The sequence below is a fragment of the Pseudomonas sp. UYIF39 genome (genome assembly GCF_029963765.1).
Lineage (GTDB): Bacteria > Pseudomonadota > Gammaproteobacteria > Pseudomonadales > Pseudomonadaceae > Aquipseudomonas.
This window is the reverse complement of the sequence record NZ_JALBYU010000034.1, coordinates 1-51,776: the sequence shown is the minus strand read 5'-3', so window position 1 is coordinate 51,776 and position 51,776 is coordinate 1. Positions and strand designations below refer to the sequence as shown.

Genomic DNA, 51,776 nt, shown 5'->3' with positions numbered 1-51,776 from the left:
CGTGTCCGCAGGACCGCCCCCAGAGGGTCGCTGCGCGACCCAACGCAGCCTCGTGCCTCGGCAGCTGCTACAGGCGACCTGACCAACTTCAAGAGGGTGCATTCAATGTCCCAAGAATTCGATTACATCATCATCGGTGCCGGCTCGGCCGGTAACACCCTGGCGACCCGTCTGACTGAAGACGAAGGCGTCACCGTCCTGCTGCTTGAAGCAGGCGGCCCAGACTACCGTGCAGACTTCCGCACGCAAATGCCGGCCGCTTTGGCGTTCCCGCTGCAAGGTCGTCGCTACAACTGGGGCTACGAAACCGATCCAGAGCCACACATGGACGGTCGCCGGATGGAATGCGGTCGCGGCAAGGGCCTGGGTGGCTCTTCGCTGATCAACGGCATGTGCTACATCCGCGGCAACGCGATGGACTACGACAATTGGTCGAAACTGCCAGGTCTGGAAAACTGGACGTACCTCGACTGCCTGCCATATTTCCGCAAGGCTGAAACCCGTGACATCGGCGCGAACGACTACCACGGTGGCGACGGTCCGGTCAGCGTGACTACGCCAAAAGCCGGCAATAACCCGCTGTTCAACGCGATGGTTGAAGCCGGCGTGCAAGCCGGTTATCCGCGCACCGTAGACCTGAACGGTTACCAGCAGGAAGGTTTCGGTCCGATGGACCGTACCGTGACGCCGAACGGCCGTCGCGCCAGCACCGCTCGCGGTTACCTGGACATCGCCAAGAAGCGCTCGACCCTGACCATCGTCACCCACGCCCTGACCGACAAGATCCTGTTCGAAGGCAAGCGTGCGGTCGGCGTGCGTTACTTGATCGGCGCCGCTGAAGAGCGCGTTGAAGCCCGCGCCCGCAAAGAAGTGTTGCTGTGCTCCGGCGCCATCGCTTCGCCGCAGATTCTGCAGCGTTCCGGCGTCGGCCCGGCCGAGCTGCTGAAAAAACTCGACATCCCGGTGGTCCACGACCTGCCGGGCGTGGGTGAAAACCTGCAGGATCACCTCGAGTTGTACCTGCAATACGCGTGCACCCAACCGGTCTCGCTGTACCCGTCGCTGCTCTGGTACAACCAGCCGGCCATCGGTGCCGAGTGGCTGTTCAACGGCACCGGTATCGGCGCCAGCAACCAGTTCGAAGCCGGCGGTTTCATTCGTACCCGTCCGGAATTCGATTGGCCGAACATCCAGTACCACTTCCTGCCGGTCGCGATTAACTACAACGGCAGCAACGGTGTAAAAGAACACGGCTTCCAGGCGCACATGGGGTCCATGCGTTCGCCGAGCCGTGGTCGGATTCAGGCCAAGTCGAAAGACCCACGCGAGTACCCGAGCATCCTGTTCAACTACATGGCCACCGAACAGGACTGGCAGGAATTCCGCGACGGCATCCGCCTGACCCGTGAAATCATGCAGCAGCCTGCACTGGACGCTTTCCGTGGCCGCGAAATCAGCCCGGGCATCGACGTGCAAACCGATGAGCAGCTCGACAAGTTCATCCGTGAACACGCCGAAACCGCGTTCCACCCGTCCTGCTCGTGCAAGATGGGCACCGACGAAATGGCGGTGGTTGATGCCGAAGGTCGTGTGCATGGCATGCAGAGCCTGCGTGTGGTCGATGCCTCGATCATGCCGATCATCACCACCGGCAACCTGAACGCGCCGACGATCATGATCGCCGAGAAAATCGCCGACAAGATCCGTGGTCGCAAGCCGTTGCCGCGCAGCAAGGCTGCCTACTTCGTGGCCGGTGATGCACCGGTGCGTGGCAAGCCGTTGCGGGATGTGAGCCTGACTGCTCAGTAAAACCGCGTCACGGCCAATCGCGAGCAAGCTCGCTCCCACAGGTTTCCGGTTGGATCACAGATTTGTGATCAACCCCGGCCCCCTGTGGGAGCGAGCTTGCTTGCGATGGGGCCTTAACAAACACTACACCTCTCTCGGCATTCCTTTTCCTACACCGATCCAAGCTTGATCCTACCCCCCGCACCGGCCTAATCTAGCGCCACGCAAACGTTTCACCCCCTCGCAACACCGATGCACCGCCACTCCATACCAAGGAGGTTCCCGAATGTTCGATTTCCATCCCCAGCTCAAGCAGCGCTTCGCTGCCTTGCGCACGGGCGCTGAATTCTTTTCGCTGCGTTATGTGCGCGAGTCCGGCCAGTACCTGTCGGTGCGCAAGAATGTCGCCGAACCTCCCAGCCTGAGCCGTGACGAAGGCGCGATGCTGACCGTTCGGGTCAACGGCGTCGAAGCCTACGCCGCGACCAACGACCTGTCGCAATCCGGCCTGCAAGCCGCGCTGGAGCGAGCCGAGCAACAAGCCCGCCGACTCAAGCCCCACGCCCTGCTCGACCTGAGCGCGCAAGTGGTCTCCAGCGACCGCGCCGACTACTTTTCGCCGAACCTCGACCAGCCCTTCCCGTCCCTGAGCGATTGCTACCAACTGCTCGGTGCCGAATCCGCGTCCGTGCCCAAGGACGAGCGACTGGTGAACTGGCAGGTGAGCATCGGCATCACTAATGTCGAACAGATCTACCTCAACAGCGCCGGCGCCGAACTGCGCCAGGCCCAGCGATTCGTCTACCCGAGCCTGGAAGTCACCGCCTACGACGGCAACGACAGCCAGACCCGTACCCTGGGCCGCGAGAACTTCGGTCAACAGGGCGGTTTTGATGTGATCAGCCGCTGCGGCCTGGTCGGCGCCGGTCCGAAAATCGCCGATCAGGCGCTGCAATTGCTGCTGGCCCCCAACACCCCGCAAGGCCCGCGTGACCTGCTGTTGATGCCGGACCAGATGATGCTGCAGATCCACGAGTCCATCGGTCACCCGCTGGAACTGGACCGTATCCTCGGTGACGAGCGCAATTACGCCGGCACCAGTTTCGTCAAGGCCGAAGACTTTGGCAGCCTGCAGTACGGCTCCAAACTGCTCAACGTGACCTTCGACCCGGACATCTCCGAGCAGCTAGCCAGCTATGGCCATGACGACGACGGTACTGCCGCAAGCAAACAATTCCTGATTAAAGAAGGCTTGCTGCTGCGCCCATTGGGCGGTGCGCTGTCGCAATTCCGCGCGGGCATGGATGGCGTGGCCAACAGCCGCGCGTGCAGCTGGAACCGTCCGCCGATCGATCGCATGGCCAACCTGAACATCGAGGCCGGCGATCAACCGCTGGAGCAGATGATCGGCAACATCGAGCACGGCATCTTGATGAGCACCAACCGGTCCTGGTCCATCGACGATGCGCGCAACAAATTCCAGTTCGGTTGCGAATGGGCTCAGTTGATTGAAAACGGCGAACTCAAAGGCGTGGTCAAGAACCCGAACTACCGGGCGATTTCCGCGCAGTTCTGGAAAAGCCTCAGCGCCGTTGGCGATGCCAACTCCGTCAAGGTCCTGGGCACACCGAACTGCGGCAAGGGCGAACCGAATCAGGTGATCCGCGTCGGCCATGCGTCGCCGGCCTGTGTGTTCAGCAACGTTGATGTGTTTGGGGGGGATGCCTGATGAGTACTTCAAAAAGTCAGGCCGATGCGTTCAAGGCCTTGGTCAATTGGCTCCGCGATGCGATTCGTGAGCCGGAACAATTCACCCTCAGCTACGCCGCCGAATCCTCGGCCTTCGTGCGCTTCAACCACGCCAAGGTCCGTCAGGCAGGGCAGGTGCAACAGGCGAGCATCGGCTTCAAACTGATCAACGAGGGGCGCCACGCCGACCTGAACATCACGCTGTCGGGTGATGCCGCAGTCGATGTGCAGCGCCTGGCCGAAGGTCTGCAACAGCTGCGCGAAACATTGCCGTTGCTGCCGCAGGACCCCTACCTGCTACTCAACCACAACGGTTGGCAGAGCAAGAATGTGCAGGAGCATCCGCTGCCGGACACCGAGCAAGTAGTCGCTGAAATCACCCAGGCGGCCGAAGGGCTGGACCTGGTCGGTTTCTACGCCGCCGGCCCGATCAGTCGCGGTTTCGCCAGTTCTTCGGGCGCGTTTGGCTGGCATCAGGCCAACAGCTTCAACTTCGATTTCAGTCTGGTCCATGAAAACGGCCAGGCGGTAAAAGCCTGTTACGCCGGGCACGACTGGAACAGCGAAGGGTTTGCCAAGCGCTTTGCGCAGGCACGCGAGCAGTTAGCGTTTCTCGGCAGGCCGCAACACACCCTGGCGCCGGGTCAGTACCGCGCCTACCTGGCACCAGCCGCCCTGGGAGAAATCATGGACATGCTGGGCTGGGGCGGTTTCTCGGCGCAGTCGATTGCCAGCAAAAACAGCCCGCTGCAGAAACTTTACGCGGGCGACAGTGCGTTCAGCCCTTTGGTGTCGGTGGATGAAAAGGTCAGCGGTTCGTTGAGCCCGGCATTCTCCGGCGAAGGTTATCCGCGCAACGATCTGGGGTTGATCGTCAATGGCAAGGCCGGCGCGCAGATGGTCAGTTCACGCAGTGCAGCCGAGTACGGCCTGACCGCCAATGGCGCCAGCGGTGGTGAAATGCCAAGCGCAGTGAATATGGCGGCCGGTACGTTGCCTGATGCAGAGATTCTCAAGCAATTGGGCACGGGCTTGTACATCAGCAACTTGTGGTACCTGAACTACTCGGACCAACCGGCGGCACGCCTGACCGGCATGACGCGGTTTGCGACCTTCTGGGTCGAGAACGGCGAGATTCAGGCACCGGTGAGCACCATGCGGTTTGATGACAGTGCCTACAGTTTGCTTGGATCACAGCTGGAAGCATTGACCGAGGAGCGCGAGCTGATGTTGTCGGCCAGCACCTACAGTCAGCGGGCCACAGCGTCGGCGTTGTTGCCGGGGGCGCTGATCCGCAAACTCACGTTAACGCTGTAAACACCTTGTAGCAGCTGGCGAAGCCTGCGTTCGAGGACGAAGTCCTCGCCAGTTCAGCAAACGCGGTGTTACAGACAGAACGCGGTGGCCGGTTTGCGAGGACTTCGTCCTCGAACGCCGGCTTCGCCAGCTGCTATGGGTTTCATCGTTCTGCAGATCGTGTCATTTCACACTGACAAGAGGTCCCATGCCCAACCGCCCGCCTCTCGACGCTGTCACCGCCCGCTGGGTGCCGTGGGTCGTCGCCATCGCGTTCTTCATGCAATCCCTCGACGGGACCATCCTCAACACCGCCCTGCCCGCCATGGCCCGAGACCTGGCCGAAGACCCCTTGCGCATGCAGGGCGTGATCATCGCCTACATGCTCACTGTTGCGCTGCTGATCCCCGCCTCAGGCTGGATCGCCGACCGTTTCGGCACCAAAAAAATCTTCTTCGGCGCGATCCTGCTGTTCAGCCTCGGCTCGTTGCTCTGCGCACTGTCGAGCACCCTGAGCATGCTGATTGGCGCCCGAGTGATTCAAGGCCTGGGCGGCGCGCTGATGTTGCCGGTCGGGCGACTCGTGGTACTCAGGGCCTACCCGCGCTCGGAGCTGGTGCGGATCATGGGTTTCATCACCATTCCCGGATTACTCGGCCCGTTGCTCGGCCCGACCATGGGCGGCTGGATGGTGGAGTTCATGAGCTGGCACTGGATCTTCCTGATCAACCTGCCGGTGGGTGCTGTCGGTTGCTACGCGGTGTGGAAATTCATCCCCGACCTGCGCGGCACCGAACGCACTCGCTTCGACAGCCTGGGCTTTTTACTGTTCGGCGCGGCGATGGTGCTGATCACTATCGCCATGGAAGGTCTCGGCGAATTGCACCTACCGCACTTGCGCGTGATGTTGCTGCTGTTCGGCGGTATGGCGTGTCTGGCGGCGTACTGGTTGCGCGCCGGGCACATCGAAAATCCGCTGTTCGCACCGTCGTTGTTCAAGACCCGGACGTTTGCCGTGGGCATCCTCGGCAACCTGTTCGCCCGCCTGGGCAGCGGCGCCCTGCCGTTTCTCGTTCCATTGCTGCTGCAAGTGGCGCTGGGTTACTCGCCGTCCCAGGCCGGGATGAGCATGCTGCCGTTGGCGGCGGCAGCGATGGTCGCCAAGTCGGTGGCGCGACCGCTGATCGAACGTTTGGGCTATCGCATCGTGCTCACCGGCAACACGTTGGCGCTGGGGCTGATGCTGGCAAGCATGGGGCTGGTCAGCGAGCAAACGCCGTACTGGTTGCTGTTGGTGATGCTATCGATTCTGGGGGCGATCAACTCGCTGCAGTTCACCGCCATGAACACCGTAACCCTGATCGACCTCGACGACGCCAGCGCCAGCAGCGGCAACAGCCTACTGTCGGTGGTCGCGCAATTGTCCCTGAGCCTTGGCGTGGCCTGTGCCGGCGCCTTGCTCGGCGGGTTCACCGCAGAAGTCGGCAACGATGGCGTGGACACGGTTTTAGGCGCGTTCCAGCTGACCTTTGTGACGGTCGGGATCATGGCGATGCTGGCTGCAACCATCTTCTCCCAGCTTTCACCAAAGGATGGCCGACGGATGGTCAGTCGCGAGCACGATATAGAGCACTGACTTGTAGCAGCTGCTGAGGCACGAGGCTGCGTTGCGTGTCCGCAGGACCGCCCCCGGGGGCCGCTTCGCAGCCCAACGCAGCCTCGTGCTTCGGCAGCTGCTACGACTATTCGTCCAGAATTTGCAGGTGAAGAGAGCGAGACTGGTACACTGCGCGACATTTTGTTTTGCAGGCCAGTCCCGTGACCACCATCGCCACCGCTTTTAATACTTTGCCGCTGTCCGCCGCCATGCTGGCTAACCTCGACTCCCTCGGTTATGCCCAGATGACGCCGATCCAGGCGCAAAGCTTGCCGGTGATCCTCAAGGGGATGGACCTGATCGCCCAGGCCAAGACCGGCAGCGGCAAGACCGCCGCCTTCGGTATCGGCCTGCTGAACCCGATCAATCCGCGCTTCTTCGGTTGCCAGGCGCTGGTCATCTGCCCGACTCGCGAGCTGGCGGATCAGGTTGCCAAGGAACTCCGTCGTCTGGCCCGCGCCGAAGACAACATCAAGATCCTGACCCTGTGCGGCGGCGTGTCCTTCGGCCCACAGATCGGCTCTCTGGAGCACGGCGCGCACATCATCGTCGGCACCCCGGGCCGCCTTCAGCAGCATTTGCGCAAAGGTTCGCTGGTGCTCCATGGCCTGAACACGCTGATCCTCGACGAAGCCGACCGCATGCTCGACATGGGCTTCTACGATTCCATCGAAGAAATCATCGCCCAGTGCCCGGAGCGTCGCCAGACCCTGCTGTTCTCCGCCACGTACCCGACGGGCATCAAGCAGTTGGCCGCGAAGTTCATGCGCAACCCTCAGATCGTGAAGGCCGAGGCGTTCCACGACGACACGCAGATCGAGCAGCGTTTCTACGAAATTTCTCCGGAAGAGCGCATGGACGCCGTGGTCAAAGTCCTCGCGCATCATCGTCCGGCCTCCTGCGTCGCTTTCTGCTTCACCAAGCAGCAGGTTCAGGAAACCGTCGATCACCTGACCTCCAAAGGCATCTCCGCCGTCGGCCTGCACGGCGATCTGGAACAGCGTGACCGTGACCAGGTACTGGCCATGTTCGCCAACCGCAGCACCTCGGTGCTGGTCGCCACTGACGTCGCCGCTCGCGGTCTGGACATCGATGCGCTGGACATGGTGATCAACGTCGAACTGGCCCGGGATTCGGAAATCCACATCCACCGTGTTGGCCGTACCGGTCGTGCTGGTGAGAAAGGGATTGCGATCAGCCTGGTCGCACCGTCCGAAGCCCACCGCGCCCAAGCCATCGAGCAACTGCAGAACTCGCCGTTGAGCTGGGATCAGCTGGACAACCTCAAATCCCAGGGCGGCGCACCGCTGCTGCCGGTGATGAGCACGCTGGTCATCGGCGCAGGCCGTAAAGACAAGGTGCGTCCGGGCGACATTCTGGGCGCACTGACTGGCGATGCTGGCATTCCGGGCGCTCAGGTTGGCAAGATCGCGATTTTCGACTTCCAGGCCTATGTGGCTGTGGAGCGCGGGATCGCCAAGCAAGCCTTGCAGCGCCTGAATGACGGCAAGATCAAAGGCCGTTCGCTGCGCGTTCGTATCTTGTAAGAGATCTTCTGCCCAACGAAGATCCCCTGTGGGAGCGAGCTTGCTCCGGGCGGCGTTCCGACGATGAGGCCAGTACATTCAACATTGATGTTGTCTGACAGTCCGCCATCGCGAGCAAGCTCGCTCCCACATTGGTTTCCCGGTGAATTTAATATTTGTATGAGGACACCGTTTTGCGCTCTACCGAAGTCGTGATCATTGGCGCTGGCGCCGCAGGTTTGATGTGTGCGCTGACCGCCGCCGGGCGCGGGCGCAAGGTGATATTGCTCGACCATGCCAACAAGGCCGGCAAGAAAATCCTGATGTCTGGCGGTGGTCGCTGCAATTTCACCAACATGTACACCGAACCGAGCAATTTCCTCTCGCAGAACGAACACTTCTGCAAATCCGCCCTGGCACGCTACACCCAGTGGGATTTCATCGGGATGGTCGCCAAACACGGCGTGCCGTACCACGAGAAGAAACTCGGCCAGCTGTTCTGCGATAACAAATCCAGCGACATCCTCGACATGCTGCTCAACGAGTGCGATCAGGTCGGCGTCAGCCTGCACCTGGACACCTCGATCCAGCACATCGAGAAAATGGAGAGCGGCTACCTGCTGCAAACCACCCTCGACCAGATCACCTGCGAATCCTTGGTGATCGCCACGGGTGGTTTGTCGATCCCGACGCTGGGCGCCACTGGTTTCGGTTATCAGGTGGCCAAACAGTTCGGCCACGACTTGCTGCCGACCCGCGCCGGGCTGGTGCCGTTCACCATTACCGATCAGCTCAAGGAGCTTTGCACCGAACTGTCCGGTACGTCGGTGGATTGCCTGGTGAGCTGCAATGACCAGAGTTTCCGCGAGAACATCCTGTTCACCCACCGCGGTCTCAGCGGTCCGGCGATTTTGCAAATTTCATCGTTCTGGGAATCGGGCGACACGGTAGAGATCAACCTGATGCCGGACCATGACGTGCCGACCTGGCTGCAACAGCAGCAAGCCGAACGTCCGAACAGCGAGTTGAAAACCCTGCTGGGGGAAATCTTCACCAAGAAGATGGCCAACTTGCTGGCGGATAACTGGTTCGTCTCCAAACCGATGAAGCAGTACACCCACGCCGAAATTGCCGACCTCGCCGAAAAGCTGGCGAGCTGGAAAGTGGTTCCGGCCGGCACTGAAGGTTATCGCACCGCTGAAGTGACATTGGGCGGCGTCGATACCAACGAGGTGTCGTCCAAGACCATGGAATCGCTGAAAAGCCCCGGTCTGTATTTCATCGGCGAAGTGCTTGATGTCACCGGCCACCTGGGCGGCTTCAACTTCCAGTGGGCCTGGGCCTCCGGCTACGCTGCCGCGCAATACGTCTAATCCGCATCAATATGGAATGAGGCTTTTGTGGCGAGGGGATTTATCCCCGTCAGGCTGCGAAGCGGCCCCAAATCGGCAAACGCGTTACGTCAGACAGACCTCGCTCGCAGATTTACGACTGCTTCGCAGCCGAACGGGGATAAATCCCCTCGCCACAGGGTCAATGCAGATCTGACATCTCCACCAGGAAGGAACAGATTTTGCTGTCAGATGTGATCGGCGCCATTGCGTCGGCGTCATTACTGGCTCAATTTAGCGTCATTGCCTCGGAAGGCCCTCGCACTTCATGTCATCGACCCCGTTTAGTCAGTCTCTGCGTCGCCTCTGGGCGCTGGATAAATTCAGCTACAGCGTGCGGGTGTTCATCGCCCTGACCGGCAGCATGGCGCTGTGTTGGTACAAGGATGAAATGGGGCTGCTGATCCCGCTGTTCCTCGGGATCATCGCCAGCGCCCTGGCCGAGACCGACGACAGTTGGCAGGGCCGCCTCAATGCGCTGGCCGTGACGCTGGTGTGCTTCAGCGTCGCCGCTCTCTCCGTCGAACTGCTCTTCCCCTACCCGGTCGTTTTTGTCATCGCCCTGGCCCTGGCCAGTTTCGGCCTGACCATGCTCGGCGCCTTGGGTGAACGCTATGGCGCGATTGCGTCGGCGACGTTGATTCTGTCGGTCTACACCATGATCGGCGTGGACCAGCGCGGCGGTGCAGTCACCGATTTCTGGCACGAGCCGGTGCTGCTGGTGGCCGGTGCAGCGTGGTACGGTTTGCTCTCGGTGCTGTGGCAGGCGATGTTTTCCAATCAGCCAGTGCAGCAAAGCCTGGCGCGGTTGTTCCGTGAACTGGGTTTTTACCTGAAGCTGAAATCGTCGCTGTTCGAGCCAATCCGGCAGATGGACGTAGAAGCACGTCGACTGGAACTGGCGCAGCAAAACGGCCGTGTCGTGGCCGCACTGAACGCCGCCAAGGAAATCATCCTGCACCGGGTCGGCAACGGTCGACCGGGCTCGAAAGTCAGCCGTTACCTGAAGCTGTACTTCCTCGCTCAGGACATCCACGAGCGCGCCAGTTCCTCGCACTACCCTTACAACGCCCTGGCCGATGCCTTCTTTCACAGCGACGTGATGTTCCGCTGCCAGCGCCTGCTGCGCCAGCAAGGCAAGGCCTGTCGGGCGCTGGCCGAGTCGATCCAGATGCGCCAGCCGTTCATCTATGACGCCAGCTTCGCCGAAGCCCTGAGCGACCTGCACGCCTCTCTCGAACATTTGCGCGTTCAGAGCAACCCGGCCTGGCGCGGACTGTTGCGGTCATTGCGGGCACTGGCGGCCAACCTCGGCACGCTCGACCGTTTGCTGAGCGACGCCAGCAACCCCGATGCCCTGGCGGACGCCACCGACAGCAGCCTGCTCGACCGTTCGCCACGTAGCCTCAAGGATGTGTGGATTCGGTTACGCACACAGCTGACACCGACCTCGTTATTGTTCCGTCACGCACTGCGTTTGCCCTTGGCCTTGAGTATCGGCTACGGGATGGTGCATTTGATCCACCCGTCTCAGGGTTACTGGATCATCCTCACCACGCTGTTTGTCTGCCAACCGAACTACGGCGCCACCCGCCGCAAACTCGGCCAACGAATCATCGGCACCGCCATCGGCCTGACCGTAGCCTGGGCGCTGTTCGATCTGTTTCCCAATCCCTTGATCCAATCGTGCTTCGCGATCGCCGCTGGCGTGGTGTTCTTTATCAACCGCACCACCCGCTACACCTTGGCGACGGCCGCGATCACCTTGATGGTGCTCTTCTGCTTCAACCAGGTCGGGGATGGTTACGGGCTGTTCCTGCCGCGGTTGTTCGATACCTTGCTCGGCAGCCTGATCGCCGGGCTGGCGGTGTTCTTCTTCCTGCCGGACTGGCAGGGTCGACGCCTGAACAAAGTGCTGGCCAACACCCTCACGTGCAACAGCATTTACCTGCGCCAGATCATGCAGCAATACGCCGCCGGCAAAAGCGACGACCTGGCGTATCGCCTGGCCCGACGCAATGCGCACAACGCTGACGCGGCACTGTCGACGACACTCGCCAACATGCTGATGGAACCGGGGCACTTCCGTAAGGAGGCCGATGTCGGGTTCCGCTTCCTGGTGCTGTCGCACACCTTGCTCAGTTATTTGTCCGGGCTGGGCGCACACCGGGAAACCCAGTTACCGCCCGACGTGCGCGAGCATTTGATCGACGGTGCCGGCGTGAGACTGGCCGCCAGCATCGATGAAATTGCCCAAGGGTTGGCGAGCAAACTGCCGATTGCGATTCAGAGCGATGAGGAAGAGGGACTGGCCAATACGCTTGAACAGATGCCGGACGAACTCGATGAAGGCCAACGGCTGGTGCAGACACAGTTGGCGTTGATCTGCCGTCAGCTCGGGCCATTGCGGACGTTGGCAGCGCATCTCATCAAGGAAACGAGTGAGGATTGAAGCGGGCCCGGCACTTACATTCCGTGCCGTTCCATCAACCGCTGATAACTCCCATCCACTTTCATCGCCGCGATCTCGCGGTCGAAACCGGCGACGATCTGTTCATGCCTGGGGTTCTTCAGGCTGACCAGGATGTGCAGGCTGTTCTCGCTCAGTGGCTGGGGCAAAAACTCCACGGCATTGCGCACCTTGGTTGATTCCCGGGCCAGGTAGTAACGCGCGACGTATTCGTCTTCCAGCGTCAATTTGACCCGGTCGGCGGCGACCATGCGCACCGCCATGGCGAAGTTGTGCACCGGGACTTTCTGCAGCGACACGTCGTCATCAAACTCCGGTGAATAGGCGTAACCGCGCACCACCGCTATCGGATAGGTATGCAGTTGTTGCAGGTTGTTGTATTCGATCGGTGTGTCTTTGCGCTTGAGAAAGTGCACCCGGTTGAGCAGGTATTCGCCGGAAAACTGGCCAAGCTTCGTACGATCGTCGGTGTACCAGGCGTTGACCAACACGTCATATCGACCCTCGCCTACACCCTGCAAGGCCCGCGCCCAAGGAACTTGTTCAAAATCACTGGCGTAACCGGCTCGGGCCAGCGCCGTGCTGACGATGTCTGTGGCCAACCCACCGTTGACCAGTGTGACGTCGGTAAAGGGCGGCCAGGCATCGGCTACCAATCGCAGCTTTTCCGCTGCCGCACTTTGAGTCAGCAACAGCAATCCAATCAAAGCAAAGGCTCGATGCAATCGCGGCATGCTAGAAAGTCCTTAGCGGGCGGGACGCCCGACGTGTTTTCAGCCAAAACTCCAAGGCCCCCGTACCGCCAAACCCAGGTACTGACATTAGCTCATCGAAGCCACTGCACAGCGCTTCATCTCAGATTACACAATCAAGACAACGCCGCGCGAAATGAATGATGGCATTTTGGTCTTTGTCACAGATTTCTCTGCCATAAAGACATCTTTCGTCTAGGCGCTTAGTATCGGAGCGACGATGTTCAAGGAGTGTGAAAATGACAACCGATTGGGTCTGCAAGCACCACAGTGATCTGGGCAAGGAGCAGCTGTACGCCATTCTGCAGCTGCGTGCAGAGGTATTTGTCGTTGAGCAGAAATGCGTCTATCAGGACGTCGATGGCCAGGATCTGGAAGGTGACACCTGCCATTTGATGGCTTGGGACGGGGATCGGCTGGTGGCGTACCTGCGGTTGCTCGACCCGGAGTTACAGGGTGGCGACGTGGTCATCGGGCGAGTGATCATTGCCCCTCAAGCGCGCGGTACAGGGCTCGGGCATGAGTTGATGGCGCAGGCATTGAAACAGGCTGAAAAGCGCTGGCCTGAAGTACCGATCTATCTCTCGGCCCAAGCGCATTTACAGGGGTATTACGGGCGGTACGGGTTTGTGGTGGCGGGCGAGGAATTTCTCGAGGATGACATTCCGCATATCGGGATGCGCCGTTCCTGAGGGCCCCATCGCGGGCTTGCCCGCGAAGGCGTCGGCTCAGTCACCGCAGGAGCTAGGGATACTCCAGCACCGCTTTGATCTGCCGAAGATTGCGCTCGATCCACCCCCGATCTATCGCCCCCCACTCGCGAATCCGATAGCGGCCGGCATGATTGCGCGCACCGTCTTCCTGCTCGAACTCGCAAACAATGTCCAGATCCGCCAATGCCGCGATGGTGTCCTGAGCCGTGCGCCGGGGCATTCCGGTCACGTCGGTCAGCGCCGGGACGTTACTGGCCAACCCGCTATCAATCAGGTACGCCACGTACAACCGGCGGTAGAAGCTGCTCTTGGTCTTGCTTACATCCATCTAAACACTCCCGGTTGCGATATTTTGACCTCTATTGCATATCTCGCCACGTCAGGTACACCCGCACATCGAACTCCACCTGGTGATACCCCGGCAACATGTGTTCGCAAAGCTTGTAGAACGCCTTGTTGTGATCCGACTCTTTGAAGTGCGCCAGCTCATGCACCACGATCATTTTCAGAAACTCGGCAGGCGCTTCCTTGAATAATGAAGCAACACGAATTTCTTTCTTGGCCTTGAGCTTGCCGCCCTGCACCCGGGATATCGCGGTGTGCAATCCGAGGGCGCGGCGGGTCAGGTCCAGGCGGTTGTCGAACAACACCTTATCGATGGCCGGGGCGTTACGCAGGTATTCCTGCTTGAGGTCCAGCGTATAGGTGTACAACGCCTTGTCGCTCTGTACCCCGTGTTTTTCCGGGTAACGCTGGCTCAGGTAGTCGCCCAGTCGACCGTCGGCGATCAGCTGGCGAACCTGATCCTGCAGCGCGGCGGGATAGGCCTGGAGGTATTTCAACGCGGTCATTGGGGCGGCAACACAATTCACGAAAAGGTCGCCAGTGTAGCGAATTCAGCCGGTCAGCGTGTTCCAGTTGAACGGCTGCACAAAGTCGCCGACGTCCTCGGCCATCATCGGCCGTGCGACCAGAAACCCTTGCACGTACTCGCAACCATTGGCTTGCAGCCACTGATATTGCGCAACGGTTTCCACCCCCTCGGCAATCACCAGCATCCCGTACTCCTTGCACAGCTCGATCACATTGCGCACCAGCGCCGCATCGCGTGAGGACTCCAGAAGCCGGGCAATCAAATGCCGGTCGAACTTGAGCGTGTCCAATTCCAGATCGCGCAGATGAGACAGCGAACACGGCCCGGAACCAAAATCATCCAGGGCCACTCGCACACCCAGGTTACGCAGCAGGCGCAGCTGTTTGCGGGTTTCCTCGGGGTTTTGCATCAAGGCCTCTTCAGTGACCTCGACTTCCAGATGGCGCGCCTGCAAACCATGGCGCTCCAGTACCTGGCGCAACTCAGTGACCAGATTGGGCATGCCGAACTGCGTACTGCTCAAACTGACGCCCAGCACCAAATCGTCGGTAAACAAGGTTTCCCAGGCTTTTCGCTGGCTCGCCCCTTGTTGATAGATCCAGCTGCCCAGGCGACTGATCAACCGCGCCTCTTCCAGCAATGGCAAAAACAGCCCCGGCGGTACATCGCCGACGCTCGGGTGCTGCCAGCGGATCAGCGCTTCGAACCCGCGAATCTGCCCACTGTTAATGGCCAGCTGAGGTTGATACACCAAATTGAAATCACGGTTCTCGATCGCCGCGCGCACACTTTCTTCGAGCATCAGCCGCGAGCGTGCCCGGCCGTTCATTTCGTGATCGTAGAAACGATATTGCTGACGGCCGGCGCGCTTGGCTTCGTACATGGCGATGTCTGACGCACGTAACAAGCCGTCGAGATTGGAACCGCAATCCGGGTACGTCGCAATGCCGATGCTGGCGCCCAACGCGATATCCAGACCATCGATCTGCTGACAGATCGACACCCGCTCAATCAGCTTTTCGGCAATTTTTGCCGCTTGCTCGGGGAATTCCAGATCCAGCAACGCGGTGAACTCATCACCGCCCATGCGCGCCAGAATGTCGAAGGGCCGCAGACAGGCCTTCAACTGCTCGGACACCCACCGTAGCACCCGGTCGCCGGCATCGTGACCGAGGGAATCGTTGACCCGTTTGAAGCCGTCGAGGTCCAGATACAGCAGCACCCAGGCGCTGTCGGAGCGGTCGCCACGCAACAGCAGGTTTTCCGCCGTCTGGTAAAAACCGCGACGATTGAGCAGCCCAGTCAATGGGTCAGTGACGGCCTGGAACTCCAGTTGCTGATGCAGATGGCGCACCACCGACATGTCCAGCACTGTCACCACCATCGCATGTTGTTCGCTGGGCAACGGTGCGCAGGACAGCGCCACGGGCACCTGCTGGCCGGGCGCCGTACGCAGCAATGCATCGTGCAGGCGCAGGGTTTCGCCGCGTTTGTAACCGGCGAACAACTCGGAGTCGGACCAGATCGGGATGTGCGGTTTTTGCAGGAAATCCAAAAACTCTTTGCCTTGCAGGTCTTGCACCGTGGCATTGAGCAGCCGCGACATCGCCGGATTGGCAAAGCGGATCAGACCGTCCTCACCGACCACCAGGATGCCTTCGGCGGCATTGTCGAGCACCGAGGCATTAAACGCGCGTGCGACCTCCAGATCGTGGCTCAGGCGCTGCAACGCACGGCGATTGCGCTGATGCTCGAGCAGCGCCTGGACTTTGGGCTTGAGAATTTGTGGATCGAACGGTTTGAACAGGTAATCCACCGCGCCGCAGGCATAGCCCTTGATCACGGCGTCCTGGGACTGTTCGTTGGCGGTAAGAAAAATGATCGGCGTGAGGCAGGTTCGTTGGCTGCCGCGCATCAGGCGTGCCACTTCAAAACCGTCCATGCCCGGCATCTGCACATCCAGCAGCACCAGATCGACATCGTGTTCAAGTAACAGACTGAGTGCCTCGAAGCCCGAGGCGGCGGTCATGACCTGCCAGTCCTGGCGCTGCAACAACGCGCGCATGCTGATCAGGTTTTCAGGGTAATCATCGACGATTAAAAGAATTGAACTGCCTTCAGCTGGCGTGGGTTGCGCGCATTCCATGCTGCTTCTCTTATGCGGGACGTCAGGCCGGTTTCTCGTGAAAACCGGACAAATACTAAGCCTTCACTCTAGACCGGGTTCTGCAAAAGCAGAAGCTATCAGTACGCCATCATTTAACCAAAGCGTCCATTTGCCGACTAACGGTCAGCGCCACAGCCCCCTAGAACCGGGAAAGATGGCCTTTTAACAGGATTTTGACGTCACCCGTTTGTCATTTACGCATTAACAAATTGAACTTCTGCGATTATAAGGATTGCCCCCAAGGCGCGTGCCAGAGCTTCTGGAACGTGCGTGCAGTAAAAAAAACGTGGAAGCTTTTGTCTATGATCGATCTCGCAACCTGGAACCTCAGCGTTCCCGTCGGCAATCCGCCGTACACCGTTGAAACGTCAAAACTGGTGGATGGCTTCAAGGACCAATACTTCCACTCCGACACCGGCACCTTGTTTTTCTGGGCCCCGGTCACCGGTTCCAAAACTGAAAACGCAAAGTATCCCCGCACCGAACTTCGCGAAACCTACAGCAATGGCGCCCTGAAAAACTGGCTCTACGGGGACGCCGACAATACCCTGCGCGCCACCCTGGCGGTGAATCAGGTACCGAGTTCGGGGAAGATCGTTATTGGCCAGATCCACGCCTATGAAAGCCAGAAACCGATGGTGAAGCTCGAGTATCAGTACTCGACCAGCACACAGTCGGGCAACATCGTCGCCAAGGTTCGTATGCACCCTGATGACGATGCCGCACGGATAATCACCATTGCTACCGGGGTGAAACTGGATCGGGAGTTTTCCTACCTCATCCACCTCAGCCCTAAGGGGGCATTGGGCATTAGCGCTGCGGGCTACCAATGGGACACCGACATCAGCAAGACCTGGAGCGTCAAGCCGCTGTACTTCAAGGCCGGTGTTTATGTGCAGGACCACACCGGGTACACCAGCGAAGGCGGACAAGTGACGTTCAGCAAGCTGGATATTGATCACAACAAGTAGCGCTCTCACGCTGATCGTTCCCAAGAACAACTCGATCTCTGTAGCAGCTGCCGAGCCTGCGAGGCTGCGTCCGAGGACGAAGTCCTCGCAAGCCCGCTGAACCCGGTCTAACTGAATAAATGCGCTGTCTGATTTACGACTGCTTCGCAGCCGAACGCAGCCTCGCAAGCTCGACAGCTGCTACAAATCCCAGCGTCCGAAAACCTCGTAGGACCACTCCCACCGTGGCGAGGAAAAAGCGGGGGTTTCTCAGGATCTTTCCCCTTTTATCCATCACGCCAGTTAACGGCTGACTCAACTGACAGAAACACTGGAATATAGACTCCAATCAGAATAACTAACATTGTCCGCAGTCTCCCGAACTTGCACATTAATAGTCTGACCTCCGTACATTAGCAACGTTGACTCCTGCGTCATAAACGAATAATCGCCACCCGCCCCAACAACACCAGTCCCCAGCATAGCGCCTGTGCCCGCCTGATGCAGATAGATCCTATAGCCAGGAGTTCCTCGCCCACGAACCGTTATTGAGGCATTGCCGCCCCAGGCTGAATCAATATAGGCAGTCATAGTTATTACCCTCAGTAATGACCGTCGAGGCTTCGACGACTAGCCCTACTCTAAGTATGCAACTTGCCTCTTACTACCTGTCAGAAATACCTATACCGACCAACGGCACAGGTAGCTTTAAAGCCCATTACCCAGAAAAGAGCCCTCTCCCCCCTGACTACAGTTATAAAAAAACCGCCTTTCGGCGGTTTTCACAAACAGGTTCAACTCACAGGCTTAGTTAACCTTGGCGTTCAACTCACCTTTCAGGTAACGCTGGTACATCGCTTCCAACGAGATCGGTTTGATCTTCGAAGCATTGCCGGCAGTACCAAAAGCCTCATAACGTGCGATACACACATCACGCATCGCAGTCACGGTCGCGCCGAAGAACTTACGCGGATCAAACTCGCTAGGGTTGGTGGCCATCAGGCGACGCATCGCACCGGTGGACGCCAGACGCAGGTCGGTGTCGATGTTGACCTTACGCACGCCGTGCTTGATGCCTTCGACGATTTCTTCAACCGGTACGCCGTAGGTTTCTTTGATGTCGCCGCCGTACTGGTTGATGATCGCCAGCCAGTCTTGCGGAACCGAAGACGAGCCGTGCATCACCAGGTGGGTGTTCGGGATGCGCTTGTGGATTTCTTTGATGCGGTCGATGGCCAGCACGTCGCCGGTAGGCGGCTTGGTGAATTTGTACGCGCCGTGGCTGGTGCCGATGGCGATGGCCAAGGCGTCGACCTGAGTGCGTTTGACGAAGTCAGCGGCTTCTTCCGGGTCGGTCAGCATTTGGCTGTGATCCAGAACGCCTTCGGCGCCGATGCCGTCTTCTTCACCGGCCATGCCGGTTTCCAGCGAACCCAGGCAGCCCAGCTCGCCTTCTACCGATACGCCGCAGGCGTGAGCCAGGGCAACGGTTTGTTGGGTGACGCGGATGTTGTAGTCGTAGTCGGTCGGGGTCTTGCCGTCTTCGCCCAGGGAACCGTCCATCATCACCGAGCTGAAGCCCAGCTGGATGGAGCGCTGGCAGACGTCAGGGCTGGTGCCGTGGTCCTGGTGCATGCACACCGGGATGTGCGGGAATTCTTCGATTGCCGCCAGGATCAGGTGACGCAGGAACGGTGCGCCGGCGTATTTGCGAGCACCGGCCGAAGCCTGGACGATCACCGGGGAGTCAGTCTTGTCAGCGGCTTCCATGATGGCGCGCATCTGCTCAAGGTTGTTGACGTTGAAGGCTGGAACGCCGTAGCCGAACTCGGCTGCGTGGTCCAGCATCTGGCGCATGCTGATAAGTGCCATTGTGTGTGTATCTCCCGGTTGAGGGTCGTTAATCGTACCAGCCTGCCGTAGCGGCGGCGGCTATTCAAGTTATTGCAGATCGGGGGTTGGTCCGGCCTGCCAATTCGGTATTGCCTCAATCTTGCGGCGTTACTGCGCTTTACAACCGCGGCCGATCAAATCATTGGTGGCGACCCAGTACACCAGGCCTTCCTCACCTTTTATGTGAAACGCCAGCATGTCATTGCTGTACAGCACACCCGACGCGCCCGGTTCCTGTTTCAAGCGGTAGACCTGATCGGCACCGCCCAGGCGAACGTCGACTTCCTTGCGGCTGTCGTCGGTGTAGCGCCAGAGCACTTTGGCCTGACTGTCGCAGGTCCAGGTGGTCCAGCTGTCCGTCGATTCGGCAGGCTTGAACAGGTTCAAATTAGCGCAACCTGCCAGCAGAGCCAGCGCCGCAACGGCGATAAAACCTTTCATCCATGTTCCTCGACTGACGACGCACGCCGCCAGCCCTGAGTAAAGTGTCAGACCCGTCAAGGGCAGCCATGTTCCTTGGCCGGGGTCTGTGTCTCGTATTTGTCCAGGCCATCAGGCCCGGAACGCTTGTTGATCACCGGGTTGGTTTCCGCCTGCCAGTCGGCCTGGTAGCAGCCTTTGTCCTGCTCACGCGTCTCGGGTACCTTCGGGGCTTTCGGGTTACTCCCGCAAGCTGCCAGCGTACCCGCGATCATCAACAGCGCTAACGTTTTGACCATTTGAACACTCCTTTCCCTGGTCAAATGGGCGGCCTCAGGCCTTGGCCCGGCTTTCCAGGACTTCAACGGCCGGCAGCACTTTGCCTTCGACGAATTCGAGGAACGCGCCGCCACCGGTAGAAATGTAGGAGATCTGATCGGCAACGCCATATTTATCGATGGCGGCCAGGGTGTCGCCGCCGCCAGCGATGGAGAATGCCGAGCTTTCGGCGATGGCCTGGGCCAGGACTTTGGTGCCGTTACCAAACTGGTCGAATTCGAACACGCCCACCGGGCCGTTCCACAGAATGGTTTTGGACGACTTCAGCAGCTCGGCGAAATTCGCCGCAGTCTGTGGGCCGATGTCCAGAATCATGTCGTCTGCGGCCACATCAGCGATCAGCTTGACGGTCGCGGTCGCGGTTTCAGCGAATTCCTTGGCAACCACCACGTCGACCGGCAGCGGCACGCTGACCTTGGCGGCGATGGCGCGAGCGGTGTCCAAAAGATCCGGCTCGTACAGGGACTTGCCGACCGGGTGACCGGCAGCGGCCAGGAAGGTGTTGGCAATGCCGCCGCCGACGATCAACTGGTTGCAGATCTGGCTCAGGCTGTTCAGCACGTCGAGTTTGGTCGACACCTTGGAGCCGGCAACGATAGCTGCCATAGGCTGGGCCGGGGCGCCGAGGGCTTTGCCCAGTGCGTCCAGTTCGGCGGCCAGCAACGGGCCAGCGGCCGCGACTTTGGCGAACTTGGCCACGCCATGGGTCGAACCCTCGGCACGGTGAGCGGTGCCGAAGGCGTCCATCACGAACACGTCGCACAGGGCGGCGTATTGCTGGGCCAGTTCGTCAGCGTTCTTTTTCTCGCCTTTGTTGAAGCGCACGTTTTCGAACAGCACGATGTCGCCGGCCTTCACGTCAACGCCGTTCAGGTAATCGGCCACCAGCGGCACTTCACGGCCCAGAGCCTTGCTCAGGTAGTCAGCGACTGGCTTGAGGCTGTTCTCGGCCGAGAACTCGCCTTCGGTCGGACGGCCAAGGTGCGAGCAGACCATCACGGCCGCGCCTTTTTCCAGGGCCAGCTTGATGGTCGGCAGCGAGGCCAGGATTCGCGCATCGCTGGTGACAACACCGTCCTTGACTGGGACGTTGAGGTCTTCGCGGATCAGTACGCGCTTACCTTGCAGATCGAGGTCGGTCATCTTCAACACGGTCATGGGTCGCATTTCCTACTGTTTTGGAGAGCAGTGTTTTGGAGAGCCAGCTGATTGCAGATAGTGTTCCGCAACATCCAGCATTCGGTTGGCAAACCCCCATTCGTTGTCGAACCAGGCCAGGATGTTCACCAGCCGTGGGCCGGAAACTCGAGTCTGACTGGCATCGACGATGGCCGAATGTGGGTCATGGTTGAAATCACAACTGGCGTGAGGCAACTCGGTGTAGGCCAGAAGGCCCTTGAGCGGGCCGCTGGTGGCAGCCTCGCGCAGAATCCGGTTGACCTCGGTGGCATCGGTGTCGCTCACGGTCTGCATCGTAATGTCGAGGCAAGACACGTTAACCGTCGGCACCCGCACGGCTTTGGCCTGAATTCTCCCGGCAAGTTCCGGTAGCAGGCGTTCGATGCCGCGCGCCAGACCAGTGGACACCGGAATCACCGACTGAAACGCCGAGCGGGTGCGGCGCAAGTCTTCGTGATGATAGGCATCGATCACTGGCTGATCGTTCATCGCCGAGTGAATGGTGGTGATCGATACGTATTCCAGACCAATGGCCTGATCCAGCAGGCGCAATAGCGGCACGCCGCAGTTGGTAGTGCAGGACGCGTTGGACACCAGCAATTCATCACCGGTCAGGCAATCCTGGTTCACGCCGTAGACGATGGTGGCGTCGACATCAGCCTCGCTGGCCATCGGCTGGGAAAACAGCACCCGTGGCGCGCCGGCGTCGAGGAAACGCTGGCCGTCTTCACGAGTGTGGTAAGCGCCGGAGCACTCCAGCACCAGATCGACGCCCAGCGACGCCCAATCGATACCTTCGGGGGTGGCACTGCGCAGGACCTTCACGCAGTCGCCATTAATATGCAGACAATCGCCGTCGACCTTCACTTCCCCGGGAAAACGCCCGTGAGTGGAGTCGAAGCGTGTCAGGTATTCGATGCTGGCCATGTCAGCCAGATCGTTGATCGCCACAATTTCAAACCCGGCCTTTTCGCCTCGCTCAAACAACGCACGCAAGACGCAACGACCAATCCGGCCGTAGCCGTTGAGTGCAACTTTGTAAGGACGCGGTTGAGGCATGGGGTTCTCGATTACGGTGGTGAATCCGTTATTGCAGCGTTGCCTGACCGACCGCTATCGCGAGCAAGCTCGCTCCCACAGGGTCTGTGAAAAACCTTGTGGGAGCGAGCTTGCTCGCGATGGCGTCAGCCCGGACAACACAACTGTCGGACTTAGTCTTCCAGCAGCTCTTCAGCCTGACCCAGGATGTTTTCCAGGGTGAAGCCGAACTCTTCGAACAAGGCAGGCGCAGGCGCCGACTCGCCGTAGGTGGTCATGCCGATCACGCGGCCTTCCAGGCCCACGTACTTGTACCAATAGTCCGCGTGTGCAGCTTCGATGGCGATACGGGCGCTGACCTGCAACGGCAGAACCGCTTGCTTGTAGTCGGCGTCCTGAGCATCGAACACGCTGGTGCAAGGCATCGAAACAACACGCACTTTGCGACCCTGTTCGGTCAGCTTGTCGTAAGCCTGAACCGCCAGGCCGACTTCGGAACCGGTGGAGATCAGGATCAGCTCAGGCTCGCCGTCGCAATCCTTCAACACGTAACCGCCACGGGCGATGTCGGCGATCTGGAACGCATTGCGGGTTTGGTGCTGCAGGTTCTGACGCGAGAAAATCAGCGCCGAAGGGCCGTCCTTGCGTTCCAGAGCCAGTTTCCAGCACACCGCCGATTCCACGGCATCGGCTGGGCGCCAAGTGTCGAGGTTCGGCGTGCTGCGCAAGCTGGTCAGTTGCTCGATCGGCTGGTGAGTCGGACCATCTTCGCCCAAACCGATGGAGTCGTGGGTGTAGACGAACACCACGCGTCTCTTCATCAGCGAGGCCATGCGTACGGCATTGCGCGCGTATTCCATGAACATCAGGAAGGTCGCGCCGTAAGGCACCAGGCCGCCGTGCAGGGACACGCCGTTCATGATCGCGCTCATGCCGAACTCGCGAACGCCGTAATACATGTAGTTGCCGCTGGCGTCTTCAGCCGAAACACCTTTGCAACCTTTCCACAGGGTCAGGTTGGAACCGGCCAGGTCAGCGGAGCCGCCCAGCAGTTCAGGCAGCAGCGGGCCGTAGGCATTCAATGCGTTCTGGCTGGCTTTACGGCTGGCGATGGTTTCGCCTTTGGCAGCGACTTCAGCAATATAAGCAGAGGCTTTTTCAGCGAAGTCTTCCGGCAGGTCGCCGCTCAGACGACGAATCAGCTCGTTGGCCAACTCAGGGAAGGCAGCAGAATAGGCAGCGAAACGCTGATCCCATTCAGCTTCGGCCGCGCGACCGGTTTCCTTGGCGTCCCACTCGGCGTAGATGTCGGCCGGGATTTCGAAAGGACCGTAATTCCATTTCAGCGCAGCGCGGGTCAGAGCGATTTCCGCGTCACCCAGTGGGGCGCCGTGGCAGTCTTCTTTACCTTGCTTGTTCGGCGAACCGAAACCGATGGTGGTCTTGCAGCAGATCAGCGTCGGCAGCTCGCTTTTACGCGCGGTTTCGATCGCAATCTTGATTTCTTCAGGGTCGTGACCGTCAACGTTGCGGATGACCTGCCAGTTGTAGGCTTCGAAACGCTTCGGCGTGTCGTCGGTGAACCAGCCTTCGACTTCGCCGTCGATGGAGATGCCGTTGTCATCGTAGAAGGCGATCAGTTTACCCAGGCCCAAAGTACCGGCCAGGGAGCCGACTTCGTGGGAAATGCCTTCCATCATGCAGCCATCACCCAGGAACACGTAGGTGTGGTGGTCAACAATGTTGTGGCCAGGACGGTTGAACTGCGCCGCCAGGACTTTTTCTGCCAAGGCAAAACCAACGGCGTTGGCCAGGCCTTGGCCCAGTGGACCGGTGGTGGTTTCAACGCCTGGGGTGTAGCCGAATTCCGGGTGACCCGGGGTACGGCTGTGCAGCTGGCGGAAGTTCTTCAGGTCTTCGATCGACAGATCGTAGCCGGTCAGGTGCAGCAGCGAGTAGATCAACATCGAGCCGTGACCGTTGGACAGCACGAAGCGGTCACGGTCGGCGAACGATGGATTGCTCGGGTTGTGCTTCAGGTAGTCACGCCAAAGTACTTCGGCGATATCCGCCATACCCATAGGGGCACCGGGATGGCCGCTGTTGGCTTTTTGCACGGCATCCATGCTGAGGGCACGAATGGCGTTGGCACGCTCACGACGGCTGGGCATCGCTGTTCTCCTGGGGGCTGAATAAAACGAAACGGAAAAAAGGCGAGCATTTTCCCTCACCCACCCGCCTCGGGGCAATGACAGATAGTCATCTGAGGGCGTTTTTCCGGTGGATAAAGTCGCATTCGCCTGATGAAACCTTTCCGCTGACGATTTGTAGAGTGACCCTTTCCCCGAGAAGTGCCATCTATCGAGCAATATCAAAACTTTTTGATATTGCTCTTGCGGTGCTTTCTGACCGTCACTAGACTGCTGGCCTTATGAATTTACGTGTGCCTTCCATTCGACATGACGATTGCGATGAGCTGGCGGCCCTGTGCAAGGCCGGCGGCGATCCTCTGCGGCTGAATGTATTGCGCGCGCTGGCCAACGATTCGTTTGGCGTACTGGAGCTGGCGCAGATCTTTGGCATCGGCCAGTCCGGCATGAGTCATCACCTCAAGGTATTGGCCCAAGCCGATCTGGTGGCGACGCGCCGTGAAGGCAACGCGATTTTCTACCGTCGCGCCCTGCCCCACACCGACCTGCTGGGTGGCAAGCTGCATACCGCGCTACTGGAAGAAGCGGACAACCTGACCCTGCCTGCCGAGGTGCAGTCGCGGATCGGTCAGGTCCATGGACAACGAGCGGCGGCCAGCCAGGACTTTTTCTCACGGGTCGCGGAGAAGTTTCGCGCCCAGCAAGACTTGATCGCCGGTCTGCCGCAATACCGCGAAAGCGTGCTGGCACTGCTCGACAAGCTGAGTTTCAGCGAAGGCGCCACGGCCATCGAAGTCGGCCCCGGCGACGGCGCATTTCTGCCGGAACTGGCGCGCCGCTTCACCCAGGTCACGGCGCTGGACAACAGCCCGGCGATGCTCGAACTGGCGCGCCAGGTTTGCGAACGTGAATCGCTGGCTAACGTCAGCCTGCAATTGGCCGATGCATTGAACGGTGTCCGCCTCAAGGCTGACTGCGTTGTACTGAACATGGTGCTGCACCATTTCGCCGCACCGGCCGAAGCACTCAAGCACATGGCCGACTTGCTGCAACCGGGCGGTAGCCTGCTCGTGACAGAGTTATGTAGCCACAACCAGAGTTGGGCCAGGGAGGCCTGCGGTGATCTCTGGTTGGGGTTTGAACAGGACGATTTGGCCCGTTGGGCCACCGCTGCGGGACTCGTTCCCGGGGAAAGCCTCTATGTAGGCTTACGTAATGGTTTCCAGATCCAGGTCCGCCATTTTCAGCGACCGGCTGGCGACACTCACCATCGGTAAATTCAGGAAAACATCGAGATGAGCGAATACTCCCTCTTCACCTCCGAGTCCGTGTCCGAAGGGCATCCGGACAAAATCGCCGACCAGATTTCCGATGCGGTGCTGGACGCCATCATTGCTGAAGACAAGTTCGCCCGCGTAGCGGTCGAGACCCTGGTAAAAACCGGCGTTGCAATCATCGCAGGTGAAGTCACCACGTCGGCCTGGGTCGACCTGGAAGAGATCGTGCGTAACGTCATTCTGGACATCGGCTACAACAGCTCCGATGTCGGCTTCGACGGCGCCACTTGCGGCGTGATGAACATCATCGGCAAGCAGTCTCCTGACATCAACCAGGGTGTCGACCGTGCCAAGCCTGAAGATCAAGGCGCCGGCGACCAGGGCCTGATGTTCGGCTACGCCAGCAACGAAACCGACGTGCTGATGCCAGCACCGATCACCTTCTCGCACCAGCTGGTTCAGCGTCAGGCCGAAGCCCGTAAATCCGGCCTGCTGCCTTGGCTGCGCCCGGATGCCAAGTCGCAGGTAACTTGCCGTTACGAAGGCGGCAAGGTTGTCGGTATCGACGCCGTTGTACTGTCGACTCAGCACAACCCTGATGTGTCCTACAAAGACTTGCGCGAAGGCGTGATGGAGCTGATCGTCAAGCACGTACTGCCTGCCGAACTGCTGACCAAAGACACCCAGTTCCACATCAACCCGACTGGCCAGTTCATCATCGGTGGCCCGGTAGGCGACTGCGGCCTGACCGGTCGCAAGATCATCGTTGACAGCTACGGCGGCATGGCCCGTCACGGCGGTGGCGCGTTCTCCGGTAAAGATCCATCGAAGGTTGACCGTTCGGCCGCCTACGCGGGTCGTTACGTGGCTAAAAACATCGTGGCGGCCGGCCTGGCCGAGCGTTGCGAGATCCAGGTTTCCTACGCGATCGGTGTTGCTCAGCCGACGTCGATCTCGTTGAACACCTTCGGCACCGGCAAAATCAGCGACGACAAAATCGTCAAACTGGTTCGCGAAGTGTTCGACCTGCGTCCATACGCAATCACCACCATGCTCGACCTGCTGCACCCGATGTACCAGGAAACCGCTGCGTACGGCCACTTCGGTCGCACCCCGACTACCAAGACTGTGGGTGAAGACACTTTCACCACCTTCACCTGGGAAAAGACCGACCGCGCCGATTCCTTGCGCGCTGCTGCCGGCCTGTAAGACTTCCCCGGCGGTACCAAAAGCCCTGCACGGTTCGCCGTGCAGGGCTTTTTATTGGCTGCTTTCCAGAGGCGACACACGCTGAAAAACAGCTGGCCCTCTCATCCTGAAAATCCGTCCTAGCCTTCCAGCATTCCACTTGAGCAAGGACGCTCACGATGCCGCTCGACTTGCGCGTGTTTTTCAGTTTTCTACTGATGATTTTCTGCCTGACCACTCACGCTACCGAGTGCCCCAACTGGCCAACCTCACGCGCCCTGGACGAAATCACGTCACTGCAAAAACAGATCGACCTCTGGGACGACAGCTATCACCGGGGCGGCCGTTCATTGGTCGCCGATGAACTCTACGATCAGTCCCGTGCGCGACTGACCGAATGGCGCACTTGTTTCGACCTGGGCCAATCTGCGGAACCGCTACGTACTGCGGGCGGCACGATTCCTCATCCCATCGCCCACACGGGCCTGGAAAAACTCCACGACGGTCGCGCCGTCGAAGCCTGGCTAAAAGGACGGAGCGATGTCTGGATTCAGCCCAAGATCGACGGCGTGGCGGTGACGCTGATCTACCGCAAAGGCCTGCTGACTCAAGCTATCAGCCGCGGTGACGGAATAAATGGCCAGGACTGGACGGCTTCGGCATGCCAGATCGCCGCCATCCCCCAACAATTGTCAGAGCCGCTGGACCTGCTGCTGCAAGGTGAGCTCTATTGGCGCCTGACCGACCACGTACAGGCCCGTGCCGGCAGCCTAAACGCACGCGCCACAGTGGCCGGTTTGATGGCCCGCAAGAAGTTGAGCACTGAGCAAGCTGCCGGGATCGGTCTGTTTGTCTGGGACTGGCCCCAAGGCCCGGCCAGTTTGCCCGCCCGCATCGCAGTCCTGGATGAGTTGGGTTTCCCGAGCACCGCACCTTACAGTCACTCGATCAAGGTATTTGCCGACGCTGAACGCTGGCGCGATCACTGGTATCGCTCGCCACTGCCCTTTACCAGTGATGGCATCGTCCTGCGTCAGGATCAGCGCCCACCCGCCGAGCGCTGGCAGGCTAAACCGCCTTATTGGAGCGTCGCCTGGAAATACCCTTTTGCCCAGGCCCTGGCCGAGGTGCGCAAGGTCCACTTCAAGATTGGACGGACCGGACGAATCACCCCGGTACTGGAATTGTCACCGGTAATGCTCGATGACCGGCAGATCAAGCGAGTCAGTGTGAGCTCGCTGCAACGCTGGGAAACACTGGATATCCGGCCCGGAGATCAGGTCGCCATCAGTTTGGCAGGCCTGACCATTCCAAGGTTAGACGGTGTCATGCTGCGCAGCACCCAACGCGCTGAATTGAGCGTACCGCTGGCGGAGGACTTTCATCATTTGAGTTGCTGGCAGCCGACACCGGGGTGCGAAAGCCAATTCCTCGCCCGACTGACCTGGCTCAGCGGCAAGCAGGGACTGGCCCTGCCCCATGTCGGTCCAGGCACTTGGGAGAAACTATTCGAAACAGGCCGTCTGAATGGCCTGCTGGATTGGTTGACCCTCGACGCTCAAGAGCTTGCTAACATTGACGGCTTCGGCGAACGCAGCAGCGCTCGTCTTTTGAACAGTTTCAACAGTGCCCGACAACGCCCTTTCGCTCGCTGGCTCAAAGCCCTGGGTTTACCGCCGACCGGACAGGCGCGGCTTGCCGATTCATGGCAGGAACTGGCACAACGAACTATCGAACAATGGCAGGCGGAGGCCGGCATCGGCCCGGGACGCGCAGCGCAATTGAGCGCATTTTTCCGCGACCCGCAGGTCCTGGCCTTGAGTGAAACATTACGTCTTGCGGGGATTGACGGTTTTTAGCGGCCGACGATGCCCGCCAACCCGGGAACCCAATGGTGCCGCTGGGCTCAAACACCCCATCGCCACATCGACCCGATCGTTTTTTCACATGGAGCTTTTATGAAACTTCTTTCACCGCTCGCCCTGTTGACCCTTTGCAGCGTGCTGGCCGCTCCACTGATGGCCGCTGAAGAAGCTCCGGGCCTGACCGGCTGCGCCGCAAAGAAGCAGGGAATCATCAACCAGATTGAACTGGCCAAGTCCCACGGCAACGCCGATCAGCAGGCAGGCCTTGAAACGGCCCTGAGTGAAGTCACTGCTCAATGCACCGACGCTTCCCTGAAGAAAGAACGGGAGAACAAGGTGCTCGACGCCAAGCACGAAGTCAGCAAGCGTCAGGCTGACCTCGACAAGGCCATGAAAAAAGGCGACGCCGAGAAAATCAACAAGCGCAAAGACAAACTCGCCGAGTCCCGCAAGGAACTGCAGGACGCACTCGATGAGCTGGATAAGTAAGGATCAGTTCAGGACTCAATGATCCCGAAATTCTTTATGGCAAGCACTGCAGGCATCTTCGACTTTCTGCACCGCGGGCCCAAGGTTACTGGCCTTGTAAGGCTGAACCTTGCTGGCAATCACCAATTCACCGGTGGCGGCTTCAAGGGTGCGAGCCATGTCCTGGAAGTGCTCCTGTTTCTGCCAGACATCGCTCTTGGCGCTGGTGTGATCTTCTTCGCGCACTTGAGGAAAATGTTTCCACGGTTCACGGGACAACGCATCGAGCTTCACGGCACCGTCAGCGAATTTCGGACCGTCAAACGGGATGCGACCACGCAACATGCCGCCCAGGTCTTCGCCGGTCTTGAGCATTTGCTTGAAGATCGCCTTGCGCTGACCCAGCGGCGAGTTGGGATCGACACCACCGCAGGCGGACAACGCCACGCAGGCCAGCAATACAACAGAAAGTCTTTTAAGAGTCATGGTGGCTTCAGGTCACGGGAAACGGCGGCCAGTATCCTCGCCTCATCGGCAAAGACCAATAGCCCTATTATCAATACGGGTTGTTTGAGCGCATGGAGCACTCAGGCAACCGACAAAGGAATTACTCCATGAACAGCCGTTTCAAGGCATGGCGTCACAACCTCGCTTGGACCCTTCCGATGGTGGCCGTGCTTGCGGGCTGCACCGGTGGCGACAACAACACACCGAAAACCCACGCCCTGGCGACCTACTCCAGCGCCACGTGGGAAGCACTTCCGACGGTGTCAGACAACGACCTGGTCGCCGGCTTCGGTTCGTGGCGCAGCGCCTGCACCCGACTCAAAGCCGACCAGGTGTGGGGTTCGACGTGCGCGGCTGCCGCCAACGTGCCGCAATCCGCCAGCGACATTCGTGGCTTCCTCAAGCAGAACCTCGACGTCTACGGCCTGCGCGCCGCCAATGACAATCCCAACGGCTTGATCACCGGCTATTACGAGCCGGTCTACCCCGGCAGCCTGACCCAGACCGAAGTGGCAAACATCCCGGTGTACGGTGTGCCCGAGGACATGATCATCGTCTCTCTGGACAGCATTTATCCGGAACTCAAAGGCAAACGCCTGCGCGGACGACTCGAAGGTCGCGTACTCAAGCCTTACGACGATGCGGCCACCATTGAAACCCAAGGGGTCAAGGCTCCTGTCGTTGCCTGGCTGACCGACCCGATGAACCTGCAATTCCTGCAAATCCAGGGTTCAGGTCGTATCCAGCTCGATGATGGCCGCCAGTTGCGCATTGCGTATGCCGATCAGAATGGTCACCCGTATCGACCGATCGGCCGCTGGCTGGTGGACCAGGGCGAGCTGAAAAAAGAAGAAGTGACCATGGGCGCCATCAGCCATTGGGCCAAGGCCAATCCGACGCGCATTCCGGAACTGCTGGGCAGCAACCCCAGCTACGTGTTCTTCACCCGCAACCCGGACAGCAACGAAGGGCCTCGCGGCTCGCTGAACGTTCCGCTGACCGCAGGCTATAGCGCGGCGGTGGATCGCAAAGTGATTCCGCTGGGCAGTCTGTTGTGGTTATCGACCACTAAACCGGACGGTACCGCACTGGTACGCCCGGTTGCCGCTCAGGACACCGGCGGCGCAATTGCCGGCGAAGTCCGTGCAGACCTGTTCTGGGGCACCGGCGAAGCGGCCGGGCAATTGGCGGGGGACATGAAACAGCAGGGGCAAATCTGGATGCTCTGGCCTAAAGGTGCAGCCCTGCCTCAAGTGCCGCAGGTGACCGACAAGCTTTAAATTCAAAAGATCGCAGGCTCGCCCAAAATCGCGGATGAGCGTAGGAGCTGGCGAAGCCTGCGATCTCTTGATCTTGCTCTTAAACAGAAACCACAAAGAAACTGACGATCAACCCCATCCCTACCAACCACATCAGCGACCGCAAAATCGCCCAGTCCGCCAAGTAGCAAATGATGTACAGCAGCCGACTGGTGATGAACAACACCGCCAGCACATTGATCGTCACCAGTTCGGCATTGCCGGCCAGGTGCGCGACGATCACCGCCGCCGCGAACGCGGGAGTCACTTCAAAACTGTTCAGATGCGCCGCATACGCGCGTCGGCCAAAACCATTCAGTGACTCGAGAAAGTCACGGGGGTCATGGTTGTCTTTCAGCCTGAACCCGCCACTGGCCCTGGCGATGCCCGTGCAGATATAGGGCAGGAAAATCGCGATCAAAATGCACCACAGAGCAACCGTCATAACGCAATCCCTTCTTCAAGTTTCAAGAGTTGAGCTCCAGTCAAAACTTCATCACCAGCATGCCGATCAGCACCAGCCCACAGGCTAAGAGCCGTGGCCTGCCGAAAGGTTCTTTCAGGTAACGCATGCCGAACAGCACCACCAGAATCACGCTGATCTCGCGCAATGCCGCCGCTTCGGCAATCGAGCCCAGCTGCATGGCCCGCAGCACCAGAGCGTAGCTGAACAACACGCAAAACCCGACCGCCAACCCCAGTCGCCACTGTTCACGCCAGAACAACATGAAGGCCGGTCGTTTACGCACCAGCGCCAGTAACGGGAACGGCCAGGCGCTGAGCAACGTGACCCACACCAGATAATCCAGCGGATGCGACCAGCGCCGCAACGCCTGGCCATCGATGAAGGTGTAGCAGCCGATGCACAGGCCGATCAACGCCACCACCGGCAGCATCGACCACGGCAATCGCGCACCGCCGCCGCCCTGCCAGAGCAGGCACAGCATGCCGAACGGGATCAGCAGAATCCCGAAGATCTGCTGGTTCGTCAGCACTTCCCCGGCAAAAATCAGCGTCAGTGCCAGCACCACCAGCGGCGACAAGCCACGCATCAGCGGATAGACCAATCCGAGGTCGCCGACCCGGTACGCCTGGATCAGCAAATAGCGGTAAAGCAATTCAAACGCCGCCGACGCCAGAATCCAAGGCCAGATGTCCATAGGTGGCAGGTTCACGAATGGCAGCATCACGGCGACAAACAGCATCGCCACGCTGTCCATGCAGGCCACCACCAACAATCGTTCTGCGCTGAATTTGATCAGGGTATTCCACGCCGCGTGTAACAGCGCCGCTACCAACACCAGTGCTGTTGCAAGCACGGCACACTCCTTTATGTTGACCGCCCCCTCCCATGCTCCTTTCTACATGAAGCGGGGGGAGATTATTGATTCGCCATATGTCAGCAGCTGTTTATACTGCAAGCGACCACGCCGCACTCAGTTGCGCACAGACTAATTCCAATAAATTTTTGCCACCGCCCGTTCTCGTCGAGAACGGGCGTCGGCATGCGTATGCCTGATTAGAGCGTCAAGACTACCGACAGAGACCTTGCGCATGCCACTCGCCTTGCTTGCCCTCGCTGTTGCCGCGTTCGGCATCGGCACCACTGAATTCGTCATCATGGGTTTGTTGCCCGACGTCGCCCGCGACCTCGCCGTGAGCATCCCCCACGCGGGCCTGCTGATCACCGGCTACGCCCTGGGCGTGGTGTTCGGTGCGCCGATCCTCGCGGTCGGCACCGCCAATATGCCGCGCAAGGCCACGCTGCTGGGCATGACATTGATGTTCATCCTCGGCAACATTCTTTGCGCGTTGGCGCCGAACTACGCCACGCTGATGGCCGCACGAGTGGTCACCGCGCTCTGCCACGGTGCGTTCTTCGGCATCGGTTCGGTGGTCGCCGCCGGTTTGGTGGCACCAAACAAACGCGCCCAGGCGATTGCGATGATGTTCACCGGCCTGACCCTGGCCAACGTGCTGGGGGTGCCATTGGGCACCGCGCTCGGGCAATACGCCGGCTGGCGCTCGACGTTCTGGGCGGTGTCGGTGATCGGCGTGATTGCCGCGATCGCGCAGTGGGTCTGGTTGCCGAAGGACATCGCCATGGACAAGGCCAACCTCGCCAGCGAGTTCAAAGTGCTGGGCAAGGTCAATGTGTTGCTGGCGCTGGGCATGAGCGTGCTGGCGTCGACCAGCCTGTTCAGCGTATTCACTTACATTGCCCCCATCCTGCAAGACATCACCGGTGTCAGTCCGCATGGAGTCACCATCATGCTGCTGCTATTCGGGGTCGGCTTGACCGCGGGCAGCATGCTCGGCGGTCGCCTGGCTGACAGTCGATTGCTGCCGTCGCTGGTGGGCATGGCGCTGGCCGTGCTGGTTGTGCTGGCCGCGTTCACACAGACCAGTCACTCAGTGATCCCGGCAGCGATCACCCTGGTGTTGTGGGGCATCTTCGCGTTTGCCCTGTGCCCGATTTTGCAACTGCTGATCATCGATCAGGCCCATGAAGCGCCGAATCTGGGCTCAACGTTGAACCAGAGCGCGTTCAACCTCGGCAACGCGGCCGGTGCGTGGATTGGTGGACTGGTCGTCGCCAGTGGTGCGGATCTGGCGGACTTGCCGTGGACCGGCGCGCTGGTCAGTGGCTTGACGGTGCTGACGGCGCTTTTCTACATCTATCTGCAACGTCGCGGTGCTGCTGCGGTCAATGTGTCCGGCTGAATAACTGCATCGCTACTGACACCGCTATCGCGAGCAAGCTCGCTCCCACATGGACAGCGTACATCCGCGTGGGACCGAGCCTGCTGACGGGTCATTCTTTGCTCTTCCGCGGGTCGGGCTCCGAGCCTTGATCCGCAGACTTCTTCGGCGGGCCGCTCTCGCTGCGAATCTGCGCATGGCTGATCAGCGCGAAGATGAAACTGCCACCGATGATGTTCCCCCCCAGCGTCGGCCCGGCGAACACCAGCCAGAAATCCTTCCACGGCAACTCGCCGGCAAATACCAGATACGAGACCTCGGCCGAACCGACCACGATGTGGGTGAAATCCCCCAGCGCCATGAGGTAGGTGATGAGGATGATGATCCACATCTTCGCGCTCTCCATGGACGGGATCATCCAGACCATGGTGGCGATCATCCAGCCCGACACAATGCCCTTGGCGAACATCTGGCTGGCGTCGTTCTCCATGATCTTGCGTCCGATATCGAGAAAGGCCAGGTCGGTCTTGCTGTCGAAAATCGGCAGATTCAGCATCACATACGCCACCAGCAACGTGCCGCAAAGGTTGCCCACCAGCACCACCGACCACAGCCGTATCAACCGGCCGAAATTGTTCAGCGTGGGTTTGGTCATGATCGGCAGCACAGCCGTCAACGTGTTCTCGGTGAACAGTTGCTGACGGGCGAGAATGACCGCAAGAAACCCCGCGCAGTAACCAAAACTGGCGATCACCTTGAAGCCTTCGCCGTCCGGCAGTCGGGAGTTGAGCAGCCCCATGGCCATCAGCGACAGGCCCATGGTCAGGCCGGCCGCCAGCGCCGACCACCACAAAGCGGCGACGCTGCGCTCAAGCTCCTGATCACCCTGGGTGCGGATGATTTCATGCAGCACCGCCGCCCGTGGCGGCTGGCTCTTGTCGACGTCGTGCTGTTCTTCGGGTGAGAGGTTCGGGGTCTTGCCGTCTTTTTGCGTGTCCATAAAGCTCCGGAACCAGTGGTGTGTCATGTAGGTACGACACGCGGGGTTCGGAGCTGTTCACTGCCCCAACAGAAACCGAGGTGAGCCCATCGCGAGCAAGCTTCGCTCCTACGGGGCGATGTCATCCTTAAACTGGTCTTTGACGTACATGATCTCGGTCCGGCCGTGCGGTGCAGGCAAACCGTCTTCACCCAGATTGACGAAAACAATCTTGTCCACCGTCAGAATGCTTTTGCGGGTGATCTTGTTGCGTACTTCGCACTTCAGGGTGATGGAGGTGCGGCCGAACTCGGTGGCGGTGATGCCCAGTTCGATGATGTCGCCCTGGCGCGAGGCGCTGACGAAGTTGATCTCGGAAATGTACTTGGTAACCACACGCTGATTGCCCAGCTGGACGATGGCGTAGATCGCCGCTTCTTCGTCGAGCCAGCGCAACAGGCTGCCGCCGAACAGCGTGCCGTTAGGGTTGAGGTCTTCGGGTTTTACCCATTTGCGGGTGTGGAAATTCATATTCACTCCTGAGCGTCTTGCCGAATGATGGTGGGCATCATGGCAGAGCCCGACCTAGAGCTCTATCAAGCATCGGCTATGGCCTCGATTACCGTTCAGACATTGACCAACAGAAACGCTTTGGAAGTATCGCTCACACGGCTATAATCGCCACCGTTTCAAAACGGTCATCTTCAGTTGATACCGTTTTCCCGCCACCTGTCCGAGGGGCGCTGCAGCAGGTTCGACCTGTCAGGCTCGGATGGGGCGTTGCTTGACCGTTATCGGTCAGACACTAAACGCACAACGGCGCCCATTCGCATACATTACGAATGGAGGCTCATCATGAGCGCTGTTATCACGCCTGCAGATTTTAACGATTACAAAGTTGCCGACATGTCCCTGGCTGCCTGGGGCCGTCGCGAAACCATCATCGCCGAATCCGAAATGCCAGCCCTGATGGGTCTGCGCCGCAAGTACGCCGGTGAGCAGCCGCTCAAAGGCGCGAAGATCCTCGGCTGCATCCACATGACCATTCAGACTGCCGTGCTGATCGAAACCCTGGTTGCCCTGGGTGCCGAAGTACGCTGGTCGTCCTGCAACATTTTCTCGACTCAGGACCAGGCCGCTGCCGCTATCGCCGCTGCCGGTATCGCGGTTTATGCCTGGAAAGGCGAAACCGAAGAAGAGTACGAGTGGTGCCTGGAGCAAACCATTCTCAAAGATGGCACGCCTTGGGATGCCAACATGATTCTCGACGACGGCGGCGACCTGACCGAGCTGCTGCACAAGAAATACCCGGCGATCCTGGACCGCGTCCACGGCGTCACCGAAGAAACCACCACCGGCGTTCACCGTCTGCTGGACATGCTGGCCAAGGGCGAGCTGAAAATCCCGGCCATCAACGTTAACGACTCGGTAACCAAGAGCAAGAACGACAACAAGTACGGCTGCCGTCACAGCCTGAACGATGCGATCAAGCGCGGCACCGACCACCTGTTGTCCGGCAAGCAAGCGCTGGTCATCGGTTACGGTGACGTTGGCAAGGGCTCCGCTCAGTCCCTGCGCCAGGAAGGCATGATCGTCAAGGTCTCCGAAGTTGACCCGATCTGCGCCATGCAAGCCTGCATGGACGGCTACGAGCTGGTTTCCCCGTTCATCGACGGCATCAACAACGGCACTGAAGCAAGCATCGACAAAGCGCTGCTGGGCAAGATCGACCTGATCGTGACCACCACCGGTAACGTCAATGTTTGCGACGCGAACATGCTCAAAGCCCTGAAGAAGCGCGCTGTTGTCTGCAACATCGGCCACTTCGACAACGAAATCGACACCGCTTTCATGCGCAAAAACTGGGCATGGGAAGAAGTGAAGCCACAGGTTCACAAAATCCACCGTACCGGCCCTGGCGCATTCGACGCTCAGAACGACGATTACCTGATCCTGCTGGCCGAAGGCCGTCTGGTTAACCTGGGTAACGCAACCGGCCACCCAAGCCGCATCATGGACGGTTCGTTCGCCAACCAGGTTCTGGCTCAGATCTTCCTGTTCGGCCAGAAGTACGCCGACCTGTCGCCAGCCCAGAAAGCCGAGCGCCTGACCGTAGAAGTACTGCCGAAGAAACTCGACGAAGAAGTGGCCCTGGAAATGGTCCGCGGTTTCGGCGGCGTTGTGACTCAACTGACCAAGACCCAGGCCGACTACATCGGCGTGACCGTTGAAGGTCCGTTCAAGCCGCACGCTTACCGCTACTGATTGGACCCGGCGGGCTTTGCGCCCGCCGATCCTGACCAGGCGGACCGGCCATCACCGGCCCGCCTTTTGCGATTGCAAAGGGTATTCCCATGTCCGAAGACCGTCGCTACAGCTTTGAGTTCTTCCCTACGAAGACCGATGCTGGGCATGAAAAACTGATCGCCACTGCCCGTCATCTGGCGACCTACAATCCTGACTTCTTCTCCTGCACCTATGGCGCTGGTGGTTCGACCCGTGATCGCACCCTCAACACCGTGTTGCAGCTCGAAAGCGAAGTCAAAGTCCCTGCCGCACCGCATTTGTCCTGCGTGGGCGACAGCAAGGACGACTTGCGCGGCCTGCTGGCCCAATACAAGGCAGCCGGTATCACCCGTATCGTCGCCCTGCGCGGTGACCTGCCTTCCGGCATGGGCATGGCCAGTGGTGAAATGCGCCACGCCAATGACCTGGTTGAATTCATTCGTGAAGAAACCGGCGATCATTTCCACATCGAAGTCGCCGCCTACCCGGAAATGCATCCGCAAGCGCGCAATTTCGAAGACGATCTGACCAACTTCGTGCGCAAGGCCAACGCTGGCGCCAACAGTGCGATCACCCAGTACTTCTTCAACGCCGACAGCTACTTCTACTTCGTCGAGCGTGTACGGGCGATGGGCGTGAATATCCCGATCGTTCCGGGGATCATGCCGATCACCAACTACAGCAAGCTGGCGCGCTTCTCCGATGCCTGCGGTGCGGAAATCCCGCGCTGGATCCGCAAGCAGCTGGAAGCCTACGGCGACGACACCCAAAGCATTCAAGGCTTTGGTGAGCAAGTCATCACCGAGATGTGCGAACGCCTGCTGCAAGGTGGCGCTCCAGGGCTGCACTTCTACACGCTGAACCAGGCCGAACCGAGCCTGGCGGTGTGGAACAATCTGAAGTTGCCGCGCTAATAGTCGTTACCAGCAAGATCAAAAGATCGCAGCCTTCGGCAGCTCCTACATTGGGCGTGTTTAATCCTTGTAGGAGCTGCCGCAGGCTGCGATTTTTTGCTTTTAACGCTTTTTTTTCTGCGGCAACACTCTGAGTTAGAGTGTTTGGATCCCGATTCTGGCTCTTTCCGGTTTCTCGTCGTAATCTCAAGCCATGCCTTTGATCGCGCAGTTACTGACCATGTTTCTTTTTACTTGCCTGAGCTTCGCCGCTCGGGGCGAGAAGTTGCGCATTGTCACCGAACCATGGGCGCCGTACGTGTATGAGGAAAACGGAAAATCCCTGGGGCTGGACTACGAAACCACGGCCATCGTCTTCAAACGCCTGGACATCGAAGTGGAATGGCAGTTCCTGCCGTGGAAACGCTGCCTGTCGATGCTCGAAACGGGCCAGGCAGACGGCGCACTGGACATTTTCCACAGCGATGAGCGCGACGCTACCCTGCTCTACCCCGGCGAGCCGCTCTCAGAGGTGGAGTTCGTGATGTTCTACGCCATTGAGCGGCCCCACCCTTTTCACACCCTGGCCGACCTGAAAGGTCTGACCATCGGCACTTCCCCGGGCTATCTGTACAGCCAGGACTTTCGTGAGTCGACCCTGTTCACTCGCGAACCGGCGCCGACTCACGAAGCCAACTTCGGCAAACTGGTGCGCGGGCGGATCGACCTGCTGATCACTGATCGCAGGGTCGGTCAGCACTTGCTCGACGAATTGGGCATCCGCGACAAGATTACCGAAAACCCGACCGTCATCAGCCACCAGAGCCAGTTTCTGGCAGTGCGCCGCAACGCCGGCATGGACTTGTTGGTGCAGCGCTTCGGCGCCGAACTCAAACGATTCAAGCGCGAGCCCGCGTACGCTGAACTGAGTGCCCGCTATGGCGCCGACCCGGCGGTCGAGGTAAAAACCACCAGAGCCACCACCGCCAACGGAAAAACCGTTGAGCAGCAGGAAAGCGGCGCGCAGTGATTGCTCTGTTATACTCCGGCCTTCCCGCCAGGCTCACGCCCGGACGCTCGGACTTGTTCAAGGCATCTCGACCCCGCTACAGCGCAGCTTTTCAGCCCGCGCGAGCACTCCAGATGAGCCTTCTTGGCCCAGCAGGACCGGACGGGATTGCGTTCCTCTTAAACGCCATTCGCGCCAGGCAAGACTCCCATTGGGCCAAGCCCTAACTAAAACAGGATTACTCATGTCCTTTGCTTCCCTCGGTCTCTCCGAGGCTTTAGTCCGCGCCATCGAGGCAGCGGGCTATACCGAGCCTACTCCGGTGCAACAGCGGGCCATTCCCGCCGTGTTGCAAGGTCGCGACCTGATGGTCGCGGCTCAGACAGGTACTGGTAAAACCGGCGGCTTCGCCCTTCCGATTCTGGAGCGGTTGTTCCCCAATGGTCACCCGGACAAATCCCAGCGTCACGGCCCGCGCCAACCACGCGTACTGGTCCTGACCCCTACCCGCGAACTCGCGGCTCAAGTACACGAGAGCTTCAAGGTCTATGCCCGCGACCTGAAGTTCGTCAGCGCCTGCATCTTCGGCGGCGTCGGCATGAACCCACAGGTTCAGGCCATGTCACGCGGTGTTGACGTGCTGGTGGCCTGCCCTGGCCGCCTGCTCGACCTCGCCGGCCAAGGCAGCGTCGATTTGTCCCACGTGGAAATCCTCGTCCTGGACGAAGCCGACCGCATGCTCGACATGGGCTTCGTCCATGACGTGAAAAAGGTCCTGGCTCGTCTGCCGAGCAAACGCCAGAACCTGCTGTTCTCGGCGACTTTCTCCAAAGACATCACCGACCTTGCCGGCAAGCTACTGCACAACCCGGAACGCATCGAAGTCACGCCGCCGAACACCACGGTCGAGCGTATCGAACAGCGCGTATTCCGTCTGCCAGCCAACCACAAGCGTTCGCTGCTGGCGCACTTGATCACCGCAGGTGCCTGGGAACAGGTGCTGGTGTTCACCCGCACCAAGCACGGCGCCAACCGTCTGGCCGAGTACTTGGACAAACACGGCCTGAGCGCCGTTGCGATCCACGGTAACAAGAGCCAGAACGCTCGCACCAAAGCCCTGGCCGACTTCAAGGCCGGCGAAGTGCGCATCCTGGTCGCCACCGACATCGCCGCTCGCGGCCTCGATATCGACCAACTGCCACACGTGGTCAACTTCGAACTGCCAAACGTCGACGAAGACTACGTTCACCGTATCGGCCGTACCGGCCGTGCCGGTCGTTCGGGCGAAGCGATCTCGCTGGTCGCTCCGGATGAAGAAAAGCTGCTGAAAAGCATCGAACGCATGACCAAGCAGAAAATTGCCGATGGCAACCTGATGGGCTTCGATTCCAGCGCTGTAGAAGCCGAGAAACCAGAAGTCCGCGAGCGTCCGGATGTGCGTAACCCGCGCAACCCACGTGGCCCGCGCGGCGACGGTCCGAACGGCACTGGCGGTGGCGGCGGTCGTAAAGACAAAGGCAAGGACAAGGGCGGCAAGGAAAAACCTGCAGCCACTGGCCGTGGCGATCGCCCGGCCCGTGAACACAAGCCACGCGAAGGCACTCCGGCTCGCGAGCAACAGCGTCCGGCACCACGCGCTGCTGCTGCAGACCGTGCTCCGGACGAGTTCCTGGATGACGATATCGATAACTTCGGTAACCGAGTCGACTACGTTCCTCAAGCCAAACCGGCTCAGGGCCGTGGCCGCCGTCCGGGTGCTCCGGCACAAGGCGCCGCATCTGGCGCAGGTGCAGGTGCTCCGCGCACTGGCGGCGGCAAGCCTCAGGGTCGTCAAAGCGGTCCACGCAGCAGCGATGGCGCCACCACCGGCACCCCGCCGGCCAAGCGCAGTGGCCCACGCAACGGTGCTCCACGTGACGGCCAGGCCCGTCGCGAAGAGTCCCGCAACCGTCGCCCGGCTCGCACCGACGACCAGCCGCGTTCGGAACCGGCCGTGCAAAACCCACGTGGCCCGGCACCGAAGATCATTCACAAAGAGTCGAAAACCGATCGTTTCCCGACTCCTGAGCAACTTGATCAACTGCCAGGCCGTCCGCGCGGCGAGAAACCAGCGTTGCTGACCCGCAATCGCTGATTTAACGCAGCCATAAAAAATGCCCCTGATCGCGAGATCAGGGGCATTTTTTTATGCGCTGCGAATGTTACTTCGCTTTGACACCTTCAAACGTCACGTACAACTCGACCGCGTCGGACTGTGGACCGAGGTCTTTTTGCTTGCCGAAATCGGAACGCTTCAGGTTGGTAGTGCCTTCAAAGCCTGCACGGTAGCCGCCCCACGGATCCTTGCCTTCACCCAGGAAAGTGGCCTTGACCACGATTGGCTTGGTCACGCCAGCAATGGTCAGGTCGCCGGTCACATCCGCAGTGTCTTTGCCAGCGGCGTTTTTGCCGGTGGATTTGACGCTGGTGGAAACAAACGTCGCTTTAGCGAATTTGCTCGCGTTCAGGAAATCACCGCTGGCGATGTGCTTGTCGCGCTCGGCGTTGTTGGTGAACACGCTGGCGGTGTTCACGTTGAACTCGATCTTGCTGTCTTCTGGCTTGGCAGCGTCGAAGCTGAATTTGCCGTCGATATCCTTGAAGGTACCGGTGATGAAACTGTAGCCCAGGTGGCTGATCTTGAAGTCAACGAAGGCGTGCTGGCCTTCTTTGTCGACAACGTAGTCAGCCGCCATCACATTGGCGGACAGCAGAGCAGAACCGATTGCCAGAGCGGCGAGAGTCTTTTTCAACATGCTTTCTATTCCTTTGGAGTCGAGGTTGAGCTTCAAGCTTTGCGGCCCAGCATTCGCGTCAGGGTCGCATCACGATCGATAAAGTGGTGCTTCAGTGCTGCCAACGCATGGAGGCCGGAAAAAATGACCAGCACCCACGCCAGATACAGATGAACTACACCGGCGGTATCTGCCTGGTCCGGTAGACCGGAAACCAATGCAGGAACTTCAAACAGGCCAAACACCGAAATCCCGACACCGTCTGCGGTGGAAATCAGGTAACCGGCAATCATCACAGCGAACAAAGCGACATACAGGAACGAATGGCCGAACTTGGCGCCAAGGCGCGTCATGCGGCTGTAGCTTTCCAGCTCCGGCGGCGGTGGGCTGATAAAGCGCCACAGCACCCGTAGAACCATGACGGCCAACAGCACCAGACCAATGCTCTTGTGCAGCTCCGGCGCATCTTTACGCCAGGTGCTGTAGTAGTCGAGACCGACCATCCACAAGCCCAACGCAAACAGACCGAAGACCACCAGCGCCACGCCCCAATGCATAAAGATGCTGACCCAACCGTAGCGCGAAGAAGAATTACGTAGCTGCATTGCCCAAATCCTGTGAGAACTGCGACCAAGACTATCGAGTTATCTATCGATTTAAAGCGGAAAATTTCGCTTTGAAATATCGAGAAATACGATCAAGAGTCTGAAATCCATGAGTTAAGGAAAGATTAAAGACCAATGTGTAAGAAAAAATGAAGTCCAACTAAAGAACACCTGCTCCTCAAGATTTATTCGATTCTTGATATTGGTTCTCTTCGGGCATAAAAAAACGCGACATTTCTGCCGCGTTTTTTTGTCCCAAAGCTTACTGCGCTTTGGTATCCGTCGCCGGAGTCGCAGCGGGCTTGGCCGCTGGCTTCTTGGCCGGTTCAGCTTTCTTCGCCGGCGCTTTTGCCGGAGCCTTTTTGGCCTCGGTTTTGGCAGCAGGCTTTTTGGCCGGAGCTTTTTTGGCCGGTTCGGCTTTCACCGGTGCCGCTGGTTTCGGCGCTTCCACCGGAGCTGGCGCTGGCGCTGGGGCCGGCACTGGCGTTGGAACCGGTGCAGGAGCTACCGGAGCCACTGGCTCTGGCGCTTTGGCCGGTACCGGTTTGTCGTCAGAACCACTGAACAGATTGGTGAAGAAGTTACCTTTCTTCGCCGCCACCGCGCCGGCCGCCGCAACGGTCGCTGCCGGAACAACCTTCGCCGGCTCAAACGACTTGCCGGCCGCCAGGTCTTCTACCTGACTGGCTGCCCGCTGACCGGTGCGCAATGCACCTTCCAGCGTGCCCGGGTACAAGGTGTCGGTGTGTTCGCCGGCAAAGGCTACACGCTGAATCGGACGTTCCCACAGGCGCCAGTACTTGCTGATCTGGCCAGGGCCGAATGCCAGGTAAGCGCCGCCCATTGATGGGTCAGTGCTGTAGCGGCGGATTTCGTAACCGGTGAACGAACCGCGCGCCTGTGGATAAAAGGCATGCAGACGGATCAGTACCTGATCGACCATCTGCTTGTCGCCGAACGCCTGCATCACGCGCGCGTTGTCGCCGGACAGGTTGATCACCACGTTGGCGCCGCCCTTCAGCGCCGGTTCAACCCACAACATGCCCAGACCGGCGTTGCTGTAGATCTCGCCGGTCATCCGCGCCTTGCTTTCCCACACGGGTGTCTTGAACTTCAGCATGATCTGGTCGCGCCAACCGTAGTTGGTGCCTTTGATCGCGCCCATGTGCTGGGCATCCAGCGCAGGAGTCATCTGGATCTTGCTCAGTGCGCGCAGTGGCACGGCCACGACGACGTAGTCAGCTTGGTAGCCAACGCTGCCGACTTTGACGGTCACGCCGTCCTTGTCCTGGGTGATCGCCGAGACTGGGGAGCTGGTCTTGATGGTTTTCAGTTGTTTGACGAAAGCCTGTGCCAGCACCGGGCTACCGCCGAGCAGGCGCGAAGCACGCAGGTCACGGTCGGCAACGCCAAGGTAAACGCGGCTTTGCTGTGCGAAGTACAGCAGCGACAGACGCGACGGTTCGTCATAACGGGTACGAATCTGCTGATTCACCAACTGACGTGCCGTGGCCGGCAGATTCAGACGGTCGAGCCAATTGGCCACGTTGATCTGATCCAGGGCGAACAGTGTGCTGTTGGCCGCCGGGTTCTGCGGGTCTTCGATCGAGCGCGCCAGATCGTCCAGGGTCTTTTCGTAGCGCTTGAGCGCGTCGCTGGTGGCCGGCTGCTTGGTGGCCAGATCGGCGGCAGTGAAATACTCACCGTCAATCAGGTAGCCCGGGGTCCGCACGAACTCTGGGGCCGGCGTGGTGCTCAGCTTGAAGGTCGATACGTACTTGTTCAGAACCGGCTGGGTCTTGTCGTTGCCGATCCACTCACTGGTGGCCATGCCGGAGCGACCGCCCATGCTCGGTTTGGCTTCCAGCAGGGTCACCTGCCAGCCCTTGTTTTGCAGCTCGTAAGCCGCGGTGAGGCCAGACAGCCCTCCGCCGATCACGATCGCCGTTTTATCCTTGGCCAGCGCAGACACGCTGAACAGCCCCAACATCACCAGCGCACAGGCGCGCAGCCAACCAGCAGACATTCAGCGAACTCCGGAAATACACGTAGGAAATAGCGGTTTTACGAGTCAGACGACTCAAAGAACCGCGAAGAATACGTCAGCCATCAAAAGGCCGCCAGCGACGTCTATCCACCTATACAAAGTAGCTCAATCGACACAATGGGTTGTCCCCACGCCACGCATTGCATAGGCTTGCGCGATTGTTTGCCCGCGCATGTCGCGAGCCGCCTCGAGGAGACTGAAAATGGGCCTGAATAATCAGTGGATGCAACGCGATCTCGCGGTGTTGTGGCATCCCTGCACCCAGATGAAAGACCACGAACAGCTGCCGCTGATCCCGATCAAGCGCGGTGAAGGCGTCTGGCTGGAAGACTTCGAAGGCAAACGCTACCTCGACGCCGTCAGCTCCTGGTGGGTCAACGTGTTTGGTCACGCCAACCCGCGGATCAACCAGCGCATCAAAGATCAGGTCGATCAACTGGAACACGTGATCCTCGCTGGTTTCAGTCATCAGCCGGTCATCGAGTTGTCCGAGCGCCTGGTGAAGATGACGCCGGAAGGTCTGACCCGGTGCTTCTACGCCGATAACGGTTCGTCCTGCATCGAAGTCGCGCTGAAAATGAGCTTTCACTATTGGCTCAACCGCGGCCAGCCGAACAAGAAGCGCTTCGTCACCCTGACCAACAGCTACCACGGCGAGACCATGGCGGCGATGTCGGTGGGCGACGTGCCGCTGTTCACCGAAACCTACAAGGCCCTGCTGCTGGACACCATCAAGGTGCCGAGCCCCGATTGCTACCTGCGCCCGGAAGGCATGAGCTGGGAAGAACATTCGCGCAACATGTTCGCCGCCATGGAACAAACCCTGGCCGAGAATCACGACACCGTCGCGGCAGTCATCGTCGAGCCGCTGATCCAGGGCGCCGGCGGCATGCGCATGTACCACCCGGTTTATCTGAAGCTGCTGCGCGAAGCCTGTGACCGCTATGGCGTGCACCTGATCCACGACGAAATCGCCGTCGGCTTCGGCCGCACAGGGACGATGTTCGCCTGCGAACAGGCCGGCATCCGCCCGGACTTCCTCTGCCTGTCCAAGGCACTGACTGGCGGTTATCTGCCGTTGGCGGCCTGTGTGACGACCGAAGATGTCTACAGCGCGTTCTACGACGACTACCCGACCCTGCGCGCCTTCCTGCATTCCCACAGCTACACCGGCAATCCCCTGGCGTGTGCGGCAGCCTTGGCGACTTTGGATATCTTCGAAGAAGACAACGTCATCGAGAACAACAAGGCCCTGTCTCAGCGCATGGCCAGCGCCACTGCGCACCTGGCCGATCACCCGAACGTGTCGGAAGTGCGTCAGACCGGCATGGTGCTGGCCATCGAGATGGTCAAGGACAAGGCCACCAAGGAAGCTTATCCGTGGCAGGAACGTCGCGGCTTGAAGGTGTTCCAGCATGCGTTGGAGCGTGGTGCTTTACTTCGACCGTTGGGCAGCGTGGTGTACTTCCTGCCGCCGTACGTGATCACGCCTGAACAGATCGACTTTCTGGCCGACGTGGCCAGCGAAGGCATCGACATCGCGACTCGTGACAGCGTCAGTGTTTCGGTGCCGAAAGACTTTCACCCGGGCTTCCGCGATCCGGGCTAAAGCTTGTGGCGAGGGGATTTATCCCCTCGCCACAGATAAATCCCCTCGCCACAAAGAGTCAGCAGCCACAAAAGCAACTCCGATCCAATTTTTAGAGACCCAGCATGAGACTGTCCCGCTTCTTTATCGACGCCCCCTTGAGCACTGGCGAACACGAGTTGCCTGAGGCCCAGGCCCACTACATCAGCCGCGTGCTGCGCATGGCCGAGGGTGATGCGCTGCAACTGTTCGACGGTTCGGGCCATGAGTTTCGCGCCACGCTGGTGGAGGTCGGCAAGAAGCGCGTCGTCGTGCAGATCGATGAAAGCTTCGCCGGGCAAGTCGAGTCGCCATTGTCGATCCATCTCGGCCAGGGCTTGTCCCGTGGCGAGAGGATGGATTGGGCGATTCAGAAAGCCACCGAACTGGGCGTCACTGAAATCACCCCGATCTTCAGCGATCGCTGTGAAGTCCGGCTGAAGGATGAGCGCGCCGACAAACGCCTGATGCACTGGCGCCAGGTGGCGATCAGCGCGTGCGAGCAATGCGGGCGTTCACGGGTGCCGGTGATTCATCCGCCGCTGCTGTTGGCGGATTGGTTGAAACAGACCCAGGCAGAATTGAAGTTGGTGCTGCATCCGGTGGCCGAGCCGTTGGTGAGCCATGCCAAACCTGGGACGTTAGCGTTTCTGATCGGCCCGGAAGGCGGGTTGTCCGATGCTGAGGTTGATCAGGCCAAGAGTACCGGGTTCCATGCTGCTCGCCTTGGGCCTCGGGTGTTGCGGACAGAGACCGCGCCGGTGGTTGCGCTTGCGGTTGCCCAACAGTTGTGGGGGGACTTCTAGGGCCCCATCGCGAGCAAGCTCGCTCCCACAGGGGTATGCATTCCAAAGTGGGAGCGTGCAAGGATCAAGAGGCGATTACTGCACCGGATCACTCACCGGTTTGGCGATGATCGCCTTCAGCTCGCTGGTCATCGGGAATTCCAGGTTCAGGCCTTTGGGTGGAATCGGTTGCTGGAACCAGCGCTGATAGATGCCGTTGATCTCGCCCGAGCTATACAGATCGGCGAGGGTCGAGTTCACCAACTCGAGAAACTGCGGGTCGCCCTTGCGCACCATGCAGCTGTAGATTTCCCGCGATTGCTCCTCGCCCACCACCACCCAATTATGCGGATCGCGGGCCTTGGCGCGTTCGCCGTAAAGCAGCGCGTCATCCATATAGAACGCCGCCGCCCGACCTGACTGCAGCATCTGGAAGGCCTCCCCGTGGTCCTTGGCGCTGATCACGAACATATCGATCTTGTTATCGACGTTGTAGCTCTTCAGAAACCGTTCATTGGTAGTGCCCGCGGTGGTCACGACGTTCTTGCCCCGCAAGTCGGCGAAGCTTTTGATGCCGCTGCCCTTCGCCGTGAGCAACTGACCCTTCACGTAGATGAACCCGTAGGAAAACGCCACTTGCTGCATGCGCTCGGCGGTCACGCCGGTGGAGCCGCATTCAAGGTCGACCGTGCCGTTCTGCACCAGCGGAATGCGCGTTTGCGAGGTCACCAGGTTGTACTTCACCTGCAGATCCGGCAGCTCAAGTTTTTGCTTGATGCGCTCGACAATCTTGCTCGCCAGGTCCACCGAATAGCCCATCGGCTGCCCCGTGTGATCACCCACGTAGGAGAACGGCACCGACGCGTCGCGATAGCCCAGCGTGATGATTTTGCCATTGGCGACCTTGTTCAGCGTGCCAGTCAGCGGCGCTTCGTTGGCCTGGACCTGGCTGGCGAGCAGCAGGCCGAGGGTGCAGCCGATCAACGTGATTTTTTGCATTGTTATTCTCCGTTGTGGGTAGAGCGATTAGCGTCGGGGGGCGAGGCCCTGCATTTCGATTGAAGGTGCGCGTCGGGCGATCAATTCGCTGAGTAACCGGGCGCTGCCACAGGCCAGGGTGAAACCCAGGGCGCCATGGCCGAGGTTGAGCCAGAGATTGCGGTACGCCGTGGCCCCAATCAACGGCACGCCGCTGGGGGTGGCCGGGCGCATGCCGGCCCATTCGATGGCGGCGGCGTAATCCCCAGCATTCGGTAAGGTTTCCTGCGCCTGGCGCTTGATCAGCGCCAGACGTTTGGGGTCGAGCGCCGTGTCGAAGCCGACGATGTCGACCATCGCTGCCACACGCAGTTGGTCACCGAGGCGGGCGTAAACGATCTTGCGGTTGTAATCGGTGATGCTCAGCTCCGGCGCGCGGTGTTCGGCGCGGATCGGCAAGGTCAGGCTGTAGCCCTTGAGCGGATACAGCGGCAGGTTCATGCCCGGTAATGCCAGTGCCGGACTGCGATGTCCGGCAGCAATCACTAGTTGCTCGACCGGCAGCACTTGCGAACCCATTTCTACGGCCTGCACCGCGCCGTTCGCGTGGCGAATGCCGGTGACCTTGCGCCCGAGCAAAAACTCGCAACGCCCCGACGCCTGGAGCCGAGCCAGCAGTTGCTGGCAGAACGCATGGCAATCGGCGACTTCTTCGTCGGGGGTATAAATCGCGCCCACAAACGGCGCCTCGGCGAGTGCAGGCTCCAGTTGGGCGCATTCGGCCCGCGACAGCACGTGCTGCTGTCGCGGATCAGCCAGTCCATGACGAGCGTGTTCGAAACTCGCGGCTTCACGAAACGTCACCAGTTTGCCGTTGCGCCGCCAGTCGAAACCGTCGAGGCGGTCTTCTTCGCGCCAGCCTTGCAGCGTGGCCTGGCTCAGCAGCGCCAGACGTAGCAGGTGCGCGCCGTTGCGCTGATTCACCGAACGACGGCAAGCCGCCAGGAAGGACGCCATCCAGCGCCACTGCGCCGGGTCCAGGCGCGGGCGCAGCTTCAACGGCGAGTCACCGCGCAGCATCCAGCCAAGCGCCTGCAACGGTACGCCGGCATCGGCCAGTGGCGCGACGTAACGGTAGGACAACTGGCCGCCGTTGGCGAAACTGGTCTCGCTGCCCAGCGAGTCCCGGGCCTCGATCAGCGTCACGTCGATGCCGTCGCGAACCAGTGCGTATGCCGTCGTCAGCCCGATGACGCCACCACCGATGATGCACACTCGCTGAGCCATGTCTGTCCTTAACCGTTGTCGAAACAGGCTTCAGGTTAGGACCAGGTGACAGACCTTGAACAATGCATAAAGATGCCTGACCCATAAACAAAGGTTATGGACTTGCCATGCGACTGCGACACATCGAGATTTTCCAGGCCATTCGCCAGACCGGTTCGGTCAGTGGTGCCGCGCAGTTGCTGCACGTGTCGCAACCGGCGGTGAGCAAGGTGCTGCAACACGCCGAGCAGCAACTGGGCTTTCCGTTATTCCTGCGGGTGCGCGGTAAATTGCAGGCCACGCCTGAAGCGCTGGAGCTTGAGCGCGAAGTCGACAAGGTCACCGAAAGCCTGCAAGGCGTGCGACGTCTGGCCCAGAGCCTGCGGCGCGAACCGGGTCACAGCGTACGGATCGGCGCGATCCCGGCGCTGGCCCTGTCGCTGCTGCCGCCGGCCATCAACGAATGGACGCAACGCTACCCGGACATTGTCTGCGAACTGTCCAGTGCCCACAGTCGTGAGCTGATGCAGAATTTGTTAATGCGCGAAGTGGATGTCGCGCTGACCTTGCAACCGCCGGATCACCCGGGCCTGAAGGCGCAGGTGTTGGCCTGCGGGGTTTTGGTGGCGCTGGCGCCGTCGGGCTACTGGACCGACGACGTCTTGGGCCAACCGTTGCCGTTGAGCGAACTGGCCGGCGCGCCGCTGATCGGTCTGTCCAGCGCCGACCCGCTGGCAGCCAGGCTCGACAGCTACCTTGAGGCGGTCGATCCGCCGCCACGAGTTCGCATCGCCGTGCAGACCTATTCGCTGGCACGGGCGATGGTGGAATCCGGTGCCGGGCTGGCGGTGATCGATCCGTTTACCGCGCTTGGCGCGCACCCCACCGCCACGGCGATTCGACCGCTGGCGCCAGCGTTACCCATCACCTTGTATGCGGTCACCCGCGCCGACGAACCGCCGCCCCACACCCTGAGCGACTTGTTGCAGGTATTCAGCCGACGGGCGCAGGCACAACTGGATCGCTTGATCCCTTAGAGGCCTCAAAGGACATAAAATAGGATCGCCACGAAGTGCAGCAAACTCCCGGCGATCACGAACAGGTGCCAGATCCCGTGGGCATGGCGCAGTCGATGATCGAGGGCAAAAAAGACAATGCCCACGGTGTACAACACGCCGCCCGACGCCAGCCAGGCGAAGCCTGTACTGCCCAACGCCGCCAGTAACGGCTTGACCGCCACCAGCACGATCCAGCCCATCACCGCGTAGATCACGATCGACAGAATCCGCGCCTCCGAACGCGGTTTGATCTCTTGCAGGATGCCGATCAGCGCCAATCCCCAGACAATCCCGAACAGCGTCCAGCCCCACGGGCCGCGTAACGTCACGAGACAAAATGGTGTGTAGCTGCCGGCAATCAGCAGGTAGATCGAAAAGTGATCGACCTTCTGCATGATCGCCTTCTTGCGCCCACGCACGCTGTGGTAAACGGTCGATGCGCTGTAAAGCACCAACAAGGTGAACCCGTAAATCGCCACGCTGACGATCTTCCATGGACTGCCGTCCATACCGGCGATCACCAACATCCACACCACCCCGACCACCGCTGCCACTGCCCCGACCAGATGCGTCCAGGCGTTCAATCTTTCCCCGTGATACATGTGTTGCTCACCTCAACATTCGTTGCAACATCGCGCAAACTGTAGGCGCTGTCGAGTGAAACGAGGCTGCGATCTTTTGATCTTGAAAAAGCCATGACCGCCGACGCCGTGGTCCGCTTGGCCGAAGATATTTTGATCTTGAAAAATCGCAGCCTCGTTTCACTCGACAGCTGCTACAAAAGATCGCATGCGTGCACAATCGAGCCATTCGAATAAGAGTCTGCACCATGCTGATCGATGAAGAGTTGACCCTGAAAAAACTCGAGGTGTTCCTGGCCTTCATGCGCACCGGCAACCTGGCCCGGGCCGCCGCCGAATTGCAGACCAGCAATGTCAGCGTGCACCGGGCGATCCATTCCCTGGAAAGCGCCCTGCGCTGCCCGCTGTTCAAGCACGAAGGACGCAATCTCACGCCCCTGGAAAGCGCTTACGTGCTGGAAGAACGGGCGCAGAAGCTGATTCAGGACGTGGTCGAAACCGTGCGCCTGACCCGCGAAGCGGCCGGGTTCTCCGCCGAGCGCTTCAAGCTCGGCTCGCTGTATTCGCTGACGGTGAAGACGGTGCCGCAGCTGATCATGGGCCTGAAGATCCGCCGCAGCGAACTCAACATCGACCTGATCCTCGGCTCGAACTTCGACCTGCTGTACAAGCTCAAGAACATGGAAGTCGACGCGATCCTGGTGTCGCTGGACGAGAGCGTCAACGACCCGGATTGCGCGCAAATCCACCTGTTTTCCGACGACATCTTTCTCGCCACACCAGCGGATTCAAAGTTTGCCCAGCGGACCGAAGTTGATCTCGCCGAAGTGCGCGACGAGACGTTCATTACGCTGACCCAAGGTTTCGCCACGCACCAGGACGGTAATCGGGTGTTCAAGCAGGCGGGGTTCGAACCGAAGGTGGCGATGCAGGTCAACGACATCTTCACCCTGCTGAGCATGGTCAGTTCGGGCGTGGGTTATGCGTTGCTGCCGGGACGGATTGCGGCGGTGTATGAGAACCGGGTGAAGCTGATTCCGTTGCAGGAAAAATATCGGTTGCAGCAGCACATTGGGGTGGTGTTTTTGAAGGCCAAAGAGCGGGATCCGAATTTGTTGGCGCTTTTGGCGGAGTGTCGGATGTATGCGAACCGGCAAGTCTGAAACCGTGTCGCGCCCATCGCGAGCAAGCTCGCTCCCACATTGGAATGCGTTCCCCTGTGGGAGCGAG

Annotated in this window: 44 protein-coding genes and 1 riboswitch; of the genes, 23 read left to right on the top strand and 21 right to left on the bottom strand. The window is 59.8% G+C overall.

What is annotated here, in order from left to right; all coding sequences use genetic code 11:
- The first annotated feature begins 105 nt into the window (after positions 1 to 105).
- From betA to yccS, 7 genes are all read left to right on the top strand, one after another.
- On the top strand, positions 106 to 1,809 hold the full coding sequence (gene betA, locus MO767_RS28520; protein ID WP_282483240.1) for a choline dehydrogenase: 1,704 nt from the start codon (positions 106 to 108) through the stop codon (positions 1,807 to 1,809).
- A 265-nt stretch (positions 1,810 to 2,074) separates the two neighbouring features.
- Positions 2,075 to 3,517, top strand: coding sequence for a TldD/PmbA family protein (locus MO767_RS28515; RefSeq protein WP_282483239.1), 1,443 nt, complete (start codon positions 2,075 to 2,077; stop codon positions 3,515 to 3,517).
- The gene (locus MO767_RS28510; RefSeq protein ID WP_282483238.1) at positions 3,517 to 4,854 is read left to right on the top strand and encodes a TldD/PmbA family protein; all 1,338 of its coding nucleotides are present in this window, start codon (positions 3,517 to 3,519) and stop codon (positions 4,852 to 4,854) included. The genes MO767_RS28515 and MO767_RS28510 overlap by 1 nt, the downstream gene beginning before the upstream one ends.
- Positions 4,855 to 5,041: 187 nt before the next feature.
- Positions 5,042 to 6,469: a multidrug transporter subunit MdtD gene (gene mdtD / locus MO767_RS28505; protein WP_282483237.1), complete on the top strand. Its 1,428-nt coding sequence runs from the start codon at positions 5,042 to 5,044 to the stop codon at positions 6,467 to 6,469.
- Positions 6,470 to 6,651: 182 nt separating this feature from the next.
- Positions 6,652 to 8,037, top strand: a complete 1,386-nt coding sequence (gene dbpA / locus MO767_RS28500) for an ATP-dependent RNA helicase DbpA (protein ID WP_129440455.1) — start codon at positions 6,652 to 6,654, stop codon at positions 8,035 to 8,037.
- A 173-nt stretch (positions 8,038 to 8,210) separates the two neighbouring features.
- The gene (locus tag MO767_RS28495) at positions 8,211 to 9,389 is read left to right on the top strand and encodes an NAD(P)/FAD-dependent oxidoreductase (protein WP_282483236.1); all 1,179 of its coding nucleotides are present in this window, start codon (positions 8,211 to 8,213) and stop codon (positions 9,387 to 9,389) included.
- Between the two features lie 286 nt (positions 9,390 to 9,675).
- Entirely contained in the window at positions 9,676 to 11,859 is a 2,184-nt protein-coding gene (gene yccS, locus MO767_RS28490; protein ID WP_282483235.1) for a YccS family putative transporter, read from the top strand.
- Between the two features lie 14 nt (positions 11,860 to 11,873).
- On the opposite strand, the gene MO767_RS28485 is transcribed toward yccS, so the two are convergent.
- Positions 11,874 to 12,611 (bottom strand): transporter substrate-binding domain-containing protein, encoded by a 738-nt coding sequence (locus MO767_RS28485; RefSeq protein ID WP_282483234.1) that lies wholly within the window; start codon positions 12,609 to 12,611, stop codon positions 11,874 to 11,876.
- Between the two features lie 257 nt (positions 12,612 to 12,868).
- Between MO767_RS28485 and MO767_RS28480 the strand changes: the two genes are divergently transcribed.
- Positions 12,869 to 13,321, top strand: coding sequence for a GNAT family N-acetyltransferase (locus tag MO767_RS28480; protein ID WP_282483233.1), 453 nt, complete (start codon positions 12,869 to 12,871; stop codon positions 13,319 to 13,321).
- Between the two features lie 52 nt (positions 13,322 to 13,373).
- On the opposite strand, the gene MO767_RS28475 is transcribed toward MO767_RS28480, so the two are convergent.
- From MO767_RS28475 to MO767_RS28465, 3 genes are read right to left on the bottom strand one after another with little or no spacing between them, the layout of a single operon-like run.
- Positions 13,374 to 13,670: a winged helix-turn-helix domain-containing protein gene (locus MO767_RS28475; protein ID WP_282483232.1), complete on the bottom strand. Its 297-nt coding sequence runs from the start codon at positions 13,668 to 13,670 to the stop codon at positions 13,374 to 13,376.
- Positions 13,671 to 13,701: 31 nt separating this feature from the next.
- Entirely contained in the window at positions 13,702 to 14,193 is a 492-nt protein-coding gene (locus MO767_RS28470; protein WP_282483231.1) for a M48 family metallopeptidase, read from the bottom strand.
- A 45-nt stretch (positions 14,194 to 14,238) separates the two neighbouring features.
- Positions 14,239 to 16,362 carry an EAL domain-containing protein gene (locus MO767_RS28465; RefSeq protein WP_282483230.1) on the bottom strand — a complete coding sequence of 708 codons (2,124 nt, stop codon included), beginning with the start codon at positions 16,360 to 16,362 and terminating at the stop codon, positions 14,239 to 14,241.
- A gap of 323 nt (positions 16,363 to 16,685) precedes the next feature.
- Here MO767_RS28465 and MO767_RS28460 point away from each other — a divergent pair, with 323 nt between their 5' ends.
- Positions 16,686 to 17,354 (top strand): polysaccharide lyase family 7 protein, encoded by a 669-nt coding sequence (locus MO767_RS28460; protein ID WP_282483229.1) that lies wholly within the window; start codon positions 16,686 to 16,688, stop codon positions 17,352 to 17,354.
- 786 nt (positions 17,355 to 18,140) lie between these two features.
- On the opposite strand, the gene fba is transcribed toward MO767_RS28460, so the two are convergent.
- The 6 genes from fba to tkt form a co-directional block, all read right to left on the bottom strand.
- Positions 18,141 to 19,205, bottom strand: coding sequence for a class II fructose-bisphosphate aldolase (gene fba, locus MO767_RS28455; RefSeq protein ID WP_046045276.1), 1,065 nt, complete (start codon positions 19,203 to 19,205; stop codon positions 18,141 to 18,143).
- A 129-nt stretch (positions 19,206 to 19,334) separates the two neighbouring features.
- On the bottom strand, positions 19,335 to 19,667 hold the full coding sequence (locus MO767_RS28450; RefSeq protein WP_282483228.1) for an MliC family protein: 333 nt from the start codon (positions 19,665 to 19,667) through the stop codon (positions 19,335 to 19,337).
- 56 nt (positions 19,668 to 19,723) lie between these two features.
- A complete protein-coding gene (locus MO767_RS28445; protein ID WP_282483227.1) occupies positions 19,724 to 19,945 on the bottom strand; it encodes a hypothetical protein in 222 nt (73 codons plus the stop codon).
- Positions 19,946 to 19,979: 34 nt separating this feature from the next.
- Positions 19,980 to 21,143: a phosphoglycerate kinase gene (locus tag MO767_RS28440; RefSeq protein WP_074871570.1), complete on the bottom strand. Its 1,164-nt coding sequence runs from the start codon at positions 21,141 to 21,143 to the stop codon at positions 19,980 to 19,982.
- A gap of 12 nt (positions 21,144 to 21,155) precedes the next feature.
- Complete coding sequence (gene epd, locus MO767_RS28435; RefSeq protein ID WP_282483226.1) at positions 21,156 to 22,223, bottom strand: erythrose-4-phosphate dehydrogenase; 1,068 nt, start codon at positions 22,221 to 22,223, stop codon at positions 21,156 to 21,158.
- Between the two features lie 152 nt (positions 22,224 to 22,375).
- Entirely contained in the window at positions 22,376 to 24,373 is a 1,998-nt protein-coding gene (gene tkt, locus MO767_RS28430) for a transketolase (RefSeq protein ID WP_282483225.1), read from the bottom strand.
- 260 nt (positions 24,374 to 24,633) lie between these two features.
- Between tkt and MO767_RS28425 the strand changes: the two genes are divergently transcribed.
- From MO767_RS28425 to MO767_RS28410, 4 genes are all read left to right on the top strand, one after another.
- Positions 24,634 to 25,629 (top strand): metalloregulator ArsR/SmtB family transcription factor, encoded by a 996-nt coding sequence (locus MO767_RS28425; protein ID WP_282483224.1) that lies wholly within the window; start codon positions 24,634 to 24,636, stop codon positions 25,627 to 25,629.
- 18 nt (positions 25,630 to 25,647) lie between these two features.
- On the top strand, positions 25,648 to 26,838 hold the full coding sequence (gene metK / locus MO767_RS28420; RefSeq protein ID WP_282483223.1) for a methionine adenosyltransferase: 1,191 nt from the start codon (positions 25,648 to 25,650) through the stop codon (positions 26,836 to 26,838).
- A 158-nt stretch (positions 26,839 to 26,996) separates the two neighbouring features.
- Positions 26,997 to 28,676 (top strand): NAD-dependent DNA ligase LigB, encoded by a 1,680-nt coding sequence (gene ligB / locus MO767_RS28415; protein WP_282483222.1) that lies wholly within the window; start codon positions 26,997 to 26,999, stop codon positions 28,674 to 28,676.
- Positions 28,677 to 28,775: 99 nt separating this feature from the next.
- On the top strand, positions 28,776 to 29,171 hold the full coding sequence (locus MO767_RS28410) for a DUF1090 domain-containing protein (RefSeq protein ID WP_282483221.1): 396 nt from the start codon (positions 28,776 to 28,778) through the stop codon (positions 29,169 to 29,171).
- 15 nt (positions 29,172 to 29,186) lie between these two features.
- Here the strand turns inward: MO767_RS28410 and MO767_RS28405 are convergent, their stop codons facing one another.
- Complete coding sequence (locus MO767_RS28405; protein ID WP_282483220.1) at positions 29,187 to 29,636, bottom strand: cytochrome c; 450 nt, start codon at positions 29,634 to 29,636, stop codon at positions 29,187 to 29,189.
- Between the two features lie 128 nt (positions 29,637 to 29,764).
- On the opposite strand from MO767_RS28405, the gene MO767_RS28400 reads away from it, so the two are divergent.
- A complete protein-coding gene (locus MO767_RS28400; RefSeq protein WP_282483219.1) occupies positions 29,765 to 30,937 on the top strand; it encodes an MltA domain-containing protein in 1,173 nt (390 codons plus the stop codon).
- A 79-nt stretch (positions 30,938 to 31,016) separates the two neighbouring features.
- Here MO767_RS28400 and MO767_RS28395 read toward each other — a convergent pair whose 3' ends face one another.
- Complete coding sequence (locus tag MO767_RS28395; RefSeq protein ID WP_282483218.1) at positions 31,017 to 31,400, bottom strand: MAPEG family protein; 384 nt, start codon at positions 31,398 to 31,400, stop codon at positions 31,017 to 31,019.
- Positions 31,401 to 31,440: 40 nt separating this feature from the next.
- A complete protein-coding gene (locus MO767_RS28390) occupies positions 31,441 to 32,274 on the bottom strand; it encodes an EamA family transporter (RefSeq protein ID WP_282483217.1) in 834 nt (277 codons plus the stop codon).
- A gap of 235 nt (positions 32,275 to 32,509) precedes the next feature.
- Here MO767_RS28390 and MO767_RS28385 point away from each other — a divergent pair, with 235 nt between their 5' ends.
- Entirely contained in the window at positions 32,510 to 33,679 is a 1,170-nt protein-coding gene (locus MO767_RS28385; RefSeq protein WP_140674939.1) for an MFS transporter, read from the top strand.
- 91 nt (positions 33,680 to 33,770) lie between these two features.
- On the opposite strand, the gene MO767_RS28380 is transcribed toward MO767_RS28385, so the two are convergent.
- A complete protein-coding gene (locus MO767_RS28380; protein WP_282483216.1) occupies positions 33,771 to 34,658 on the bottom strand; it encodes a formate/nitrite transporter family protein in 888 nt (295 codons plus the stop codon).
- Positions 34,659 to 34,766: 108 nt separating this feature from the next.
- Positions 34,767 to 35,168: a hotdog domain-containing protein gene (locus tag MO767_RS28375; protein WP_282483215.1), complete on the bottom strand. Its 402-nt coding sequence runs from the start codon at positions 35,166 to 35,168 to the stop codon at positions 34,767 to 34,769.
- A gap of 198 nt (positions 35,169 to 35,366) precedes the next feature.
- Positions 35,367 to 35,469: riboswitch (S-adenosyl-L-homocysteine riboswitch) on the top strand.
- 23 nt (positions 35,470 to 35,492) lie between these two features.
- Here MO767_RS28375 and ahcY point away from each other — a divergent pair.
- The 4 genes from ahcY to MO767_RS28355 all read left to right on the top strand — a co-directional run bounded on the left by ahcY (position 35,493) and on the right by MO767_RS28355 (position 40,959).
- Entirely contained in the window at positions 35,493 to 36,902 is a 1,410-nt protein-coding gene (gene ahcY, locus MO767_RS28370) for an adenosylhomocysteinase (protein ID WP_282483214.1), read from the top strand.
- Between the two features lie 89 nt (positions 36,903 to 36,991).
- A complete protein-coding gene (gene metF / locus MO767_RS28365) occupies positions 36,992 to 37,837 on the top strand; it encodes a methylenetetrahydrofolate reductase [NAD(P)H] (protein ID WP_282483213.1) in 846 nt (281 codons plus the stop codon).
- Positions 37,838 to 38,030: 193 nt separating this feature from the next.
- A complete protein-coding gene (locus tag MO767_RS28360) occupies positions 38,031 to 38,846 on the top strand; it encodes a transporter substrate-binding domain-containing protein (protein WP_282483212.1) in 816 nt (271 codons plus the stop codon).
- Between the two features lie 223 nt (positions 38,847 to 39,069).
- Complete coding sequence (locus MO767_RS28355) at positions 39,070 to 40,959, top strand: DEAD/DEAH box helicase (RefSeq protein ID WP_282483211.1); 1,890 nt, start codon at positions 39,070 to 39,072, stop codon at positions 40,957 to 40,959.
- Positions 40,960 to 41,026: 67 nt separating this feature from the next.
- Here MO767_RS28355 and MO767_RS28350 read toward each other — a convergent pair whose 3' ends face one another.
- From MO767_RS28350 to MO767_RS28340, 3 genes are all read right to left on the bottom strand, one after another.
- Positions 41,027 to 41,620, bottom strand: coding sequence for a YceI family protein (locus tag MO767_RS28350; protein WP_282483210.1), 594 nt, complete (start codon positions 41,618 to 41,620; stop codon positions 41,027 to 41,029).
- 32 nt (positions 41,621 to 41,652) lie between these two features.
- Positions 41,653 to 42,204 (bottom strand): cytochrome b, encoded by a 552-nt coding sequence (locus MO767_RS28345; RefSeq protein ID WP_282483209.1) that lies wholly within the window; start codon positions 42,202 to 42,204, stop codon positions 41,653 to 41,655.
- A gap of 262 nt (positions 42,205 to 42,466) precedes the next feature.
- Positions 42,467 to 44,230, bottom strand: coding sequence for a flavin monoamine oxidase family protein (locus MO767_RS28340; RefSeq protein ID WP_282483208.1), 1,764 nt, complete (start codon positions 44,228 to 44,230; stop codon positions 42,467 to 42,469).
- A gap of 223 nt (positions 44,231 to 44,453) precedes the next feature.
- Between MO767_RS28340 and MO767_RS28335 the strand changes: the two genes are divergently transcribed.
- Both MO767_RS28335 and MO767_RS28330 read left to right on the top strand, forming a co-directional pair.
- Positions 44,454 to 45,860 carry an adenosylmethionine--8-amino-7-oxononanoate transaminase gene (locus tag MO767_RS28335; protein WP_282483207.1) on the top strand — a complete coding sequence of 469 codons (1,407 nt, stop codon included), beginning with the start codon at positions 44,454 to 44,456 and terminating at the stop codon, positions 45,858 to 45,860.
- Between the two features lie 104 nt (positions 45,861 to 45,964).
- Positions 45,965 to 46,684 carry a 16S rRNA (uracil(1498)-N(3))-methyltransferase gene (locus tag MO767_RS28330; protein ID WP_282483206.1) on the top strand — a complete coding sequence of 240 codons (720 nt, stop codon included), beginning with the start codon at positions 45,965 to 45,967 and terminating at the stop codon, positions 46,682 to 46,684.
- Positions 46,685 to 46,759: 75 nt separating this feature from the next.
- On the opposite strand, the gene MO767_RS28325 is transcribed toward MO767_RS28330, so the two are convergent.
- Positions 46,760 to 47,662: a transporter substrate-binding domain-containing protein gene (locus MO767_RS28325; RefSeq protein WP_282483205.1), complete on the bottom strand. Its 903-nt coding sequence runs from the start codon at positions 47,660 to 47,662 to the stop codon at positions 46,760 to 46,762.
- Between the two features lie 27 nt (positions 47,663 to 47,689).
- A complete protein-coding gene (locus MO767_RS28320; RefSeq protein WP_282483204.1) occupies positions 47,690 to 48,928 on the bottom strand; it encodes a D-amino acid dehydrogenase in 1,239 nt (412 codons plus the stop codon).
- Between the two features lie 107 nt (positions 48,929 to 49,035).
- Here MO767_RS28320 and MO767_RS28315 point away from each other — a divergent pair, with 107 nt between their 5' ends.
- A complete protein-coding gene (locus tag MO767_RS28315) occupies positions 49,036 to 49,944 on the top strand; it encodes a LysR substrate-binding domain-containing protein (protein WP_282483203.1) in 909 nt (302 codons plus the stop codon).
- A 5-nt stretch (positions 49,945 to 49,949) separates the two neighbouring features.
- On the opposite strand, the gene MO767_RS28310 is transcribed toward MO767_RS28315, so the two are convergent.
- Positions 49,950 to 50,567: a hemolysin III family protein gene (locus MO767_RS28310; RefSeq protein WP_282483202.1), complete on the bottom strand. Its 618-nt coding sequence runs from the start codon at positions 50,565 to 50,567 to the stop codon at positions 49,950 to 49,952.
- A gap of 227 nt (positions 50,568 to 50,794) precedes the next feature.
- On the opposite strand from MO767_RS28310, the gene MO767_RS28305 reads away from it, so the two are divergent.
- Complete coding sequence (locus MO767_RS28305) at positions 50,795 to 51,709, top strand: LysR substrate-binding domain-containing protein (protein WP_282483201.1); 915 nt, start codon at positions 50,795 to 50,797, stop codon at positions 51,707 to 51,709.
- Positions 51,710 to 51,776: the final 67 nt, after the last annotated feature.

Coding starts and splice junctions, on each gene's coding strand:
- MO767_RS28380 (WP_282483216.1), bottom strand. CDS start 34,658: ATGGACACGCAAAAAGACGGCAAGACCCCGAACCTCTCACCCGAAGAA.
- fba (WP_046045276.1), bottom strand. CDS start 19,205: ATGGCACTTATCAGCATGCGCCAGATGCTGGACCACGCAGCCGAGTTC.
- metF (WP_282483213.1), top strand. CDS start 36,992: ATGTCCGAAGACCGTCGCTACAGCTTTGAGTTCTTCCCTACGAAGACC.
- MO767_RS28315 (WP_282483203.1), top strand. CDS start 49,036: ATGCGACTGCGACACATCGAGATTTTCCAGGCCATTCGCCAGACCGGT.
- MO767_RS28445 (WP_282483227.1), bottom strand. CDS start 19,945: ATGGTCAAAACGTTAGCGCTGTTGATGATCGCGGGTACGCTGGCAGCT.
- MO767_RS28375 (WP_282483215.1), bottom strand. CDS start 35,168: ATGAATTTCCACACCCGCAAATGGGTAAAACCCGAAGACCTCAACCCT.
- betA (WP_282483240.1), top strand. CDS start 106: ATGTCCCAAGAATTCGATTACATCATCATCGGTGCCGGCTCGGCCGGT.
- MO767_RS28425 (WP_282483224.1), top strand. CDS start 24,634: ATGAATTTACGTGTGCCTTCCATTCGACATGACGATTGCGATGAGCTG.
- MO767_RS28510 (WP_282483238.1), top strand. CDS start 3,517: ATGAGTACTTCAAAAAGTCAGGCCGATGCGTTCAAGGCCTTGGTCAAT.
- MO767_RS28320 (WP_282483204.1), bottom strand. CDS start 48,928: ATGGCTCAGCGAGTGTGCATCATCGGTGGTGGCGTCATCGGGCTGACG.
- MO767_RS28360 (WP_282483212.1), top strand. CDS start 38,031: ATGCCTTTGATCGCGCAGTTACTGACCATGTTTCTTTTTACTTGCCTG.
- MO767_RS28395 (WP_282483218.1), bottom strand. CDS start 31,400: ATGACGGTTGCTCTGTGGTGCATTTTGATCGCGATTTTCCTGCCCTAT.
- MO767_RS28405 (WP_282483220.1), bottom strand. CDS start 29,636: ATGACTCTTAAAAGACTTTCTGTTGTATTGCTGGCCTGCGTGGCGTTG.
- mdtD (WP_282483237.1), top strand. CDS start 5,042: ATGCCCAACCGCCCGCCTCTCGACGCTGTCACCGCCCGCTGGGTGCCG.
- ahcY (WP_282483214.1), top strand. CDS start 35,493: ATGAGCGCTGTTATCACGCCTGCAGATTTTAACGATTACAAAGTTGCC.
- MO767_RS28330 (WP_282483206.1), top strand. CDS start 45,965: ATGAGACTGTCCCGCTTCTTTATCGACGCCCCCTTGAGCACTGGCGAA.
- MO767_RS28400 (WP_282483219.1), top strand. CDS start 29,765: ATGAACAGCCGTTTCAAGGCATGGCGTCACAACCTCGCTTGGACCCTT.
- tkt (WP_282483225.1), bottom strand. CDS start 24,373: ATGCCCAGCCGTCGTGAGCGTGCCAACGCCATTCGTGCCCTCAGCATG.
- MO767_RS28470 (WP_282483231.1), bottom strand. CDS start 14,193: ATGACCGCGTTGAAATACCTCCAGGCCTATCCCGCCGCGCTGCAGGAT.
- MO767_RS28485 (WP_282483234.1), bottom strand. CDS start 12,611: ATGCCGCGATTGCATCGAGCCTTTGCTTTGATTGGATTGCTGTTGCTG.
- MO767_RS28480 (WP_282483233.1), top strand. CDS start 12,869: ATGACAACCGATTGGGTCTGCAAGCACCACAGTGATCTGGGCAAGGAG.
- MO767_RS28385 (WP_140674939.1), top strand. CDS start 32,510: ATGCCACTCGCCTTGCTTGCCCTCGCTGTTGCCGCGTTCGGCATCGGC.
- MO767_RS28440 (WP_074871570.1), bottom strand. CDS start 21,143: ATGACCGTGTTGAAGATGACCGACCTCGATCTGCAAGGTAAGCGCGTA.
- MO767_RS28460 (WP_282483229.1), top strand. CDS start 16,686: ATGATCGATCTCGCAACCTGGAACCTCAGCGTTCCCGTCGGCAATCCG.
- MO767_RS28305 (WP_282483201.1), top strand. CDS start 50,795: ATGCTGATCGATGAAGAGTTGACCCTGAAAAAACTCGAGGTGTTCCTG.
- MO767_RS28335 (WP_282483207.1), top strand. CDS start 44,454: ATGGGCCTGAATAATCAGTGGATGCAACGCGATCTCGCGGTGTTGTGG.
- MO767_RS28310 (WP_282483202.1), bottom strand. CDS start 50,567: ATGTATCACGGGGAAAGATTGAACGCCTGGACGCATCTGGTCGGGGCA.
- epd (WP_282483226.1), bottom strand. CDS start 22,223: ATGCCTCAACCGCGTCCTTACAAAGTTGCACTCAACGGCTACGGCCGG.
- MO767_RS28450 (WP_282483228.1), bottom strand. CDS start 19,667: ATGAAAGGTTTTATCGCCGTTGCGGCGCTGGCTCTGCTGGCAGGTTGC.
- MO767_RS28475 (WP_282483232.1), bottom strand. CDS start 13,670: ATGGATGTAAGCAAGACCAAGAGCAGCTTCTACCGCCGGTTGTACGTG.
- MO767_RS28465 (WP_282483230.1), bottom strand. CDS start 16,362: ATGGAATGCGCGCAACCCACGCCAGCTGAAGGCAGTTCAATTCTTTTA.
- MO767_RS28325 (WP_282483205.1), bottom strand. CDS start 47,662: ATGCAAAAAATCACGTTGATCGGCTGCACCCTCGGCCTGCTGCTCGCC.
- MO767_RS28345 (WP_282483209.1), bottom strand. CDS start 42,204: ATGCAGCTACGTAATTCTTCTTCGCGCTACGGTTGGGTCAGCATCTTT.
- MO767_RS28410 (WP_282483221.1), top strand. CDS start 28,776: ATGAAACTTCTTTCACCGCTCGCCCTGTTGACCCTTTGCAGCGTGCTG.
- metK (WP_282483223.1), top strand. CDS start 25,648: ATGAGCGAATACTCCCTCTTCACCTCCGAGTCCGTGTCCGAAGGGCAT.
- MO767_RS28350 (WP_282483210.1), bottom strand. CDS start 41,620: ATGTTGAAAAAGACTCTCGCCGCTCTGGCAATCGGTTCTGCTCTGCTG.
- ligB (WP_282483222.1), top strand. CDS start 26,997: ATGCCGCTCGACTTGCGCGTGTTTTTCAGTTTTCTACTGATGATTTTC.
- MO767_RS28515 (WP_282483239.1), top strand. CDS start 2,075: ATGTTCGATTTCCATCCCCAGCTCAAGCAGCGCTTCGCTGCCTTGCGC.
- MO767_RS28355 (WP_282483211.1), top strand. CDS start 39,070: ATGTCCTTTGCTTCCCTCGGTCTCTCCGAGGCTTTAGTCCGCGCCATC.
- yccS (WP_282483235.1), top strand. CDS start 9,676: ATGTCATCGACCCCGTTTAGTCAGTCTCTGCGTCGCCTCTGGGCGCTG.
- MO767_RS28340 (WP_282483208.1), bottom strand. CDS start 44,230: ATGTCTGCTGGTTGGCTGCGCGCCTGTGCGCTGGTGATGTTGGGGCTG.